At 39.0% G+C, this 57,671-nt stretch carries 44 protein-coding genes, 2 tRNA genes and 4 pseudogenes (2 of these 50 cut by a window edge); 19 read left to right on the top strand and 31 right to left on the bottom strand.

Annotated features, from left to right (window positions below; translation table 11 throughout):
* The 10 genes from pgbA to HPB14_RS04215 form a co-directional block, all read right to left on the bottom strand.
* Window positions 1-345: the start of a plasminogen-binding protein PgbA gene (pgbA, locus tag HPB14_RS04170; protein ID WP_041199487.1), read on the bottom strand. The gene continues 1,008 nt to the left of window position 1, outside the view; only the first 345 of its 1,353 coding nucleotides appear in the window; the start codon lies at window positions 343-345; the stop codon falls past the left edge of the window.
* Window positions 346-355: 10 nt separating this feature from the next.
* Window positions 356-994 carry a hypothetical protein gene (locus HPB14_RS04175; RefSeq protein ID WP_000120009.1) on the bottom strand — a complete coding sequence of 213 codons (639 nt, stop codon included), beginning with the start codon at window positions 992-994 and terminating at the stop codon, window positions 356-358.
* Window positions 994-2,214, bottom strand: coding sequence for a peptidoglycan DD-metalloendopeptidase Csd3 (gene csd3 / locus HPB14_RS04180; protein WP_000231107.1), 1,221 nt, complete (start codon window positions 2,212-2,214; stop codon window positions 994-996). Before csd3 ends, HPB14_RS04175 begins: the two co-directional genes overlap by 1 nt.
* A 208-nt stretch (window positions 2,215-2,422) precedes the next feature.
* On the bottom strand, window positions 2,423-3,061 hold the full coding sequence (locus tag HPB14_RS04185; protein WP_000052858.1) for a R.Pab1 family restriction endonuclease: 639 nt from the start codon (window positions 3,059-3,061) through the stop codon (window positions 2,423-2,425).
* The gene (locus HPB14_RS04190) at window positions 3,048-4,040 is read right to left on the bottom strand and encodes a hypothetical protein (protein WP_001048398.1); all 993 of its coding nucleotides are present in this window, start codon (window positions 4,038-4,040) and stop codon (window positions 3,048-3,050) included. The genes HPB14_RS04185 and HPB14_RS04190 overlap by 14 nt, the downstream gene beginning before the upstream one ends.
* A 45-nt stretch (window positions 4,041-4,085) precedes the next feature.
* Window positions 4,086-6,407: a DNA topoisomerase (ATP-hydrolyzing) subunit B gene (gyrB, locus tag HPB14_RS04195; RefSeq protein ID WP_001182035.1), complete on the bottom strand. Its 2,322-nt coding sequence runs from the start codon at window positions 6,405-6,407 to the stop codon at window positions 4,086-4,088.
* Window positions 6,408-6,419: 12 nt separating this feature from the next.
* On the bottom strand, window positions 6,420-7,544 hold the full coding sequence (gene dnaN / locus HPB14_RS04200; RefSeq protein WP_000704198.1) for a DNA polymerase III subunit beta: 1,125 nt from the start codon (window positions 7,542-7,544) through the stop codon (window positions 6,420-6,422).
* Window positions 7,545-7,599: 55 nt separating this feature from the next.
* Entirely contained in the window at window positions 7,600-8,667 is a 1,068-nt protein-coding gene (locus tag HPB14_RS04205; RefSeq protein WP_000836094.1) for a phospholipase A, read from the bottom strand.
* Between the two features lie 14 nt (window positions 8,668-8,681).
* Window positions 8,682-10,010 (bottom strand): sodium-dependent transporter, encoded by a 1,329-nt coding sequence (locus tag HPB14_RS04210; RefSeq protein ID WP_000514611.1) that lies wholly within the window; start codon window positions 10,008-10,010, stop codon window positions 8,682-8,684.
* A gap of 10 nt (window positions 10,011-10,020) precedes the next feature.
* Window positions 10,021-11,349: a sodium-dependent transporter gene (locus HPB14_RS04215; protein WP_000526568.1), complete on the bottom strand. Its 1,329-nt coding sequence runs from the start codon at window positions 11,347-11,349 to the stop codon at window positions 10,021-10,023.
* 230 nt (window positions 11,350-11,579) lie between these two features.
* On the opposite strand from HPB14_RS04215, the gene ybgC reads away from it, so the two are divergent.
* A complete protein-coding gene (ybgC, locus tag HPB14_RS04220; protein WP_001203787.1) occupies window positions 11,580-11,981 on the top strand; it encodes an acyl-CoA thioesterase YbgC in 402 nt (133 codons plus the stop codon).
* Window positions 11,971-12,231, top strand: coding sequence for an HP0495 family protein (locus tag HPB14_RS04225; protein ID WP_001138680.1), 261 nt, complete (start codon window positions 11,971-11,973; stop codon window positions 12,229-12,231). The genes ybgC and HPB14_RS04225 overlap by 11 nt, the downstream gene beginning before the upstream one ends.
* Here HPB14_RS04225 and murD read toward each other — a convergent pair.
* Both murD and mraY read right to left on the bottom strand, forming a co-directional pair.
* On the bottom strand, window positions 12,228-13,496 hold the full coding sequence (gene murD / locus HPB14_RS04230) for a UDP-N-acetylmuramoyl-L-alanine--D-glutamate ligase (RefSeq protein ID WP_000703489.1): 1,269 nt from the start codon (window positions 13,494-13,496) through the stop codon (window positions 12,228-12,230). The two genes, HPB14_RS04225 and murD, sit on opposite strands and share 4 nt — an antisense overlap.
* Window positions 13,497-14,558: a phospho-N-acetylmuramoyl-pentapeptide-transferase gene (mraY, locus tag HPB14_RS04235; RefSeq protein WP_000967173.1), complete on the bottom strand. Its 1,062-nt coding sequence runs from the start codon at window positions 14,556-14,558 to the stop codon at window positions 13,497-13,499. It lies immediately after the preceding gene.
* A gap of 115 nt (window positions 14,559-14,673) precedes the next feature.
* Between mraY and HPB14_RS04240 the strand changes: the two genes are divergently transcribed.
* The 3 genes from HPB14_RS04240 to HPB14_RS04250 all read left to right on the top strand — a co-directional run bounded on the left by HPB14_RS04240 (window position 14,674) and on the right by HPB14_RS04250 (window position 17,088).
* A complete protein-coding gene (locus tag HPB14_RS04240; protein WP_000442305.1) occupies window positions 14,674-15,510 on the top strand; it encodes an HpaA family protein in 837 nt (278 codons plus the stop codon).
* 99 nt (window positions 15,511-15,609) lie between these two features.
* Entirely contained in the window at window positions 15,610-15,798 is a 189-nt protein-coding gene (rpmB, locus tag HPB14_RS04245) for a 50S ribosomal protein L28 (RefSeq protein ID WP_001118998.1), read from the top strand.
* Window positions 15,799-15,951: 153 nt separating this feature from the next.
* Window positions 15,952-17,088 (top strand): potassium channel family protein, encoded by a 1,137-nt coding sequence (locus HPB14_RS04250; protein WP_000461971.1) that lies wholly within the window; start codon window positions 15,952-15,954, stop codon window positions 17,086-17,088.
* Between the two features lie 374 nt (window positions 17,089-17,462).
* Here the strand turns inward: HPB14_RS04250 and HPB14_RS04260 are convergent, their stop codons facing one another.
* The 4 genes and pseudogenes from HPB14_RS04260 to HPB14_RS04290 all read right to left on the bottom strand — a co-directional run bounded on the left by HPB14_RS04260 (window position 17,463) and on the right by HPB14_RS04290 (window position 23,633).
* On the bottom strand, window positions 17,463-18,386 hold the full coding sequence (locus tag HPB14_RS04260; protein ID WP_001108909.1) for an ATP synthase subunit B family protein: 924 nt from the start codon (window positions 18,384-18,386) through the stop codon (window positions 17,463-17,465).
* Between the two features lie 3 nt (window positions 18,387-18,389).
* Window positions 18,390-21,170: pseudogene (locus HPB14_RS07935) on the bottom strand (DUF3519 domain-containing protein); the annotation flags it as partial.
* Window positions 21,171-21,211: 41 nt separating this feature from the next.
* Window positions 21,212-21,763, bottom strand: a complete 552-nt coding sequence (ruvA, locus tag HPB14_RS04285) for a Holliday junction branch migration protein RuvA (RefSeq protein WP_000635191.1) — start codon at window positions 21,761-21,763, stop codon at window positions 21,212-21,214.
* A 25-nt stretch (window positions 21,764-21,788) separates the two neighbouring features.
* Window positions 21,789-23,633 carry a hypothetical protein gene (locus HPB14_RS04290; protein WP_000051006.1) on the bottom strand — a complete coding sequence of 615 codons (1,845 nt, stop codon included), beginning with the start codon at window positions 23,631-23,633 and terminating at the stop codon, window positions 21,789-21,791.
* A gap of 90 nt (window positions 23,634-23,723) precedes the next feature.
* On the opposite strand from HPB14_RS04290, the gene murJ reads away from it, so the two are divergent.
* The 3 genes from murJ (at window position 23,724) to vacA (ending at window position 30,756) form a co-directional block, all read left to right on the top strand.
* Window positions 23,724-25,184, top strand: coding sequence for a murein biosynthesis integral membrane protein MurJ (gene murJ, locus HPB14_RS04295; RefSeq protein ID WP_000913511.1), 1,461 nt, complete (start codon window positions 23,724-23,726; stop codon window positions 25,182-25,184).
* A complete protein-coding gene (gene cysS / locus HPB14_RS04300) occupies window positions 25,185-26,582 on the top strand; it encodes a cysteine--tRNA ligase (protein WP_000471361.1) in 1,398 nt (465 codons plus the stop codon). It abuts the gene before it with no gap.
* Window positions 26,583-26,982: 400 nt separating this feature from the next.
* On the top strand, window positions 26,983-30,756 hold the full coding sequence (gene vacA / locus HPB14_RS04305; protein WP_000586399.1) for an autotransporter vacuolating cytotoxin VacA: 3,774 nt from the start codon (window positions 26,983-26,985) through the stop codon (window positions 30,754-30,756).
* Window positions 30,757-30,872: 116 nt separating this feature from the next.
* Here vacA and HPB14_RS04310 read toward each other — a convergent pair whose 3' ends face one another.
* The 4 genes from HPB14_RS04310 to HPB14_RS04325 all read right to left on the bottom strand — a co-directional run bounded on the left by HPB14_RS04310 (window position 30,873) and on the right by HPB14_RS04325 (window position 34,650).
* Window positions 30,873-31,898 carry a glycosyltransferase family 8 protein gene (locus HPB14_RS04310; RefSeq protein WP_229018037.1) on the bottom strand — a complete coding sequence of 342 codons (1,026 nt, stop codon included), beginning with the start codon at window positions 31,896-31,898 and terminating at the stop codon, window positions 30,873-30,875.
* Window positions 31,899-32,052: 154 nt separating this feature from the next.
* Window positions 32,053-32,820 (bottom strand): ABC transporter ATP-binding protein, encoded by a 768-nt coding sequence (locus HPB14_RS04315; RefSeq protein ID WP_000242340.1) that lies wholly within the window; start codon window positions 32,818-32,820, stop codon window positions 32,053-32,055.
* A complete protein-coding gene (locus HPB14_RS04320; protein WP_000921436.1) occupies window positions 32,820-33,800 on the bottom strand; it encodes a FecCD family ABC transporter permease in 981 nt (326 codons plus the stop codon). The genes HPB14_RS04315 and HPB14_RS04320 overlap by 1 nt, the downstream gene beginning before the upstream one ends.
* On the bottom strand, window positions 33,793-34,650 hold the full coding sequence (locus HPB14_RS04325; protein ID WP_000538037.1) for an SDR family oxidoreductase: 858 nt from the start codon (window positions 34,648-34,650) through the stop codon (window positions 33,793-33,795). Before HPB14_RS04325 ends, HPB14_RS04320 begins: the two co-directional genes overlap by 8 nt.
* 139 nt (window positions 34,651-34,789) lie before the next feature.
* Here HPB14_RS04325 and HPB14_RS04330 point away from each other — a divergent pair, with 139 nt between their 5' ends.
* Together HPB14_RS04330 and HPB14_RS08425 are read left to right on the top strand one after the other, a co-directional pair.
* Entirely contained in the window at window positions 34,790-35,314 is a 525-nt protein-coding gene (locus tag HPB14_RS04330; RefSeq protein ID WP_001135603.1) for an acyl-CoA thioesterase, read from the top strand.
* A 583-nt stretch (window positions 35,315-35,897) separates the two neighbouring features.
* On the top strand, window positions 35,898-36,053 hold the full coding sequence (locus HPB14_RS08425; RefSeq protein WP_229018038.1) for a hypothetical protein: 156 nt from the start codon (window positions 35,898-35,900) through the stop codon (window positions 36,051-36,053).
* 100 nt (window positions 36,054-36,153) lie between these two features.
* Here the strand turns inward: HPB14_RS08425 and HPB14_RS04340 are convergent, their stop codons facing one another.
* The 4 genes from HPB14_RS04340 to HPB14_RS04360 all read right to left on the bottom strand — a co-directional run bounded on the left by HPB14_RS04340 (window position 36,154) and on the right by HPB14_RS04360 (window position 39,901).
* Window positions 36,154-36,522, bottom strand: coding sequence for a type II toxin-antitoxin system HP0895 family antitoxin (locus HPB14_RS04340; protein WP_001134139.1), 369 nt, complete (start codon window positions 36,520-36,522; stop codon window positions 36,154-36,156).
* 787 nt (window positions 36,523-37,309) lie between these two features.
* Window positions 37,310-39,505 carry a Hop family adhesin BabA gene (babA, locus tag HPB14_RS04350; RefSeq protein WP_000753142.1) on the bottom strand — a complete coding sequence of 732 codons (2,196 nt, stop codon included), beginning with the start codon at window positions 39,503-39,505 and terminating at the stop codon, window positions 37,310-37,312.
* Window positions 39,506-39,723: 218 nt separating this feature from the next.
* Window positions 39,724-39,800 (bottom strand) — tRNA-Met (locus HPB14_RS04355).
* A gap of 26 nt (window positions 39,801-39,826) precedes the next feature.
* A tRNA-Gln gene (locus HPB14_RS04360) sits at window positions 39,827-39,901 on the bottom strand.
* A 68-nt stretch (window positions 39,902-39,969) separates the two neighbouring features.
* Between HPB14_RS04360 and HPB14_RS08430 the strand changes: the two genes are divergently transcribed.
* Window positions 39,970-40,485 (top strand): hypothetical protein, encoded by a 516-nt coding sequence (locus HPB14_RS08430; protein WP_041199488.1) that lies wholly within the window; start codon window positions 39,970-39,972, stop codon window positions 40,483-40,485.
* A gap of 226 nt (window positions 40,486-40,711) precedes the next feature.
* Here the strand turns inward: HPB14_RS08430 and hypD are convergent, their stop codons facing one another.
* The 7 genes and pseudogenes from hypD to pta form a co-directional block, all read right to left on the bottom strand.
* A complete protein-coding gene (gene hypD, locus HPB14_RS04370; RefSeq protein WP_000109748.1) occupies window positions 40,712-41,824 on the bottom strand; it encodes a hydrogenase formation protein HypD in 1,113 nt (370 codons plus the stop codon).
* A gap of 5 nt (window positions 41,825-41,829) precedes the next feature.
* On the bottom strand, window positions 41,830-42,063 hold the full coding sequence (locus tag HPB14_RS04375; protein ID WP_000335462.1) for a HypC/HybG/HupF family hydrogenase formation chaperone: 234 nt from the start codon (window positions 42,061-42,063) through the stop codon (window positions 41,830-41,832).
* On the bottom strand, window positions 42,063-42,791 hold the full coding sequence (hypB, locus tag HPB14_RS04380; RefSeq protein ID WP_000003585.1) for a hydrogenase nickel incorporation protein HypB: 729 nt from the start codon (window positions 42,789-42,791) through the stop codon (window positions 42,063-42,065). Before hypB ends, HPB14_RS04375 begins: the two co-directional genes overlap by 1 nt.
* 112 nt (window positions 42,792-42,903) lie before the next feature.
* The gene (locus tag HPB14_RS08550) at window positions 42,904-43,032 is read right to left on the bottom strand and encodes a hypothetical protein (protein ID WP_000973846.1); all 129 of its coding nucleotides are present in this window, start codon (window positions 43,030-43,032) and stop codon (window positions 42,904-42,906) included.
* A 10-nt stretch (window positions 43,033-43,042) separates the two neighbouring features.
* Window positions 43,043-43,342, bottom strand: a complete 300-nt coding sequence (locus HPB14_RS04390) for a cupin domain-containing protein (RefSeq protein WP_000454257.1) — start codon at window positions 43,340-43,342, stop codon at window positions 43,043-43,045.
* A 97-nt stretch (window positions 43,343-43,439) separates the two neighbouring features.
* A pseudogene (locus tag HPB14_RS04395) lies at window positions 43,440-44,640 on the bottom strand (acetate kinase).
* 12 nt (window positions 44,641-44,652) lie between these two features.
* Window positions 44,653-46,209: pseudogene (pta, locus tag HPB14_RS08445) on the bottom strand (phosphate acetyltransferase).
* Window positions 46,210-46,344: 135 nt separating this feature from the next.
* Between pta and fliK the strand changes: the two are divergent.
* From fliK to alpB, 8 genes and pseudogenes are all read left to right on the top strand, one after another.
* Complete coding sequence (gene fliK, locus HPB14_RS04405) at window positions 46,345-47,892, top strand: flagellar hook-length control protein FliK (protein WP_001139915.1); 1,548 nt, start codon at window positions 46,345-46,347, stop codon at window positions 47,890-47,892.
* Between the two features lie 50 nt (window positions 47,893-47,942).
* A complete protein-coding gene (gene flgD / locus HPB14_RS04410) occupies window positions 47,943-48,878 on the top strand; it encodes a flagellar hook assembly protein FlgD (protein WP_000963294.1) in 936 nt (311 codons plus the stop codon).
* The gene (locus tag HPB14_RS04415) at window positions 48,875-50,692 is read left to right on the top strand and encodes a flagellar hook protein FlgE (protein ID WP_001000189.1); all 1,818 of its coding nucleotides are present in this window, start codon (window positions 48,875-48,877) and stop codon (window positions 50,690-50,692) included. The genes flgD and HPB14_RS04415 overlap by 4 nt, the downstream gene beginning before the upstream one ends.
* Before the next feature lie 51 nt (window positions 50,693-50,743).
* A pseudogene (locus HPB14_RS04420) lies at window positions 50,744-51,366 on the top strand (restriction endonuclease).
* A complete protein-coding gene (locus HPB14_RS04425) occupies window positions 51,335-52,480 on the top strand; it encodes an Eco57I restriction-modification methylase domain-containing protein (RefSeq protein WP_000443336.1) in 1,146 nt (381 codons plus the stop codon). The pseudogene HPB14_RS04420 and the gene HPB14_RS04425 overlap by 32 nt, the downstream one beginning before the upstream one ends.
* Window positions 52,481-52,488: 8 nt before the next feature.
* Window positions 52,489-54,516 (top strand): ATP-dependent helicase, encoded by a 2,028-nt coding sequence (locus tag HPB14_RS04430; protein ID WP_000894521.1) that lies wholly within the window; start codon window positions 52,489-52,491, stop codon window positions 54,514-54,516.
* A gap of 653 nt (window positions 54,517-55,169) precedes the next feature.
* Complete coding sequence (gene alpA, locus HPB14_RS04440; RefSeq protein WP_000592475.1) at window positions 55,170-56,723, top strand: Hop family adhesin AlpA; 1,554 nt, start codon at window positions 55,170-55,172, stop codon at window positions 56,721-56,723.
* A 21-nt stretch (window positions 56,724-56,744) separates the two neighbouring features.
* Window positions 56,745-57,671: the 5' portion of a Hop family adhesin AlpB gene (gene alpB / locus HPB14_RS04445; RefSeq protein ID WP_000812532.1), read on the top strand. Its footprint extends 663 nt past the window's final position; 927 of the gene's 1,590 nt are visible here — the first part of the coding sequence; its start codon is at window positions 56,745-56,747; its stop codon lies off the right edge, out of view.

Below are 57,671 nucleotides of genomic sequence, written 5' to 3' on the forward strand. Positions count from 1 at the left end.
CGCTTGGTTGTTGAATTGCCTAAAATAGACTAAATCGCCCTTTCTAGCGACCATTCTTGGAGTGGGTAAATGCCTTTGTTTCATAGACTCAAACGCTCTGAATTTAGCCGTTGCGACTCCATTTTCAACAGCAATAATGACCACTTCAGAATTAACGATTTCATAATCTGAAAGTTTAGTAACGACAAAACCAAACTCCCCCACTTGCAAATCATGAGCTGGAAAACGAATGATTTTTTTAGGCAAATCCACAAATTCTATACTCACTCTTAAGGGCTCTTGCCAAGAGGCTGATTGCAAGCTTATAAAACTCATTAAAAGAAGTCCTATCAAAAGCCTTAACATAAAATTCCTTTTAAACATTTTTAAACTTTTTTAAATGCCACAAAATGGCTAAAGACAATCCGGTGGTTTTAGCGTATTGAAAATCCATTACAAAATCAAAAGCTTTTGATCGCTCTAAAAACAGCACTTCAATCTTTTCGGCATCAATCCCCCCACCCTTTGAAACCCTCAAATCCGCACACACTTCAGCGTAATAGAGCGTTTGCAAACTCCCGCTCAACCCAGTCGCGCTATAAAATTGGCCTATGGTTTCTAAATTTTTAGGGCTAATTTGATAACCGCATTCTTCTAGCGCTTCTTCGCAAACGATTTCTTCTAAACTCTTATTAGCTTTATCCACAAGCCCCGCGCACAATTCATAAGTGTATCCGTCAATAGTTTGATCTTGATCGCGCTTAAAATAAAAGTTACGAGCATAAATGGCTGGGCGGAATTGTTTCACAATCACAAAGCAATCGGATTCTTTTTCATAGAGTAAAACCGCCACGCTGTCTAAAGACTTAATAATATCCCATGTTTTCTTAGTATTCTCTTCATTATAATGCATGCGCTTTAATTCTATGAAATTAGAGCCAGAACAAGGCTCTAAATACACACTGGAATCATCTACTAAAGATTTTTGATTGAAAATATTCTTAAAATAAGACATTAAAAACCCTCTAAAAGATAAAATGAATTTTTTTCAAAAGGATGGGTTTTAAAAAGTTCTTCTAATTTTTGCTTAGAATGCTGAGCTTTTTCTAAAAAAACCTCTCTTTGCTTGCCGTGTAATTTGCTTTTAGCGGTGCGGATATAGCCTAAAGGATTAATGGGGCGGGAGTTTTTATACACGCCAAAATGCAAATGCGGCCCGGTGCTTAAACCCGTGCTCCCCACTCTTCCTATGATTTGCCCTTTTTTAACGAACGAGCCTTTTTTCAATCCGTTAGCAAACGCACTCATGTGAGCATACACCAAGCGCAATTCGTTCAAATGGATTTCAACTACTTTCCCATACCCCACCTTAACCCCTATAAAACCCACACGGCCATCTGAAGCAGAATGGATCAAACTGCCATGTTTAGCCGCATAATCCACGCCGTAATGAGGCCGTCTAACTTTTAAGACAGGATGGAACCTCCCATAAGAAAAAGGCGAAGAAATGCGGGTGTATTTCACCGGGGTTTCTAGTAAAAACCCTGCCACTTCTTGCGCTTTTGAGTCGTAATAACGCCCGTTTGAATGGGAAAAGAGATAGTATTGGTGCAAACGAGAGCTAATCATGGCTATTTTAATGGTTGGTTGGCCAAACGCTTGCCCCACACGATAATCCCTTGTATAAACGATAGCGATTTTATCGTTTTTTGCTAAGCGTTTAAAAGGCACGCTTTTTTTATACGCGTTCATCAATTGGTTGGCTAAAAGGGGGTCATTGGTGGCTTTGACAATATCTTGATAGGGCGAAGTTTGTAAAGAAAGAAGCAAAGTTTTTTCTTTACGAGTGAAAATAATAGGGATAAAGTCTAAAAAATAATCCTCCCCTTTTTTGTAAATATGGATTTGTAAATCCTGGCTTATAGGGATAAGGGCTTGAATGAGCGTGTTGTTAGCATCTCTTAAAGTGTAATAGGTAACATTGCTTTGGATTTCAGCGCTCAATTCTTTATCTTGAGAGCTCAAATTGTAGTAGAGTTTTTGAGGGATACGATTTTTTTCTAAAAACCCTAACAGCGTGAGCTTATCCCACACAAGCCTTTCGCCCACTAAAAGAGTTTGCTTTTTAGCCATTCCATCGGCTTTTAAAAGAACCCCATAGGATAAATGGAATAAAAAAGCAACCATTAAAAAATAGATAAAATTTAAAATAACTTTCTTATGAAAAAATACCATGCAGTCGTTTAATGCCTTCAATTGAATCTGTATTTTATTAGTATAACATAAGCCATTAAAGAAAAACGATACAAGTTTAAAGCCTAGCCTTGTTTTTATAGCTTTATGAAGTGCGTTGTATTGATGCATGGTTATTTCCCATAAACGGGTTTACCTCGCCTAAAGCTTATAGCGTTGGATATTCCCTTTCTAACAATTCGTATCATTGTTAATTTTGAAGTATTTTTTCTAAAATCTTTAACACATCGTTATGGTGCGCTTGGCTTAAAAGTCCAAAAATTTTAAGCATTTCTAAAAACATAAGAGCGTTGGTTTTATGGATAGTTAAAAGGGCATGTTCTTTGAGTGCAGCCGTTCTATTTAATAAGGGGGTAGTGGTTTTTAATTCCAAAATAGAAAAGCAAAAATCCATGCCCCCAAATTGATGCGATCTAAATCTTTCTCTTGTAATCATAAAATTATCTTCTATAAATTGTTTTTGTTTTTCTAAATATTTTAAAGTATTTTCTAAATTTTCTAAACTGATTAAACCCAATCGCTTAGCGTAATCAATCATTTCGCTCAATTCATAAAGGGTTTTTATTTTATTATTAGCCCCTAAAAAATGATATTTTTCATCTTTTAGGGTAGTGAGTTCAAATTTTTCTTTATCTTTAATGGGGACATCATAACCGATTTGCCACTCTACATAATGTTTTAAACTAAAAGGGATTTTTCTAGTCGCTGTTGAAATGCCATAATCGCTAAAGGCATGTCTGATTTTCACACGCACTTTGCCTGAAATTGAAGTTAAAGGAATAGAAACCTCAATCGCTTTTTTATTATCATCAATCCTAATCAAACTCACAAGGGTGTCCTTGAAACAATTTTTTAAAATATTCTAAACGCACTCTTTTATCTTTTAAAAAAGCGTCTTTAATTTCTAAAAAAGCAAAATGATCAATAATAATATCCAAATTACCAAAATAATAAGGGATTTTAGGGGCGATTTCCTTAAAATAATGGATATATTGGTAATAAATCAATTTATCTTGACTGATATACACCGCATTTTCGCTTGGCGCGTTTAAAAAAGTTTTGTTGCATTTGAGAGCGTTAATGTCTCGCATAGGGAAAAAATAGCCCACGCATGCATCAACCTTTTTAGCGTTAGGGTATTTATCCACATAATTGGCTATATAATCAAAATCGTTTAAACATAGCGTCGTATTGCAATCAGTTGGAAAAATAAAACGCCTAATCTCTGCATAGTCCATTCGCCCTCGCTCATATAAAGCTATCACAATAGGAAATTCGTTACTTTTAGTGAAAGATTTAGAAGAAACAATTAAAGCGTCTAAAAGCCTGTAATGATCCTTAAATAGCTTTAATTGCTTAAAATTAGCTTCTTTGATGAGATAAGATAAAGGGTGTAACACGCAAATGAACGCCGGCTTTAAAATTGCAAAAGATTTTAAAAAACTTATCCCTAAATCCCTGGATTTCAATTCGTTGTCTATTTCAAAGATGAAATCTTTATTTTTAATATCTTGTTTGATAAAGGAAGTTCTATCGTTATAGGGGGGATTGCCCACGATGATTAAAGGTTCATCTTGGCTAACGCCATAATTTTCTCTTTTAGGATTAACTAGAGCGTTTATTATTAAAGCACCACACTTAGGGTCAATATCCGCTCCTATTTTTTTAGGGTGGTGGAGTTTTAAAAACTCTTTATTGCCACATGCGGTGTCTAAAAGCGTGTATTTTTCAATACCAACATGCTTTTTTAAAAGCCTGTAAGCACAATCCACTAAATAAGGGGGCGTATAGTAAGCCCCTAAATTCACGCTCTCTCGCTTGGTTAAATGTTTAGGAGTGGCGATTAAAATCCCTTACACATCCAACTGTTTCACATCTTTAGCATGCGCTTGGATAAAGGCTCTTCTAGGCTCTACTTCATCGCCCATGCAAAGCGAAAAGATCGCATCGGTTTTTTCCAAATCTTCAATTTTGAGTTTGATCAAGCTGCGGTTTTCTTTATGCATGGTCGTTTCCCATAAATCATTAGGGTTCATCTCGCCTAGCCCCTTATAGCGCTGGATATTCGCTCCCTTTTTAGCGTGGTTTTCCACTTCTTCTAAAAACGCCAAAATGTCCTTATTTTCTAAGAAATCTAAATTATACTCCATAAGCTTTTGGTAAGTGTAATTCGCTTCTTCAAACAACACTTCTTTAAAAAGGTTGTCATCTAAATTAAATTCCACCAAGCCTTTAGGGGTTTGTGCATGCAAATGCAAGCTTTCTTCAGTGGCAAAAGAGCGTAAGATCTGATAATTCAAACCCTCTAATTTTTCCAAAATGCTTTTTTCTAAAACTTTCATATCAAGGCTTAAGGCGTCCTTAGTTTCAATGAGAAAGCGTAAAATTTCTAGCAAATTGTAGCGTTTTTCTAATTCCAAAAGCGCGTAGCGGTAATGACGCGCCACTTTCAATAAATTCATCAAATCGTTCTTGCCAATCCCTTCAATATCCACCGAATTGATGCCATGCTCAATTAAAAAATGATCCAAAGCGACGCTGTCTTTAAGATAAATTTCTGTCTTGCCTTTCTTGTATTTGTAAAGAGGGGCTTGAGCGATATAAACATGCCCTTGTTCAATCAATGGGCGTAAATAACGATAGAAAAAAGTCATCAGCAAGGTTTGGATATGACTCCCATCCACATCAGCGTCGGTCATGATAATGATTTTATGATAGCGCAATCTTTCTATATCAAAACTCTCTTGAATGCCGCACCCAAAAGCCGTGATCATGTTTTTAATTTCTTCTGATTTTAGGATTTTTGACAAATGGCTTTTTTCCACATTTAAAATCTTACCCTTTAGGGGCAAGATCGCTTGGAAAACCCTATCGCGCCCTTGTTTAGCGCTCCCGCCCGCACTATCGCCCTCCACTAAAAAGATTTCATTCTCTAAGGGGTCTTTACTCTGGCAATCGGCTAATTTTCCAGGCAAAGTGCCGACACTCAAATTATCCTTTTTCCTTGTAAGCTCTCTGGCTTTCTTGCTGGCTTCTCTAGCTTTTGCGGCTAGTAGGGCTTTATTAGCGATGATTTTAGCTTCGTTAGGGTTTTCCTCTAAAAACTGATGGATTTTGTCATAGACTAATTTTGAAACCAACGTGCGCGCATATGAGCTGCCGAGTTTGGATTTAGTCTGCCCTTCAAATAACGGCTCGCTCATTTTCAAGCTCACAACAGCGATCAAGCCCTCTTTAATGTCTTCAGAAATGGGGCGCGAATCTTTGGTTTTAATGTTATTGTCAATGTATTGTAAAATCGCTTTAGACAAGCCCATTTTAAAGCCCGCCTCATGCGTGCCACCCTCAGAAGTTTTAATGTTATTCACAAAGCTTAAGGTGTTTTCATTGTAATCATCAGCATACGCTAAAGCGACCTCTATAGAAGTGCGCGTTTCTTCATCCATGCTTTTAAACGAAATAATGGGGGTGAGCAATTCTTTTTTAGCGCTGTCTTTCACGAATTGTTTCAAGCCGTCTTTATAGAAATAAGTTTCTTGCAGTTGGGTTTTTTCTTCTTTGAAAGAAATTTTCAAGCCGTCGTTAAGATACGCCATTTCTTTGAAGCGCTTTTGCAAAATACCCGCTTGAAATTCAACGACTTCCATCACGCTTTCATCAGGGAAAAATTCAATGGTCGTGCCGCTTTCTTTAGCGCTTTTGGTTTTGCCAATGATTTCAAGCTCGCTAATGGGGATACCCTTTTCAAACTCTTGGCGATAGATTTGACCCTCTTTTTTAATGGTCATAATCAAGCGTTTGCTCAAGGCGTTCACAACCGAAACGCCCACGCCATGCAAACCGCCTGAAACTTTATAAGTATCATTATCAAACTTGCCCCCTGCATGCAAAATCGTTAAAACCACGGTGCAAGCGGGGATTTTTTCCGTGGGGTGAATGTCTACAGGAATGCCTCGCCCGTTATCTTCTACAATGCATGAACCTTCCTCAGTCAAAGTGATGTTAATCGTATCACAAAAACCCGCCATGCTCTCATCTACAGCGTTATCCACGACTTCATACACCATGTGGTGCAACCCACCCACATTGGTATCGCCAATATACATTCCAGGGCGTTTCCTAACCCCCTCTAAGCCTTTTAAAACCTTAATACTATGGCTCTGGTAATTTTGCATTCAAATCGGCCTTTATAGTGTGATTGGCATCATCAAAGTAGAAATTTTGGCGCTCAAGTGGCTTTGCTTTTCATCAAGGGGTTCTTGGATCAAAAAAGGCGATGAAGGCTCATTGCATTTTAAAACAAATTGCGTTGTCCCTAAAGCGTTCAAGGCTTCAAGGAAAAATTTAGCGTTCACGCCCAAATGAAAGGCTTTTTCAATATCCAAACCTTTTTCAATCTCAACAGAGGTTTTAGCCGTTTCGCTATGCTCAGAATCCAAAGATTCGAACAAAGCGTTGTTTTTTTCTAAAGTGAGTTTAATGGTGGAGCTTAAAGAACTGCACAATTTAATGCTCTCTTTAAATTCTTCCTTGCCTAAAGTGAAAGAAGAAGTGTATTCTTTAGGGAGGATTTTTTGATAATCAGGGTAATTCCCATCAATGAGCTTGGTGAAAAAAGTGTGCGTTTCGTTTTCAACCACCGCTAGCATGCCATCGCTTTTAAAACTGAAATTTTCATAAAAAAGCTTAAGGATTTCTAATAAAGCTCTTTTAGGTAAAATGCAAGAGATGTCTTCTTCAGTGGAATGGATAGAGATTTTTTCTAACTGCGTGTAAGAGAGCCGTTTGGTATCCGTGCCTACTACTGAAAGGGTTTGATGTTTTTGATCAAATTGCATTAAAATACCGGCTAATTCCCTTTTGTGGCTGGTTTGCTCAATCACGGGAGCGATCTTTTTAAACGCATCCACCAAAAAAGGAGTATTGACTTCTATACTCACTTTTGGCTCAATAACAGGGAATTCAGGGAACTCATCAGCGTCAAACATGGGGAGTTTGAAAGAGCTTTTATTTTGTTTGATCACCAAGCTATCATCTTTAGTTTCTAAAATAATATTGGAGTCTTTTAAACATGAGATAATATCCAAAAACTTTTTCCCGTTGATCGTGCCTACGCCCTCTTTATCGCTAGATTGCGTAAAAATATAGCTTTTTAGCCCAATATCGGAATCGCTAGCCTTTAAAAAAAGCTTTTCTTTAATGACTTCTAAATGGATGTGTGAAGCGATAGAAGAAGCGTCCTTTTTATCCAAAAAAGCTTGCAAATAGCGCAAAGCATTTTCTAAATCGTTTTTACTAACACTGATTTTCATAGCTGAATAATCCCCTTGAATTTTTAGTCTTATTATAGCATAAAAGAACGCTTTTTTAAGGGTTCAAGCGTATTCCTACCCCTATACGATTGGAAAAAACATCGTATTCATACAAGCCATCGCCATAGCCGTTAAACCACTGTGCATAAATCCCCACAAAAGGATTAATGCGGTAGGTATAGCCTAAGCGGAAAGCTCCATGCCAGCGATCATAACGCCAGTATTGCGTGAAAATATCATAAAGTTGCAATTCAAAATGATGGCGCCCTCTCCTGTAATCAACTTTAGCGTTACCATACCCCATGTAATCAATCAAATTAGGGTTGGATTGATCATAAGGGACATAGGGCCAATAAGCGACCATGATTTTCAAGCCTCCCTTTTCCCACACCAAACGAAACACAGGGCGTTGCCCCGCATTCACCGAACGACACCCCCCCCAGCGCACGTCTTTTTGCCCGTTATAATCTTTAACGATTACAGGCCCTCCTGGGAATTGGTTTTCAGGATTACCTTCTTTATTAAAAGGCTGGTAACATTGCGCGCCTCCCACGCCATTAGAAATGTGCTGCCAACCTATCCAAATTTCAGAAAAATTCCCTATTTTACCCCCAAAAGGTTTAAAATTAATAGGATAAACATAGATGAGTTCAGGCATGAAATTGATCATTCGCATGGGAGCGGATTGAGGGTTATTATAAATTTGAAACCAGTCAGTTTGGGTATAAGCCAAATAAAGCGTGCCTTTAGTCCAAAGAATATGCCTAAATACAGGCACTCTAAAACTGATTTGGAACTTAAACTCATTGCGTTGATACGGGTTGATATTAGGATGATACCATTGAAAAATGGGGGTGAAACTATGATAAAAAGGCAAAAAATAAGTGCCTAGATAATCCATCATGTTTAAATATTTTTTAGCAAAATCCACCCAAGAATGTTCTTTGGGGGCTTTTTGTGGAGGGAGATACCAGGCATTGGACAAATCGTTTTGCGTTTTAATGATGTGCAAATCCTGTTTACGCAAATAGTAGTTATAATCCACCTTAAAATTATCTTGTGAAAATTTTTTGCCCTCTAACTGACAAACTACAAAAATCATAAAGATCAAAATGCTTTTCATCAAGCATCCTTATTTCACTTAAATTGCAAGATGAAAATCGCTAAAATCACTACAGGTGCGATAAAACGAACGCTAAAATGCCATGCTTTAAAGGCGTTTATATTAAAGAAGTGCTTCGTGGCTAAAAAAGAACGCTTTTTATTTAAAACCCACCCCACAAATAAGACTGAAAACAAGCCTCCCAAAGGCATTAAAAACGAAGAAGTGATGAAATCCAACCACCCGAACACGCTCTTATGAGCGAAGCTCAAAAACTTAGCGTATCGTTCATTCATGGAAAGAATGACTAAAACGCCTAAAACATACACAACGATCCCTATCCATAGCGATGCCTTAAGGCGCGAGAAATTAAAACGATTGATTAAATAAAGCACTAAAGGCTCTACCAAAGAAACCATAGAAGTGATCCCGGCAAAAACAAGGGCCATAAAGAAAAAAAGCGAAACGATCTGCCCGCTTATTCCCATTTTAGCGAAAGTTAAAGGTAAGGAAATAAAAACAAGCCCTGGCCCTTGAGACACGTCTGCATGGTATTCAAACACAAAGGTAAAAATCATCACCCCGGCAATCAAAGAAACTAAAATACCCGGTAAAACAATAAATAGAGAGCTTTTGAGTAGATTTTCTTTTTTAGGCGTAAAAGCCGAATAAGTAATGATCGTGCCTACCCCCAAACTCAAAGAAAAGAACATCTGCCCTAAAGCGTCCATCACAACCTTAAAATCAATCTTTTGAATCTCAAAATTAAATAAAAAGCGCAAAGCTTTAGGCATGCTTTCTAAAGTCATCGCATAGATTAAAAGCCCTATGAAAATCACAAACAACAACGGCATCAGCACTACATTTAATTTTTCAATCCCTTCTTCAATCCCCCTAGAAACAAACCATATTGTCGACAATAAGCATGCACTAAAGCCAATAACAGGCCAGATTAAACTGCCATTTTGGAGCGTGCTAAATTGCATTTTGGCTTGCTCTAAATCTTTAGGCAAATCAAAAGTTACTACAAAAAGATAGTAAAGCACCCAGCCTAACACCACCGCATAAAAGGATAAAATGAGAGGGCCGCCTAAAATAAAAAAAGAAGTGAAAGGGTAATATTTTTTCCTTTTAGGATCTAAGATTTGATAATTAGAAACAACATCTTTTTTACCCAAATTCCCAATCAGCATTTCCACTAAAAGCATAGCAATGCCTAAACTCAAGGTTAGCACCAGATATAAAAGCACAAACGCACTCCCCCCATTATGACCTACCATATAGGGAAAGCGCCAAATATGCCCTAAACCGATAGAGCTACCCAAAGTGGCTAAAATAAAGCCTAATTTAGAAAATTTTCCCATGCTAAATATTTTAATAAATCTTGCTCAACCAAATAGAAAACACAATTAAAGGGGTGATATATTTAAGCAAGAAATACCAAGTTGCAAACAATTTAGGGCCTAAAAAGTGCGTGCTTAAAAGACGCAATTTTTCTTTTTTCAAAACCCAGCCCATAAAAATAAAGGTTGCCATCCCGCCTAAAGGCATGATAATGGTGCTTGAGGCAAAATCCAACCAATCAAAAAGACTTTTTTCAAAGAAAGTGAGATAATCTTTATAATCCTTATGGAGCGAGAAAATCAACACCACGCCTACCACAAAAATTAGCACTACAAGACCCCAAGTAACCTTAAAACGAGAGTATTGATACCTTTCGGTAAGATACATCACGCTTGGCTCTAATAAAGCCACCGTAGAAGTGATGCCAGCAAAAGCGAGCGCGAGCAAGAAAAGAACTGAAACAAGAACGCCTATCGCTCCCATTTGGCCAAAAACCACCGGTAAAGAAGTGAAAATTAACCCTGTGCCTTGTGAGACATTCGCCCCATATTCAAACACAAAAGTGAAAATCATAAGCCCTGCCACAAGAGAAATTAAAATCCCTGATAAAACCACCCAAATAGTGCTTTTAAGCAAATTCTGCGTTTTATCTGTAACCGCAGCATAAGTGATATTGATCCCTAAACCGATGCTTAAAGAAAAGAAAACCTGCCCCAAGGAATAAGTGAACACTTGAGAGGTCAAATCTTTTGGCTTGAAATCAAACATGAAATGGAAAGCTTTAGAAAAAGAATCCATGCTCATCGCATAGAAAAGCAAACCAAAAAAAGTGGCAAAGAGTAAGGGCATTAAGACTAGATTGAGTTTTTCAATCCCTTCTTTAATCCCCCTAGAAACAATCCATCCGGTTATGAATAAAACGCTAAAAAGCCCTATGGATTGTAACCCTATAGACTGCAAAGTTTGAGTAAAAATTTGTTCAGATTCTTGGATATTGCTAGGCAAATTAAAACTAATACTCACCAAATAATAAAGCACCCAACCTAAAATAGTGCCGTAAAAAGTCAGTATTAATGGCCCAGAAATAAGCAAAAGCCCTGCGTATTTCCAGCGTTTTTTAGGGTTAATGTCAAGCTCTTTAAAAGCTTCTATTACATTTTTTTGCGTGCTTTGTCCTAATAGCATTTCAGCGATAAACATCGCCGCGCCAACGCTTAAAGATAAAAATAAAAACAATAAAACAAAAGCACCCCCACCGCTCACCCCAGTCATGTAAGGAAAGCGCCAAATATGCCCTAAACCTATCGCACTCCCTAAAGCCGCTAAAACAAATCCTAATTTAGAAAAATGATTACCCATATCCTAACTACCAAACTCCTTGTCAATGATTAAAATTAAGAGGCTATGTCCTTAATCGTTTAACTATTGCTGTATTAGTTTTTTGAAATCTTTAAAAATCTTAAGATTTAAGGAAAAACCCACTTCAAAAATACCTAAAAAATATAGAGCAACGCCCCTAGATTATACTATAGTTAAGTTACATATTGTATAATTTTAAGAAAATTTCATTATTTAAGTAAGGGGAATTAATGCGCTGTAGGGTATATTACGAAGATACCGACTCTGAAGGCGTGGTCTATCATGCGAATTATTTGAAATATTGCGAAAGGGCTAGGAGTGAGTTTTTTTTTAAACAGAATATCTTGCCAGAAAATGAAGAAGGCGTGTTTGTCATCCGCTCTATCAAAGCGGATTTTTTCACCCCTGCGAGTTTAGGCCAAGTCTTAGAGATAAGAACGCAAATTAAAGAATTAAGAAAGGTTTTTGTGGTGCTTTTTCAAGAAATTTATTGTATCCAAAACGCTTCTTTAGAGCCTATGAAGCCTTTTAAAGTCTTTGCTTCAGAAATCAAGTTTGGCTTTGTCAACCGCTCTACATACAGCCCTATTGCCATTCCTAAATTGTTTAAGGAGCTTCTTAGTGCCGTCTGATTTAGAAAAACCCACCATTATTTACCCTTGTCTTTGGGATTATAGGGTGATTATGACTACTAAAGATACAAGCGTGTTAAAAGAGCTTTTAGAAACCTACCAACGCCCCTTTAAATTGGAATTTAAAAACACTTCTAAAAACGCTAAATTTTATAGCTTTAATGTTTCTATGGAAGTTTCAAGCGAAGCAGAACGGAATGAGATTTTTCAAAAAATCTCACAATTAGAGGTTGTGGTGCATGCACTTTAATCTTTTAAAACAAACGCTTTAAATTTTTCACCCCTTTCTTTATACGAAGAAAATTGATCCAAACTGGCCGCGCTGGGTGAAAGCAAAGCGATTTCATTTTGCAATAAAACGCTTTTAATTTCTCCAACCGCCTTTTCTAACTTTAAACAAACCTGACAAGAAACATTAAATTCTAACGCTAAGGCTTGGATAATAGAAGCGCTTGATCCTATCGCATAAAGGCTTATTTCATAGTTCTTAAACTCTTCAAAAAGGGGGGTTAAATTAACTCCTTTAATATCGCCCCCTAAAATCAAATGGATTTTTTGGTTTTTAAAGGTTTTTAGGGCTTGTAAGGTGGCATCAATATTCGTGGCCTTGCTGTCATCTACCCACAAACGCCCTTGTTTATCTCTAAATTCTTCCATTTTGTGCGAGCCAATTTTAAAAGCGTTCAGTCTTTTAAGGGCGTTTTCTCTATAGTCTTGCCATTTTAAATTCTTTATTTTTAAAAATTGCTCATAAACTAAAAGGGCTAAAGCAGCATCCAATAAAAACGCTCCCTTAAAAGAAAGGGCGTTAGAAGGGATTTCTAAACACTCTAAAACCTCTTCGCTTTTGTCAAAAAAGATTTTTTGCGCTTGCGAGTTTTGAATAATGGGGTGTTCTTTGAATTTTAAAGGGAGGATAGCGAGCGAAGTTTTAGGCATCAACGATAAAACCTTGAGTTTAGCGTTCAAATAATTTTCAAAATTGCAATGCCAAGTCAAATGATCGGCTTCTACATTGATGAGCAAGTAGATTAAAGGGTGAGCCTTATTGGTGTAATGCAAAGAAAAGGAGCTTGTTTCTAGCACCCACAAGGACGATTGTTTTTCAAACAATTCAATCAAGGGCGTGCCGATATTCCCCCCACTCACAGCCTTAAAATCTTCTAAAAGCGTGGTGAGCATTTCTGTCGTGGTGGTTTTACCATTAGTGCCGCTAATACTGATTATAGTAGGCGTGAAAACCGAATCAAACAAGCTGTCAATATAATCGTATTCGCTCACTAAATGCTTGGCTTTTATCACTAAAGGGTGCGTGAAACTAATACCAGGGCTGACTATCTCTAGTTGGGAATCATTAGGGTTGAAATCCTTACAGGGATAGCAAAGAAAACCCTCGCTATCCTTAAAAAATGAAGGGAATTTATCATCAAAAAATTTGACTTCGTTATGGTTTTTTTTAAAAAAACGCCCTAAGGCTAGAGTGGTTTTGCCATGCCCCAATAAAGAAATTTTCATTCAGCGCACCTTCAAGCTTAAAAGAGCGACTAAATTACTCAGCATGGAAATGATCCAAAAACGCACGATCACCTTATTTTCTGCCCAACCCTTTTGCTCAAAATGATGATGGATGGGCGCCATTAAAAAAAGGCGTTTTTTACGGGTTTTATAGCTCCCTACTTGCAAGATCACCGACAAAGTTTCTATTACAAAAATAGATCCCATTAAAACGAGTAAGATTTCATTATGCGAAACAATAGCGTTATAAGCGATAAACCCTCCTATTGCCAAACTCCCGCTATCGCCCATAAACACGCTTGCCGGGTTGCAGTTATACCACAAAAAACCAAAGAGTGATCCCACTAACGCTAACGAAATCACAAACAATTCCCCCACATCTATGACTTTAGGATAAAGCAAGTATTTAGAAAATTCCGCATTCCCTGCCACATACACAAAGATAGAAAGGCTTAAAAGGGTGAAAATGCTAGGCACGCTCGCTAAGCCGTCTAACCCGTCGGTTAAATTCACCGCATTGCTCGTGGATAAAAAAACCAACACCCAAAAACCAACCGCTAACATCGTGGGCATTTTAAACAAGGGGTTTTTCAAAAAAGGCGCGTATAAAAAAGTGTCTAACCCCTTAAGGCTCAATAAAACAGACACTATAAGCGAAAGGATAAAAAGCATGCCAAATTTCATTTTCGCGCTCATCCCAGCGTTGCTTTGCCGGTTGATTTTAGTATAATCGTCTCTAAAACCCACAAAACTAAAGCCCACTAGCACGATTATCCCTAACAACACATAAAGATTGCCCAAAGACGCACACAACACGCTCGCAACAATGGTTGCAAAAACAAACACAATCCCCCCCATCGTAGGGGTATCCTTTTTATTCTGGTGGCTTGGCACAAAGCTTGAAATGGGCTGATTAGCCTTTTTAGCCTTGGCCCATAGAATGAATCTAGGCATTAAAAAAAGCGTGAGGAAAAAGGCTATGAAAAACCCTAACCCTGCTCTAAAAGTCAAGTATTGGAAAAGATTGATATTGAAATAGCCGTATAGTAAAGAATAAAGCATAAAATCCCCTAAAATCGCCATGCTTGAAATTTAGAAAAAAGAAAATTGTAGCGCAAATTGATTTACTTAAAAATAGTATAATTATGGTTTAAATTTTTATTTTTAGGAGTCTTTTGTGGAGCGTTCGCTTATTTTTAAAAAGGTTAGAGTTTATTCTAAAATGTTAGTGGCTTTAGGGCTTTCAAGCGTGTTGATTGGTTGCGCGATGAATCCAAGCGCTGAAACAAAAACACCAAATGACGCCAAAAATCAAGTTCAAACTCATGAAAGAATACAAACAAGCTCTGAATATGTTACGCCGCTAGATTTTAATTATCCAATACATATTGCTCAAGCCCCACAAAACCATCATGTTGTAGGTATTTTAATGCCGCGCATTCAAGTGAGCGATAATCTAAAACCCTATATTGATAAGTTTCAAGACGCTTTAGCCAATCAAATCCAAACTATTTTTGAAAAAAGAGGCTATCAAGTGTTGCGTTTTCAAGATGAAAAAGCTTTAAATGCGCAAGATAAGAGAAAGATTTTTTGCGTTTTGGATTTGAAAGGGTGGGTAGGAATCTTAGAAGATTTGAAAATGAATTTAAAAGATCCCAATAATCCTAATTTAGACACGCTAGTGGATCAAAGCTCAGGCTCTGTGTGGTTTAATTTTTATGAGCCAGAAAGCAATCGTGTCGTCCATGATTTTGCTGTGGAAGTAGGGACTTTTCAGGCAATGACCTATACTTACAAACACAGTAATTCTGGAGGGTTTGATTCTTCAGACAGCATTATCCATGAAGATTTGGAAAAGAATAAAGAAGACGCGATACATAAGATCTTAAACAGAATGTATGCGGTTGTCATGAAAAAAGCTGTAATGGAACTTACAGAAGAAAATATTGCCAAATACCGAGACGCTATTGATAGAATGAAAGGCTTTAAAAGTTCTATGCCTCAAAAAAAGTAGTTCTTAAACGAACCATTTAAAAATTAGCCTTAAAATCAGTCTTTTTAAAGGCTATTTTAAGTATAATGCAAAGTTTATTTCAATAATTAAGGATACACAATGGCAAAAAGATGCGCTTTAACTTTCAAAGGGCCTATGATAGGCAATCATGTCAGTCATGCGAACAACAAAAACAAGCGCCGCTTACTCCCTAACTTGCGATCGATTAAGATCCAATTAGACGACGGCACGACCAAACGCATTAAGGTGGCTGCTTCCACTTTAAGAACCATGCGTAAAGGGGCTTAATCATTTAGGGTTTTTATAAGCTTTCTAAAAACCCTTAAAACTAAACTTCTTTATTAAGCATCAATCTAGCGTGATTGGGCTTGATATTTTAAGAGAGTTTAAAAATGAAACGCTTTCAAATGCTTTGAATTTATTTTGATCTAGGAATTGGTTTTGTTTGAAAAGTTGAAATTTTTTAAAATCAAAAAAGACGATGAAATTCAGCCAGAAGTCAATTTAAATTCTGAAATCTATGAACAATTTAAGGTCTTTAGACTCCCGCTTATTTTAATCCAATTGCTTGTGCTTTTAGGCACTCTGGGATACTTCGCCCTAGAAAATTATAGCCTTATGCAAGCTTTCTTCCAAACGACTTACACCATGACAGCTACAGGGTTTGGCGCTTTAAATGAAAGCCAGTTCGGGCCTATAAGTATTTTTTTAACTTCCATTTTAATGTTTTGTGGGACGGGAATTATTGCCTTTAGCGTGGCTATTTTAGTTAGCGTGGTCAATAAAGGCACGCTTACCAGATTGATTAAGGAGAAAGGTATGATTTATAAAATCGCGCGCCTTAAGGATCATTATGTGATTTGTTACCACAACGAATACACCATTGAATTGAGCAAGCAGTTCCGCTCCGCTCAAATCCCTTTTGTGGTCGTGGATAATGACCCTAGTTTTGAAGAAGAAGCCATTAAGCACAAATACCCCTACTATATCATAGGCGATCCGCACACCAATTTAGCCATGCTAAAAACCCACTTAAGCAGCGCTAGGGGCGTTGTGGCGTTGTCTAAGATTTTGCCGGTGAATGTGGCATTAATGGTGAGCGTGCGCTTGTTTGAAAAGGAATTAAAGCGCAAACCTTATTACATCATTGCGAGCGCGCATAGCGATGAAGGCTTAGAAAAATTAAAAAAATTAGGGGCTGATATGGTGGTTTCCCCTACAAAACTCATGGCTCAACGAGTGAGCGCTATGGCGGTGCGTCCGGATATGGAAAATATCTTAGAGCGTTTTATCAATAAAAAAGACACGCTTTTAGACTTAGAGGAAGTGATTGTCCCTAAAACCAGCTGGCTTGTGTTAAGGAAATTAAAAGAAGCCCATTTTAGAGAGATCGCTAAAGCGTTTGTGATTGGTATCACTCAAAAAGATGGCAAATACATCCCTATGCCTGATGGAGAAACGATCATTGCAAGCGAATCCAAGCTATTAATGGTTGGCACTTCAGAAGGCGTTGCGACCTGTAAGCAACTCATCGCTAACCATCAAAAACCCAAAGAAGTGGATTACATTTCATTGTGATTGATACAGCCTTTTTATAAAATAAAAAAAGCTTGGCTCTCATCAAATACGGGTAATAAAATCTAAAAAATGCTAAAAACATTTTTTACAATCCATAGCAAAGAGCTTGGCGTTAGTCAAAAAATTAGCCATTCATGTTTGATGAGAACCAATCCAAGATTTAAACGGATTTGAGGCTTATTTTTCTCACACCCATACGCTCAATGAGAGTTAATGTTACAACCCTTTTAAAGCTCTCTTTGTTAAAAGGATTTTTAAACCATGTTTTAATTTGTCCTGTGATTTATTTATCATGCTCATTCTCTTCGCATTTTTGAAGCGTTGCCCTAAATTCCGCACAAAACAAATATTCATCAATCTTCCAACCTAAAATTTTACTCTCCTTTCTTGCTTTTCTCTAGCGTGTAGTCGCTTAGGTCTTTGACTTTTTGCCCCCATCCGCCTTGAATATAGATCGCATTCCTAATATAATAAACGCCCGCAAACAAGCCGCTAAACTTCGGCTTTAGTGTTTCTAAAAGTTCGTTAAATGCGGTCTTTTTCGCTTCAGTAATCTCGCTTGTGGCTTGGGTTTTTTCTTTTTTGATGTTGTTTAAAACTTCTTGCTTATTGGTGTTTATTTGATTTGTAGCGCTCTCTTTGGCTTCGTTAATGTTAGTGATCGCTTGCGTTTGATTGTTGCTTATTTCGTTGTTAGCGTTGTTTTTCGCTTCGTTAATGTTAGCTATCGCTTGCGTTTTATTCGTGCTTATTTCGTTGTTAGCGCTTTCTTTAGCTTGGTTTATCGCTTCAAGGCTTTGGGTTTTGTTTTCTGTGATTTGATGGTTAGCGTTATCTCTGGCTTGGTTTAAAAAGATTTGATAGCTCGTTAAAAGCCTTGTAGTGGTTTCTATGATTTGATTTTCTAGCTTTTTAACTTCGCTTTTAATGTTTTCAGTGTTAGCGTTTAAAGTAGCAGTTACTTCTTGCTCGTTGGTGCGCATGCTCGTATTAAACTCGTTAAAAAAGCGCTCGTATTCTTTCATTTTTAATTTCAAGCTCTCGCCGGCGTTACTCAGCCATTCAATGGAATTTCTTAAACTGCTATCTATTTCATTCGCATTCTTGAAAAAATCCAAACTCAAAAGCACTTCTAAAATCCTAACAATCCCTTTAAGGCTTAGTTTTATTTGATCCGTAAAAAGCGCGTTACTATGTAAAGCGTTCTGTAATTGCTTTAAGAGTTCGTTAGTGATTTCTTTCACTTCGGGCTGTTCGCTTATTTCTAAAGCGCTATTAGGTAGATTAGGGTAATTCATTTTTTAATCCTTGTTTAATTTTTTTGTGGTAGGATTAGGTTTGTTAAGGTTTGAGGCGCTATAGTTGATGCCGTCTCTGTAATCGTTAGAGAGTGTCGCAATGGTCTCTAACTCCCTTAAAACTTTATCATCCACTTCAAAACTTGTAATCATATAATGATTTTTTAGTTCGTTATCTCCCTTAAACTTACTTAAAACTACCTTTGAATTATTTAAAATAATAACCGCATAACCTGGTTTGTCTTCTTCTTTTAAGCCTTTTTGTATAATGGTAGGGATTTCCTTAAGTAGTTCATTAGTCCTTTCTTTGGCTTGTTTGTTTGTTAATCCTAACCTTTTGTATTGTTTTTTTCTCTTTTCTAAAATGTGTTCTAACCCGTAATCTTTATTACCCCAAACTAAATCAATATCTCCTAATCCTTCCTTATAAAACGCTCCCGCTACAAAACCTTTTTTAGTTTCTAATAGCTTGTTAATCGCTCCTAAGCCATCACCCTTGAACTCGCTATAATTCTCTCCCCATTCGCTAGGCGCTTCAAGTTTTTGTTTTATCCCTTTCTCGCTCTCTTTTTGCATGTCTTTAACGGCTTCTATCAAGCGCTTTAAAACGGGATTATTTTCGTTCGGCTCTCTATTCACCATTAAAAGGTAATGCGCAAAATCGTAAATATCAATATCCTTAAATTCCTTACTATCAGGGTTAAACATGTCTTTGGTAAGATCTGCGATCTTAAATTCTTTCAAACCTTTTTTAATGTTATCGCTCTTTAAGGCTTCAAATAACGCTTTGCTAGGATCATCAAACCTCGCAAAGCGCGCGATCGCACCTCCTAAAATCTCGCTTATATCGCTCGTAGTTTGATCGCTCTTTTCAAACATCTCTAAAGAACTCGTTTTATAGAATTTCTCGCTCAAATCTTTTAAGCTCTCGCTTGTAGTTGGATAATTCTTTAAATTCGCAAAACTGCGATCCATGATATCGCTCAAATAAGCGTTAAGGCTTACATTAGGAAAATTCATGTCGTGGATTAGATTGTGAAAACTCCCAGCGTTATCTACAAACATTTTTTTCACATTTTCATAGCTTTTAATATCGTTAGAAAATTCTTTCTGCCAACGATTGAGTAACTCTATCCCTTGCGTTTTCGTCCTTGGCATGTTAAACATTAAAAGGGCTAGGTTGCTATCGCCTACATTAGGGTGAGTGGCTTTGTCAAAATTCAAATTTTTAGCAACGATATTTTTAAGTGAGTAGATGCTATCAGCGTCTAATTTTTGGTCTAATTCTTTCAATTTCGCTTCATAGTGGCTTAAAACCGCTATCGCATGATCGCTTTCGCTATTAAAACGTCCTTGATTAGAAGAAGCCGCTAAATTGTTGATCTCGGTGTTGTTTAATCTATTGTGCGGCACTCTCACTAACAGCTCGTCTGGTTTTAAGTCTATGTGATAGTATTCCTTGATCGCTTTCTCGTAAGCAAAACGGCTTTTAGGCGTGAAGTTTAGCATACCAGCTATGCGGTGGTTTCCTGCGATCACTTGCCCATCGTGTAAGATAATCGGTAAATCTTCAAAACCTCCGCTCCCAAATATCTTTTTAGGATCAAAATTTTCAGCGATGCTTTTAATCTGTTCTTCGTTCATGTCCGTGCGTTTTTGCGTCCCGCCTGTGGTAAAGCTTGGTTTCAAATCTTTAGCTTTGACGATCGCATAATCTAGATCGTAAATCTCTCGCTCGTTCAACCTTACTCGGCTTTTTGGTAGTTGCTCCTGTGTTTGTGTAGGTATATCCTCTCCTACTTCTATTTTAGTCTGGCTTTCAATGTTGCCTGCATTGCCGCGCTCGTGCTCTAATTTCTTTTTTAACGCTTCTTTACGCTTTAATTCTTGCTCTTTAGCTTTTAAAAATTCTTGTTCGCTTTGTAGGGCTTCGCTTTCTAACTTCGCTAACTTTTCGGCGTTGGCAAGTTCTAGGGGGCTTAAATTTTTAACTTCTTGGGTGGTTTCGTTTAAGTTTTCGCTTGTTTTTAATAAATCCTCTTGACTATTTAGTGGTTTTTATATAATATTTTCTGTAGCACCACTATGACTATGGGAACTCAACCCATGGGGCACCTTCGCGTTAGCGTCGAGTGAGGTGCTTGAAAATTCTTTATAAACATCATTATTCTTATAATCTCCGTTACTTTTGAACATCGTTTTTAAAACTAATTCATTTTTCTTATTGACCGCTTGCTCTACCACTACCGCATAGCCGTTGATTTGTTTAAACGCTGTTATATTTTCTTTATTTCCTTTTCCTATGGCTCTAATAATTTCATCAGCGTTATTAACAATATCTCTATAATTAGCTATATCTTCGTAAGTGATAGGGCTTTCACCATTTCTAACATTAACAGAATTAACGCCATGCCTTTTGAGTATGTGAGCGATAGCATCATGATCTAAACTCGCTCTTATGTTTTGCTTAAAGTTAGCGTCTTTTAAAAGTTCTAATTCTTTGTTAGAGGCTTTTTCTATAATCATTTTTTTGTTGTTTTTGTGTAAAAATTCAACCATTTCAGGGTTTAGGTTATTCACTCCAAAAGTGATCGCATCTCTCCCGCTTGTAGGGATTTCTGCGTTATTTAGTATCTCTTTGATTTGTTCGTTAGTGAGTTTTTCATTAGAAAAATCAAACGCTTTCTCTTTGATTTCTTCACTGGCTTGCTTGATTCCGTTAGTAAGCTCTTCAATGATTTTAAGCGTGTTGTTGGAAAATTTAGCGTTTTTGGCGCTTAGTTCTCTTACTAGGTTTTTAGCGAGCGGATACTAAAAAGCTTTTTTTAAGAGCGCAGTTGTTGTAAGGCTTCTTTAATCGCTGCTTCTATACTGAGATTGGGTTTTAGGGTTTTTAAGACTTGGTTGATTTCGGTGCTTTTAAAGCCCAAACTCTCTAGGGCTAAAAAGACTTCATCGCGCGCGGGTCTGTTTTCATCTTGAATGAAAAAGCCAATGAGATCCACCATGATCTTATCAGCGAGCTTTTTGCCAATGCCTGGGACTTGCTGGAGTCTTTTGACTTCTTTGGTGGCGATAATGCTTTCAAATTCATTCGGCGAAAAGCTTGAAAGAATGGCTAAAGCGATACGCCCCCCTACCCCATTGATTTTCAAAAGCCTTTCAAAAAGGATTTTTTCGCTCTCTTCTAAAAACCCGTATAAAAGATGCGCATCTTCTTTGATCACTTGCAAGATTTTCAAACGTGCTTTTTGGCCCGCTTGAAGCAAAGCAGAAGTGCGCATAGAAACTTGCACCCCATAAACAACCCCTTGCACTTCTATATGCACTTCTAAAGCGGAGATTTTTTCCACAACCCCTATCAAACCCACTATCATTTTTATCCCTTTTTTATTTCTTGTTCTAGCCTTTTATCGCGCTTTTAGGGACTTTTTTGATTTTATGGTCTTCATAGATCACGTTCACGCTTTCATTATGGCTTAACATAGCGCTCAAGTTGCTCACTTTAGGGTAATTGCGATGATAAATCACGATATTTTCTTGCTTGAAAGGGTTTTTAGTCGTAATGCTTGCATGCTGGAAGCTGTTTTCTATACTAATGAGTTTAGCGTAACATTCGTTATTGATTTTTTGCAATTCTAGCATTTGAGCTTTTAAGATTTTCAAACGCTTTAGAGCAAACATAAACTCGCTATAAGCGTCTTTCACGCTTTCTTGTTGCATTAAAGAGCGTTTGATTTCTTCGGTGGCGTTTTTAAGCTTTTCCATGATGGCTTGATGGTTTTTGACTAAATGGTTTAAGAACTGGTGCTGAGCGATGATTTTTTTGGATTTTAACCCTAACGCATTGAGTTTTTGTTTAGCGGCTTTCAATTCTTCTTGGTTTTCTCGCCCCCCAAAAGCGTAAAAAATAAAGCGGTTGCCATTGCCATCCACCTCATCAATCAAACATTGCTTGGAAAAATACAGCTTATTATCGCTTTTAAGCTTTTCTAAAGCGATTTCTTTCGCATAAACTACACTCCCCGCGCTCGCTTCCACTTTAACGCTATTGGCATACACCTTAGCGCGCTCTAAATACTTGCACTCAAACTCTTTAGTGTAGCACACGCCCTTATGGTTAGTGATACGCGCTTTATTGGCATAGACATAGCTTTCAGGGTGGATTTGCCCCTCTATAGTGATTTCTTTAGCCACTAAGATCACATTCTTGCCCACATTGCCCTTAATGTTAATTACGCTCGCTTCTAAAATGAGGTTAGAATCAATCGCATCGCTCAATTCGTCTTTAGCTTGAATTTCTAAAACTAACCCGCTCTCCACTCCCCCTAAAAGATTAGGCGTTTCAATGGATTTGATCCCGTTTTTGAAAATAAAATTTTGCTTAGAAACCAAACGCCCTTTTTCCATTTTAACCCCTTGTAAGGCTTTGGAGTAATACACTAAAGCGTTATTTTCTTCTCTTTCTTCAAAAGCGTTTTTGTCATGCCCTATAGGGGTGGGCGAATGGGCAACTTTAGGCAATTCAATATAAAGACCTTTAAGGTTACGGCCGTCTCTGCCTTGTTTGGGATAACTCACGCAAGCGACTTTTTGATTTTCTTTAGCGATATAGTAATTTTCTTTAACAAACGATTCTTCTTGATCACTTAAAGGGATAGTATGGGTTGGAAGGTATTCTTCTTCTAATAAAAAATGGGATTGTTCTTCTACATTAGGGATAAAGGTTGAAGAAGCGTATAAAATAAAGCGCTCATTTTGGGCTTCTTTTTTATATTTTCTCAATTCTGTTTTTAAGTTTTCATACATTTGTGAAAGGTGGCGAAACACCACGCCTTGAAAGGCTAAACACTCTTTAATATACGCAAACATTTCTTGGTAATGCTCTTCAGTGTCTAGGACAATAAAACACTCGTCTAAAATAATTTCTATTTTGCTTAAATCTTCATCCACTTCCACTTCAAAAAAGCGCTTATAAGCGTTTGATTTGATTTTAATGTCGTGGGTTTGATAAAGGGTTAGCTCTTTTTTTTCATAGTATTCATCTTCTTCTAATTGTTGCAATTCCCCACCAAAAGCCTCGCTAAAATCGTCTTTAGCGCTGTTTTTGATAAAAATAGAAGTTTTTAAAATCTCAAACCATAGATCTTCTGTTTGTAATTTATTTTCAGCAGCCGCTTTTTTTAATTCTTTTTGAATGTCTTTGCACCGCTCAACTTTTATAGGGGCAAAATGCTCCAAGCTCATTTTTTAATCCTTAAATGGTATAATAAAGATTTAGAAAAAGCAATATGCTAACAAAAAAACACTGAAAATTAGGTAATAACTGCGACTGATATGCTAAAAAAAATATTTTTAACCAATAGCTTAGGGATTTTATGCTCTAGGATTTTTGGCTTTTTACGGGATTTGATGATGGCCAATATTCTAGGGGCTGGGGTGTATAGCGATATTTTCTTTGTGGCTTTCAAATTGCCTAATCTATTCAGGCGTATTTTTGCGGAGGGCTCTTTTTCTCAAAGCTTTTTACCAAGCTTCATACGGAGTTCCATTAAAGGGAGTTTTGCGAGTTTGGTGGGGCTTATTTTTTGCGGCGTTTTATTCATATGGTGCTTATTAGTAACGCTCAATCCCTTATGGCTAACCAAACTCCTAGCTTACGGCTTTAATGAAGAAACAATCAAGCTATGTGCCCCTATTGTAGCGATCAATTTTTGGTATCTTTTATTGGTGTTTATCACCACCTTTTTAGGCGCGCTTTTACAATACAAACACAGCTTTTTTGCCAGCGCTTATAGTGCAAGCTTGCTCAATGTATGCATGATTTTAGCCCTTTTCATTTCTAAAGAAAAAACGCATTTAGAAGCGTTGTATTATTTGAGTTATGGCGTGCTTTTAGGGGGCGTGGCTCAAATCTTATTGCACTTTTATCCTTTAGTGAAATTAGGCTTATGGGATTTATTGTCTAAAGGGCTGTTGAGCTTTAAGACCAAAAACGCCGCCAAAAAAAAATACCGCTCTAAAAGGGCTAAAAAGGATCTGAAAGCGTTTTTCAAGCAGTTTTTCCCCAGCGTTTTAGGCAATTCTAGCGCTCAGATCGCCTCTTTTTTAGACACCACGATCGCCTCTTTTTTAGCGAGCGGGAGCGTGTCTTATTTGTATTACGCTAATAGAGTTTTCCAGCTCCCTTTAGCTTTATTTGCTATCGCTATCTCTACAGCTCTTTTCCCCAGCATTGCGATCGCGCTTAAAAATAATAAGCAAGATCTAATCTTACAACGCTTGCAAAAGGCGTGGTTTTTTTTAGTGGGGGTTTTGCTTCTTTGCAGCATTGGGGGGATCATGTTAAGCAAAGAAATCACCGAGCTTTTATTTGAAAGGGGGCAATTTAGCCCTAAAGACACCCTAATCACTTCGCAAGTCTTTTCGCTCTATCTTTTAGGCTTGCTCCCTTTTGGGCTAAATAAACTCTTTTCTTTGTGGCTTTATGCGAAATTAGAGCAAAAAAAAGCAGCTAAAATCTCTTTAATTTCGCTTTTTTTAGGTTTAGCGGCTTCTTTGAGTTTAATGCCTTTGTTAGGGGTTTTGGGTTTAGCGTTAGCGAATAGTTTGAGCGGGTTATTTTTATTTGTTTTAACGATAAAAGCGTTTGGCTTTCAATTATTCTTGGGTATAATCAAGAATTTAAAACCATGGCTTGTAATCCTTTTCCTCGCTTGCGTGGAAATCTTATTACTCTTAGCGTTCAAATCGTGGGTTACACATTTATATTTATTTTATTATTTTCAAGGTTTTTAAATGTTCATTTATGATACCAAATTAAAACAAAAAGTCCCTTTTGAGCCTTTAGTCCAAAATAAGGCGAATATTTATGTGTGCGGGCCTACGGTGTATGATGACGCTCATTTAGGGCATGCCAGGAGCGCGATTGCTTTTGATTTGTTGAGGCGTACGCTTGAATGGAGCGGCTATGAAGTGGTGCTAGTAAGGAATTTCACCGATATTGATGATAAAATCATCAACAAAGCCTTCAAAGAAAACAAAAGCATTCAAGAACTAAGCAGTATTTATATTGAATCTTACACGAGGGATCTAAACGCTTTGAACGTGAAAAAACCCAGCCTAGAGCCTAAAGCGAGCGAGTATTTAGACGCTATGGTGCGCATGATTGAAACGCTTTTAGAAAAAAATTTCGCTTATAGAGTTTCTAATGGGGATATTTATTTAGACACGAGCAAGGATAAAGATTACGGCTCTTTGAGCGTACATAATAGCAGTATGGAATTTAGCCGTATTGGTTTGGTGCAAGAAAAACGGCTTGAGCAGGATTTTGTGCTATGGAAAAGCTATAAGGGGGATAATGATGTGGGCTTTGATAGCCCTTTAGGCAAAGGACGCCCTGGCTGGCATATAGAATGCTCTAGCATGGTTTTTGAAACTTTAGCGCTCACTAACACCCCCTATCAAATTGATATTCATGCTGGTGGAGCGGATTTGTTATTCCCCCACCATGAAAATGAAGCGTGCCAAACCCGTTGCGCTTTTGGCGTGGAGATCGCCAAATACTGGATGCATAATGGCTTTGTGAATATCAATAATGAAAAAATGTCTAAAAGTTTAGGGAATAGCTTTTTTATTAAAGACGCTCTCAAAAACTATGATGGCGAAATTTTGCGCAATTATTTGCTAGGGGTGCATTATCGCTCTGTTTTGAATTTCAATGAAGAAGACTTGTTAGTGAGTAAAAAACGCTTGGATAAAATCTATCGTTTGAAACAGCGCGTTTTAGGGACTTTAGGAGGAATAAATCCAAATTTTAAAAAAGAAATTTTAGAGTGCATGCAAGATGATTTAAATATTTCTAAAGCGTTGAGCGTTTTAGAAAGCATGCTTTCTTCTACCAACGAAAAACTGGATCAAAACCCCAAAAACAAGGCTTTGAAGGGCGAGATTTTAGCGAATTTGAAATTCATAGAAGAACTGCTTGGCATCGGGTTTAAAGACCCTAGCACGTATTTCCAATTAGGCGTGAGCGAGAGCGAAAAACAAGAAATTGAAAACAAGATAGAAGAAAGAAAACGCGCCAAAGAACAAAAAGATTTTTTAAAAGCCGATAGCATCAGAGAAGAGCTTTTACAACAAAAAATCGCTTTGATGGACACCCCACAAGGCACGATTTGGGAGAAGCTTTTTTAAGCTTTTCAAATTTTACCTTTTTACACATTCTAGCCACAAATTCCAATGAGAGAAGTTTTTTAAACGCCTCCAATTTTACCTTTTTACATACTCTAACCACAAATTCTAGCAATATTGCTTTTTAATCTTGTTAAGTTTTATGTTCATTTACTTTAATTTGATAAAAATTGAATATCGGTTGTAGATACTATATATTTATAACCTTAATCGTAAATGCAACAGAAATTTTCTAGTCTAAAGTCGCACCCTTTGTGCAAAAATCGTTTTACAAGAAGAAAGGAAAGAAATGGAAATACAACAAACACACCGCAAAATCAATCGCCCTCTGGTTTCTCTTGCTTTAGTAGGAGCATTGGTCAGCATCACACCGTAACAAAGTCATGCTGCCTTTTTTACGACCGTGATCATTCCAGCCATTGTTGGGGGTATCGCTACAGGCACCGCTGTAGGAACGGTCTCAGGGCTTCTTGGCTGGGGGCTAAAACAAGCCGAAGAAGCGAATAAAACCCCAGATAAACCCGATAAAGTTTGGCGCATTCAAGCAGGAAGAGGCTTTAATGAATTCCCCAACAAGGAATACGACTTATACCAATCCCTACTATCTAGCAAGATTGATGGAGGTTGGGATTGGGGGAATGCCGCTAGGCATTATTGGGTCAAAGGCGGGCAGCAGAACAAGCTTGAAGTGGATATGAAAGACGCTGTAGGGACTTATAAACTATCAGGTCTTAGAAACTTTACTGGTGGGGATTTAGACGTGAATATGCAAAAAGCCACTTTGCGTTTGGGCCAATTCAATGGCAATTCTTTCACAAGCTATAAGGATAGTGCTGATCGCACCACGAGAGTGGATTTCAACGCTAAAAATATTTCAATTGATAATTTTGTAGAAATCAATAATCGTGTGGGTTCTGGAGCTGGGAGGAAAGCCAGCTCTACGGTTTTGACTTTGCAAGCTTCAGAAGGGATCACTAGCAGTAAAAATGCGGAAATTTCTCTTTATGATGGCGCCACGCTTAACTTGGCTTCAAACAGCGTTAAATTAATGGGTAATGTGTGGATGGGCCGTTTGCAATACGTGGGAGCGTATTTGGCCCCTTCATACAGCACGATAAACACTTCAAAAGTGACAGGGGAAGTGAATTTTAACCATCTCACTGTGGGCGATAAAAACGCCGCTCAAGCAGGCATTATCGCTAGCAATAAGACTCATATTGGCACACTGGATTTGTGGCAAAGTGCAGGGCTAAACATTATCGCCCCTCCAGAAGGCGGTTATAAAAATCAAACTAATAATACCCCTTCTCAAAGTGGTGCTAAAAACGACAAAAATGAAAGCGCTAAAAACGACAAACAAGAGAGCAGTCAAAACAATAGTAACACTCAGGTCATTAACCCACCCAATAGCACGCAAAAAACAGAAATTCAACCCACACAAGTCATTGATGGGCCTTTTGCGGGTGGCAAAAACACGGTTGTCAATATTGATCGCATCAACACTAACGCTGATGGCACGATTAAAGTGGGAGGGTATAAAGCTTCTCTTACCACCAATGCGGCTCATTTGCATATCGGCAAAGGCGGTGTCAATCTGTCCAATCAAGCGAGCGGGCGCTCTCTTTTAGTGGAAAATCTAACTGGGAATATCACCGTTGATGGGCCTTTAAGAGTGAATAATCAAGTGGGTGGTTATGCTTTGGCAGGATCAAGCGCGAATTTTGAGTTTAAGGCTGGTACGGATACCAAAAACGGCACAGCCACTTTTAATAACGATATTAGTTTGGGAAGATTTGTGAATTTGAAAGTGGATGCTCATACAGCTAATTTTAAAGGTATTGATACGGGTAATGGTGGTTTCAACACCTTAGATTTTAGTGGTGTTACAGGTAAGGTCAATATCAACAAGCTCATCACAGCTTCCACTAATGTGGCCGTTAAAAACTTCAACATTAATGAATTGATTGTTAAAACCAATGGGGTGAGCGTGGGGGAATACACTCATTTTAGCGAAGATATAGGCAGTCAATCGCGCATCAATACCGTGCGTTTGGAAACTGGCACTAGGTCAATCTTTTCTGGGGGTGTCAAATTTAAAAGCGGCGAAAAACTGGTTATAGATGAGTTTTACTATAGCCCTTGGAATTATTTTGACGCTAGGAATGTTAAAAATGTTGAAATCACCAAAAAATTCGCTTCTTCAACCCCAGAAAACCCTTGGGGCACATCAAAGCTTATGTTTAATAATCTAACCTTGGGTCAAAATGCGGTCATGGACTATAGTCAATTTTCAAATTTAACCATTCAGGGGGATTTTATCAACAATCAAGGCACTATCAACTATCTGGTCCGAGGTGGGAAAGTGGCAACCTTAAATGTAGGCAATGCAGCAGCTATGATGTTTAATAATGATATAGACAGCACGACCGGATTTTACAAACCGCTCATCAAGATTAACAGCGCTCAAGATCTCATTAAAAATACAGAGCATGTTTTATTGAAAGCGAAAATCATTGGTTATGGTAATGTTTCTACAGGTACCAATGGCATTAGTAATGTTAATCTAGAAGAGCAATTCAAAGAGCGCCTAGCCCTTTATAACAATAATAACCGCATGGATACTTGTGTGGTGCGAAATACTGATGACATTAAAGCATGCGGTATGGCTATCGGCAATCAAAGCATGGTGAATAACCCTGACAATTACAAGTATCTTATCGGTAAGGCATGGAAAAATATAGGCATCAGTAAAACGGCTAACGGCTCTAAAATTTCGGTGTATTATTTAGGCAATTCTACGCCTTCTGAGAATGGTGGCAATACCACCAACTTACCCACAAACACCACTAATAATGCGCGTTCTGCTAACTACGCCCTCGTAAAGAACGCTCCTTTCGCTCACAGCGCCACTCCTAATTTAGTCGCTATCAATCAGCATGATTTTGGCACTATTGAAAGCGTGTTTGAATTGGCTAACCGCTCTAAGGATATTGACACGCTTTATACTCATTCAGGCGCACAAGGCAGGGATCTTTTGCAAACCTTATTGATTGATAGCCATGATGCGGGTTATGCCAGACAAATGATTGATAACACAAGCACCGGTGAAATCACCAAGCAATTGAATGCGGCCACTACCACTTTAAACAACATAGCCAGTTTAGAGCATAAAACCAGCGGCTTGCAAACTTTGAGCTTGAGTAATGCGATGATTTTAAATTCTCGTTTAGTCAATCTCTCTAGAAGGCACACCAACAATATTAACTCGTTCGCCCAACGCTTACAAGCTTTAAAAGGCCAAAGATTCGCTTCTTTAGAAAGCGCGGCAGAAGTGTTGTATCAATTTGCCCCTAAATATGAAAAACCCACCAATGTTTGGGCTAACGCTATTGGGGGAGCGAGCTTGAATAATGGCTCTAACGCTTCATTGTATGGCACAAGCGCCGGCGTAGACGCTTACCTTAACGGGAATGTGGAAGCCATTGTGGGCGGGTTTGGAAGCTATGGTTATAGCTCCTTTAGCAATCAAGCGAACTCTCTTAACTCTGGGGCCAATAACACTAATTTTGGCGTGTATAGCCGTATTTTTGCTAACCAGCATGAATTTGATTTTGAAGCTCAAGGGGCGCTAGGGAGTGATCAATCAAGCTTGAATTTCAAAAGCGCTCTACTGCGAGATTTGAATCAAAGCTATAATTACTTAGCCTATAGCGCTGCAACAAGAGCGAGTTATGGTTATGACTTCGCGTTTTTTAGGAACGCTTTAGTGTTAAAACCAAGCGTGGGCGTGAGCTATAACCATTTAGGTTCAACCAACTTTAAAAGCAACAGCACTAATAAAGTGGCTTTGAGTAATGGCTCTAGCAGTCAGCATCTATTCAACGCTAGCGCTAATGTGGAAGCGCGCTATTATTATGGAGACACTTCATACTTCTACATGAATGCTGGAGTTTTACAAGAGTTCGCTAACTTTGGTTCTAGCAATGCGGTGTCTTTAAATACCTTTAAAGTGAATGCTACGCACAACCCTTTAAATACCCATGCGAGAGTGATGATGGGTGGGGAATTAAAATTAGCTAAAGAAGTGTTTTTGAATTTGGGCTTTGTTTATTTGCACAATTTGATTTCCAACGCAAGCCATTTCGCTTCCAATTTAGGAATGAGGTATAGTTTCTAATACCAATCTAAAAACCCATGCTTTGGCATGGGGTGTGATGGATTTAAAAAATATAATTGGGGGGAGTGTTAGCAAACCAACCCCAAATAAGGGGTTAGCTTTCAAAATAAACTCCGCTAACGCAAACAAAAAGACTCTAGCTTTTTAAAAACCTTAAACAAAACATATTGTATAAGAAATTTTTTATTCAGCCTAGTGTTTAAAAATTCAAAAAAACTCTTTTTGTTGTGGTCATTGAGTTCAGTAAAAGTTTCAATTTTACCCACTAAATCCTCAAAAACCAAAGATTCAAAAGAAGTTTTAAAAGCGACTTGGTGCCATTCTTTAGAATACGGGTAGCCAAAATGCTTCCAAGGCTTTTCATCAGCATAAAAATGCAACATGCAAGCATCAGATTTTTTAGGTATCATTTTCGTCCCAACCATGCGTGGATGGACATTATACTTGCAAGGCATTTCTAAAATACGCCCTTGACAAACAAGCACAAATAAATCTTGCTCTGGCAACAACAGCCCTTCATCTCTTGTTTTAAAAAAATCAATCAGCTTTTCTTCTAAATGACTCTCCCTCCACAACGCCAAATTGACCAGCATAAAACCTGCATTAAAAGGGTTTTCATATAGAATTCCCACTTCTTGAAAGCTCAGGCTTTTATGATTGAGTTTGACACCCATTCCCCTAGACCAATTAAGCCGAGATACAAATAAATCATTAGCGTTATGAATGCCAAGCAATGAGAGATCTTCTTTGGTCGCTCCAAAATACGCTCCATCCATAGGGATAAAAAAGCTCTCGCTAATATCGCCCACGAACAAGGTATCCACATCAAACATGATAATTTTTTCATATTGAGAAAAAATACTCGCTAGCAACAAACGGCATAAAATCATTTTAGAAAAACGCTTTTTAGCAAAAGGATTGAGCCTTAAGAAAAGTTGAGAAACCAATTTAAAAGGGTAAGCGTCATTCTTTGAAATATCACAAAATTCAATACCAGAAAACGCGCTAAAGGGGGCTATAGTCCGCTTTAATTTTTCTGTATTTTCAGTGCTCAAACTATCCACTAAACAATGGATTTGATAAAAGAGTTTTACCCCATCTCTTTCTTGTGTGCAAGAAGAAAGCATGGAATATAAACTCACACCCGCAGGGATGCAATAATTATTGTCAAAAGCTACTATTATAGGGATAGTTTGAAATGAGGGGGGGGGTAACAGATGCGCTAATTTTCACATAAACTCCTTGAAAATAAAAATAAACGAAACATTATAACTCAAAATCCCCTATTTTCAACCCCTACAACGCATACACTACAAGCTTATCATCATGCCAGATCGCTTCTAGGGGCGTGTCATAGAGCGCGCTTAAATTGTGTGAAGTCATAGCGATTGGCGTGGAAGCTTGCAAAAAAAGTTTTTTATCTTTGAGCATGACCACATGCGTGGAGTGCCTGGCAACCAAATTCGGGTCATGGATATTGACTAAAACGCTCAATTCTCGTTTTTTCATCTCATCTTTAATCGCATCAAAAAAAAGGGCTTGGTTTTTTAAATCTAAAGCGCTCGTAGGCTCATCCAGTAACAATAAAGGCGTTCTTTGCAACAAACTTCTGGCTAAAAGCACCATTTGCCTCTGCCCGCCGGACAAATCATTGATGCCTTGATCTTTTAAGGCCTCTAAATCCAAGCGCTCTAAAACGCTAATGGCTTCTTTAATGTGCTTAGCTTTAGGCATAGCGAACAGATTCAAATGCGTCGCCTTCCCCATTAAAACAAAATCTAGCACGCTGAAATTAAACGCATAATATTCCACTTGGGGGATATAAGCGATCAGTTTAGCTTTTTCATAAGGCTTTAAGGGTAAAATATCCTTGTTGCACGCTTTAATTTCGGTTTCTTCTAAAGGCTTTAAAAGCCCTAAAAGGCATTTTAAAAGCGTGGTTTTACCGGAGCCATTAGGCGCTAAAATGCTGGTGATGCTGTTTTTTGGCACGCTAAAACTCAATTTATCCAAAATGAGTTTTTGAGAATATTTAAAGGACAGGTTTTTAACTTCTAAGACCATCACACCCCCCTAGTCCTAAACAAAAGCCACAAGAAAAAAGGCGCTCCTAAAACGCTTGTCGCAATGCCTACCGGCAAATCATAGGGGGTAATGGTTTTAGCCACCACATCCGCTAAAAGCAAGAAAAACGCTCCCATTAACAAAGAGCTTAAAAGTAGTTTTTGCAAATTCGCCCCAAAAAACAATCTCGCCACATGCGGAATGACCAACCCAATCCAGCCAATCGTGCCGGACACGCTCACCGCTAAAGCGCTCGCCACGCTCACGCACACCAAACAAAGCGATCGCAACAGCACCGGGTTAATCCCCAAGCTCAAACTTTGCGCATCGCTCAAGCTCAATAAATTGATGCGCCACCTTAACAAAAAGAGCGGGATAAAGCCCAAAGACAGCCCTATGAAAGCGATCAAGCAATCCTTATAACTGCTTAAAGACAAGCTCCCTAAAAGCCACACGACAATCGCTTGCGCTTTTTGGGGGATCACAAAGAATTTGATCGCTCCAGCTAACGCACTTAAAAACGCACTCAACACCACCCCTGAAAGCACCAACGAAAGGACGGAATTACCCAAAACCCTATTCATCGCCAAAACAGCAAGGCTGGCTAAAATCGCCCCAAAGAACGCCAAAATCGCAATATTAGACTCCACTACCGCTATCGCCATCGCCACGCCTAGCATCGCCCCGCTAGAAATCCCTAATAAAAAGGGATCGACTAAGGGGTTTCTAAAAATCGTTTGCATCACCACCCCACTTCCGGACAAACTCGCCCCCACTAAAAGCGCTAAAATCACTCGTGGTAATCGTATTTCTAAAATAATAACACTTAAAGAGCTCAGTTCTTCATTGTGCAAAAAGTGGTTTTTCACATTCAGGCACACTTCTTGCCATTCTTCCAAACTCAAAGACTCCCCTCCAAACAACAGCACCAACACCGCTAAAATCACACAAGCTAATGCAATATGATAGGTTTTAAGCATCACGCTTCCTTTTAAGAACGATTAATCTGAACAAAGAATCATACCAGCTACTTGGGAGGATTCTATACAACGCCAACAACAATTGGGTTTTTAAGCCGATCAAATAGCGGGCCTTGATTTTTTGACTCATACTAAGAAAAACGATTTTTTGTGCCACGGCTTTAGGGCTTAGGGCGTTTTGATACACGCCAGAATAAAAATTTTTGGTTTTTTCTAAATCCAAAGCATAAACGCTATCTTTTCGCTCATCGTTTTCAAAAGCGGTTTTTTCCCAATTGCTTTTCACCGGGCCTGGCTCAATCAAACACACTTGAATGTTAAAGGGTTTGAACTCTAAACGCAAGGCATCGCTATAAGCTTCTAGGGCATGCTTACTCGCACTGTAATGGCCTAAAAAGAGCATGCTCACACGCCCCGCTATGGAAGAAAGGTTAAAAATCTTAGAATGGGGCTTGTTTTTTAATAAGGGCAAACAAAACTGCACCACTTCACAAAGAGCGAAAAAATTCACGCCAAATTGTTTTTTAACCTCTTCAATAGGCGTGTCTTCTACGCTCCCAAACACTCCATAACCGGCGGAATTGATCAAAACATCGCAATGATCTTCTTTAGCGCTGATGTTTAAAAACACTTCTTTTAAAGCGTTAGAATCGCTCACATCAATATCAACGCACTCGCATAACGCATGGTTTAACGCCACGCACAAAGTCGCATGCCTAGAGAGTGCATAGACCTTATACCCTTGATCTAACAGCATTAACGCGCACTCTAACCCAATCCCAGAACTCGCCCCAGTGATAACCGCCACCTTTTGGCTTTCTTTTTTTTCTTCTTTCTCTCCAACGCCCATTCTCTAACGCTAACCCTCTTATTATTTTTATAATGCCTCTAATATTCACTCAATATTACTTAATTTTTACTAACATATAGTTCTTGGAATGTTTTTTACAAAAAACATTTTTAACACCAATTTTAATTAAGGAGAAACAATGCCTCAAATACAATCATCGCATTCCAATCATTTTGATTTTACTATAGACACAGCGGATCGCACTAAATTATTGATGAGCTATTTAGTCGTGCCTACAACCGCTAATTTCAACAACGTCATGCATGGGGGGGAATTATTGAATTTATTGGATAAAGTGGCTTATGTGTGTTCGACTCGTTATTGCGCTAAAGGAACGGTCACTTTAAGCGTGGATGGGGTTACTTTTAAATACCCCATTCCTGTAGGGAATTTGCTCACTTTTTTAGCCAGCATCAATTATGTAGGGAACACTTCATGCGAAGTGGGGATTAAGGTTTTGAGCGAAGATATTAAAACTCGTGAAATCACGCACACCAATTCATGCTATTTCACCATGGTGGCTGTAGAAAATGGCAAACCCACCCCCATGCCTAAATACGAGCCTAAAACAGAGGTTGAAATCCGCCGTTATGAAGGGGCTTTGAAGCGTAAGGAAATGCGCACACGAGGGTATTTAAAAAGCGGGAAACACGAGGGTGTTTAAAAAGTAAAAAGCATGAGGGGTGTTTTAACCCTGAATTTTACCCCTAAAAAAGGGGTAGTTGGTTTGAGCGGTTAGTTTAAGCGTTATAAATTGTGTGGGTGGATTAAAACAGCTCGTTGTGACTGCATGAGTCATAAAAAAGCGTTATTTTTCACTCTATAAACGCCAAAAACTTTAAAGATTCGGCTAAACGCTAGGATTTCACAATCTCAAGTAAAACCGCCAAAGTCCTCCACCTTAAACGCTTTAATACCCCTAACAGATTTTTTAATCCACTCAATTTGAGAGAGTTTATTGATCGCTTTATAGACTTGTGCTAGAGTGTTTTCTTTAGAATAATTAACATAAACGCTCCCTTGAGTGTTTTCAAACCCTAATAGCTCTAATTCTTGCCTTAAATCATCATAGGCTTGTAAGGTTCTTTTGTATTCTTTTTAAAATCTCAATCTTTAAACCAAACGCTATAACATGCCTTTTCAAATCTCTACTATTTGATTTCTCTTTTTTTAGCTCGTTTGTAAGATCATCTAAACCCTCCATTTTAATAAGTTCAACCCCACTTAACGCCTCCCTCAAGTTCCAATTGATTGATCAAGTTGAATTGTGGAGGTCATTAGACCCCACTAACACGCCCAAGCTATCCTTTAGCGAACCATTCAACCAACAACAATTCCAAGATAACAAGCCAGCCCTACACGATAGGGATAACGACCAACTATGGCAAGCTAAACTATATTAAAATAGGGCTAAATCAAAACTTTAACGCTAATGTAGGCACTAATCAAGGCTACCCCTTTTTAATAAGTTTTTTAAAATCTTTTTTGAAAAGGATATGGTGCTTAATTTTCAGCATTCACTTCCTTTTTGATTTCATTGGCCCATGCAGAAAAATCTTCAATAACCTCTAAATTTTCGCCATTTAATGCTTCTCTCATGGCTTGTTGCGTTTCAAGGTTTGGGATCTCATGCCCCAAACAACAACCTCTTTTATCATCAAAAGCTTGGCTGATTTTTTGCAAGAGTTCATTTAATGCGTCTATTTTATCCTTAAAGTTTTGATCCCTTTTTTCCAATTCTTTAGCCATTTTTTCTTTAAAAGAAACTCTATCATTTTGCATCTTTTTGATTTTTCGCTCTAATTGATGGATTAAATTAAAAAGCTGTCTTTGGCTGTATTTTGTGTAGTCTTTGTTGGTGGTATTTGGCATGTTTATTCCTTTAAAATATAATATCAGTTCATTATAGCGCAAGCGATAGAGCAAGATTAAAAAGGCTAGAAAAATCAAAAACTTTGTTTTGTGAAAAAACTTAAAGATTGAAAAGCGGATTGGGAAGTCAGTGAAAAAGATTAAAGATTAAAAGATTAAAAGTAAAAAACTTAAAGACTAAAAGCGGAGCTAGAAATCAATGAAAAGTCAGTGAAAAGATAAAAGATCTGTTAGTAAAAAATTTTAAAAAAGTTTAAAAGAATAAAAGTTCTGTGAGTGAAAAATAATCGTTTTGGCTCTCATTTTATAATAAAACGCATTTTCTTAAAAGTGTAGTGGGTATTTGAAACCATTCTCCCCCTTTTAATCTCCAACTTAAACCCCCTATATAAAGGAGCGCTTTTTAAAAACTATCGCTTAAATTAGCGTCAAGTTTTCCAATAAATAATTATCAAAAACGCTAAAAAGGATTTTTCATCAAAATCCCCAAAAAAACAAAGTGTTTAAGAAAAGAGGGTTTAAGAAAAGAAATCTCTCAATAAGAAACCCCCTAAAAAAAAGAGGATTTAAGAGAGAGGGTTCAAAAGAAAAAAGATTTTTCATTAAAATCCCCAAAAAAAACAAAGGGTTCAAAAACAGAGAATTTAAAACAAAGGGTTCAAAAAAAAGAGAGTTTAAAAAACAAAGGCTTCAAAAAAATTAAACCCCTCCAAAAAAAAAGGCTTCAAAAGAAACCCCCCAAAAAAAGAGGGTTAAAAAAGGGAGTTTCACAAAGGGTTTTAAGCTTTTAGTAAGCGAACACATAATTCAAATACACGCTATAGAGCCTGCGGTATTTGAGTTCAGCCCCCATAAAGGAATAATAGTTCGTGTTGATGGTGGGGATCTTCACGCCTAATTCAATCCCATGCTGAGCCACATGATCGCTGTCTTTTTTCTTAGGTCTGGCCAAATTCATTCTCACTCCCATGTTGAATAAGAATTGGAAGTTCGCCACGTTCATTTTAGCGTTATAGACGTTATTCATGGTGGCTAAATTCACATACTCAGAATTAAGCCATGAAGTCCCCGCTAACGCAATCCCTCCAAAAAGCCCCACGGAAAGCTTGTTGTTTTTGCCTAAGAAATTGGTGGCTTTATCGTTGATGAAATTATAAAGAGCGTCCGCTCCAAAACCATAAGTCCATACATCAGAAGCCGAGTTGAAGAAGCTGGATTTAATGAACGCATGGTTGTAATCAAAGAAGCCGTAATACCTAGCGCCCCATTTTCTTTTTTGGCCAAAGAATTGTTTGTAGCCTACTTGGATACCGATCCCATTCATGGCACCATTGTTGGTTTGAGAGCTGACGATTCCCACTTTCCTAAAGGGGTTTCGTCCTAGTTCTTGGTTGATGGTTTGGATTTGGTTGTAAGAGTTTTGATTCAAGTAGTAGTTGGTCTCTATGCCTTGCGGGCTATAGGGGTTATTCTTTTTGCTCACCGCATTTTGCAAGCTTTGCGCGTTAGGGATGCTAGAGAGCGCAGTAGTGATGCTGTTATAGGTGTTGCCCAATTCGTTGTATCTAGATTTGAAATTCACTAAAGTGTCAGCGATGTTTTCGGCTTGCTGTATTTGCTGCTCTTGAGTGCCAAAGTGAGCGATGCTGTTGTTTAAATTCGTTATGGTTTGTTCCACATAGGCGCAACCAGAAGCGAAAGTTTGAGTGGTCACTGTGCCAGGAGCTGAACCTTGTGTGCCACCAGTGCCAGCGGTTGATTTGTTGTTACAGGTGGCTAAAAAGCCTGTAACAAAATTTTTAAAATTCCCGCTAAGATTGTCTGGGTTAATGGTTTGCCCCACCTGATGGGATAAATTGAGCATTTTGGCTTGCGCTTGCGCGTTAGCGAGCATGCCTTGCGCAAAGCTAGCGTCCATGAAAGGGTTGAAAGGCTTGCCATTACTGCCTCCCACTGGAGTTGTTTGCTCATTGCTGTTAATGGCGCTCGTTTGATTGACTAGCTCTTGCGCGTCCGTGATCATCTTTTGGATCGCGCTGATTTCTTGTGAAAAAGCACCGCATATTTTCCCAGTAGTAGTAGAGAATTTTGGGGCGTTAGCCTCACTACTATTATTAGCATGGAAATACGGGCATGCTTCGTTGATGGTGTTGATGAGCGTGCTCGCTTGCGCTAAGAGCGCTTGAGCGCTATCAGGCACACCGTCTAATTTGTTAGTGATTTCGGTTGTGCTATTAACGACTTTTGAATGGATCGTGGTGGTTACGGTTTTGCCGTCTATGGTTTGGGTTTCAGTCTTGGTTCCGCTATTTTGATTGCTTACACCTGTAACTCCTGGCGAGCAGTTATCATTCCCTTTCCCTGAGCATGTGTAGGTGTAGGTTACATTCACTGTTCCGTTACTTTCTTTGAGCGCGGGCAAGCCATTTTTTAACGCCGTTTGGAGGATCTGATAGGCTTCGTTAAGCTTTTTAAAATTCCCAATGCTCATAGGGGCGTAGTATCCAGGACTATACCCGTTCAAAGAACAAGTGATGGAAGTGGATTGATGCCCTGGCTCGTTGTTGAAGATGGTCGTGGAAGAGATGCTTTTTTGACCATTGGCGTTACCGCCGCATTGCGTCACATAGCCCACGACATTCCAAAACCCCACCGCCGCGTTGATCGCTAAAAGCACGGCCTGATACGCTGGGGAGTTGGCTTTATCGCCGATCAAATTCTTCGCGCTCGCGCCTAGATTTTCACGCACCGCATTAATCGCACTCGGATCAGCGGACAATTTGATAAGGGTGTTTAGGGTGCTGTATCGGGTCAAAAGGTTGTTCAAACTTTCATAACGATCGGAAAGATCTTGGATGCCTTTAGTGTTTGTTACCATTTGAGCGGCTTCACCGATTTGATAGCCTACGCTTGTGTAAAAGCCGTCGTCTTCAGCGTGGAGCAAAAACGAGAGAGAGAGAGAGAGTAAAAGGGTTTTTTTCATCATATTCTCCTTTTTGGATTGAATTGGATTAGTATTAGGGATTTCATACATTCATTAGATTTGCATTAGAATGCATTTGCATTAGAATGTATTCGGAGTATTATAGCATAAAGCGTTTTTTTTTTTTTGTCATTTTCTTAAAAATTTTGTCATTTTTTTGATTTTGATGTTTTTTGTTTCGTTTGGTGGTGGTGTGGTGGTTTGGTGGTTTAAAGGATTGGTTGCGGAGAATGGATTTGAACCACTGACCTTTGGGTTATGAGCCCAACGAGCTACCGGACTGCTCTACTCCGCGATATAAGAACGCGCTAAAAGGAAAAATGGCTGGGGTGCAAGGATTCGAACCTCGGAATGCCAGGACCAAAACCTGGTGCCTTACCGCTTGGCGACACCCCAACAACATTAAAAGAAGCATTATACAAAAGCTTTTTAAAAAAGTCAAGCTAAAACGCTATAATTTCATCATGGAAAATGGATTTGACCCCCTCATTTATAAACGTTATTTGAAAAAGAAAGAAACCTTTTTGCTGTTTAAAAGAATCGCTCAAGCCTCTGCGTTTAGAAATTTAAAACTCCAACTCAAGCGAAGAGAGGTAATTAACCGCCATGTTTCTCAAGCTTTGGGGGATTTAAAGCATGGGTTTAGATACGCTAAAATAGAACACCAAATCCTAAAAATCTATTTCACGCACCCTAGCTATTTGAAAGCCTTTAAGATAGAAGAAGACTATTACACCAAGAATTTGAAAGCCCATTTAAAAGAAACACAAAAAATCCTAAAAGCTTTGAATTACCCCTTTGATTTTAAAATAATCCAAGCGAGCGTGAAAAAAAGGGCGTATCACAAACCGGTTATAAAAAAAGAAAAACCCCCTAAAAGCGTGAATGTCAATTGCGAAGGTTTGAGCGATTTCACCAAAAAGCAATTTTCAAAGCTCAAACGCGCTTGTAACGATAATACGCCGCGCACGCCCCCTTGAGAGCTGACCATGCAACTGCCGATCGGGTTTTGCGGGGTGCAAATTGCAGCGAATAATGAGCAGTCTAGGGGCTTAGAGCAATTTTTGAAACTCAAACGCGCTTGTAACGATAATACGCCGCACACGCCCCCTTGAGAGCTGACCATGCAACTGCCGATCGGGTTTTGTGGGGTGCAAGTTGTAGCGAATAACGAGCAGTCTAGGGGCTTAGAGCAATTTTTAAAGCTCAAACGCGCTTGTAACGATAATACGCCGCGCACGCCCCCTCAGAGCTGACCATGCAACTGCCGATCGGGTTTTGTGGGGTGCAAATTTTGGCGAATAATGAGCAGTCTAGGGGCTTAGCGATGCCTTTTAAAATCTCCCCACACTTGCATGCCTTGTTTTCTTTAGAGGTTTTGTGGCTTAAGTGTTCTTTAAAGACTTTTTCAGCGTCATAAGAGGCGAACGCTTCTTTGAGTTTGAGAGCGGAATGTTTGATATTCCCCAAACCTCTCCATTCAAAATTTTCCCTCACTTCCATGCACGCATTCACTAATTCTTGCGCTTTCACATTCCCTTCATAGCTCACCGCTCTTTTGTATTGGATTTCTAGCCTGGCTTCTTTGTTTAGGGCTTGTTTAAGAAGCATCAGCACGCTTTCTAATATATCCACCGGCTCAAAACCGCTCACAATAATGGGGAGTTTAAAGCGATCCACTAAAGGAGAATAGATTTGAGCGCCGCTTATCACGCTCACATGGCTAGGGGCTAAAAGGGCGTTGATCTGGCATGCTGGATCTTTTAAAATCGCGCTCACGCTTGGAGGCACTAAAATGTGGTTAATGTGGAAAAAAAGATTTTTTAATTTTTCTTTTTTGGCGCTCAGTAAAACGCTCGCCGTCATGGGCGTGGTGGTTTCAAAACCGATCGCAATGTAGATGACTTTTTTATGCGGATTTTCTTTAGCGATCTCTAAAGCTTGCATGGGCGAATACAAAAAGCGTGCATCTAGCCCCTTTTCTCTGGCTTGTATCAAACTCCCATAGCTCCCGGGGACTTTCATCATATCCCCCAAGCTTAAGACAATGCTATCTTTGATCATAGCGAGTTCGTAAGCTTCATCAAGGCGAGCTCTTGGCATCACGCATACCGGGCAGCCCGGCCCATGCACAAACTCTAAATTGTTAGGCATCAAATCCAAAAGCCCGTATTTCATGATGGAATGCGTATGCCCTCCGCACACTTCCATGATGACTAATTTTTTTTCAAGTTTAAAAGCGAGTTTTTTGATTGCATTAGAGAGTGCTAAAATAATTTGCTTGTCTCTAAAGGGCGAAATGAGGTGATCAACGCTCATTGTTATTATTGCGTTTCGTTCATTTTGGCGATCATTTCTTGATAAAGCTCAATGGATTCTAGGGCTTCTTTTTCATCAATCTTGCTCATCACATAGCCGATGTGGAGCAGCACATAATCGCCCACTTTAACGGACTCGCCCATTAAATCCAAGCTCGCCTCTCTTTGAACGCCCAAAGTTTCCAAGAGCGCCACATTATCGTTAATGGCTATGACTTTAGAGGGGATCGCTAAACACATTAAAACGAATGCGTGGATTGGTAATTTTCACGCTTTTTTTCTAAAAGGAAGTTTTTAAAATCTTCCAAACTTTTAGGGTCTTTGGAGCTCATTAAAAAAATAGGCGCTTCAGGCTTTAATTTTTGCATGTCTTCTTTGACTTGAGAAACCCTAAAATTAAACACTTCAATCATATCCGCTTTACTGATGATCACCGCGTCCGCGCACATGAACATGGTAGGGTATTTTAGCACCTTATCATCGCCCTCTGGGACAGAAAGTAAAACGATATTCATCGCCGCCCCTAGATTATAGCTTGAAGGGCAAACCAGATTCCCCACGTTTTCAATGATTAAAAAATCGCTTTTTTCTAACGCCCCCTCATCTTTTAGTAAATCAAACGCCCCTTCAATCATGCTCGCTTCCAAATGGCACGCTTCGCCGGTGGTGATCTGATGCGCGCTCACGCCTTTTTTACGCAACCTGTCCGCATCTCTGTTGGTTTGCAAATCGCCCTCTACCACGCAAAACTTGAAGTCTTTAAAATCCGCTAGATTTTCTAGCATCGTGGTTTTACCGCTGCCAGGAGAACTCATGAAGTTTAACACATACAGCCCTTCTTTGAGGTAGCGCTCTTTCATTTCAGCGGCTTTAATGTCGTTCTTGCTCAAAATCTTTTCCACGATTTTGATGTCTTTTTTACTCAAATTAGGGTTATTTTGTAAAGATTCTTTTCGTTGTTCGCTCATGCTTGTTCCTTTCTTTTAAAATTTTCGTATCGTAGCGCGCTTAATTAAACGACTATGATTTAACCACTTCTTTTATCTTCTTGGCTCATCTTTTTAGATCAAAAACGCGCTTTTACCCTAACCCCTTATCGTCGCTGTCGTTTTTATCTTTTAACACTAATTTAATGATTCTCCATATGATGATTAATAAAATGATGGTTAAAAGCAAATACCAAACATTGATAAAAACGGCTTTCATCATTTGATTTTCCTTATTTTTTACTTAAAGATAGCCTGATAACGCTATTTTCTAAAGCGTCCAAACGATGCAAAACTTGCGCTTCTAGGCTGATTAACGCCCCCTTTGGCATTTCTATTTTTTCATTTTCTACCTCAAAAATGATTTTTCCCTCTAAAACCTGCACGCTGATAGCTCCCGGGGCCTTGTGTTTGTCCATGACAGCTCCCTTGGGCATGCAAATGCGCATTTCCTTATTGGAAGAATTTTCACTCAACGCTTCAATGTGGAGTTTCTCAAAACAAACGCCCTCTAAAAAATGAACCACTTCCATCAAAAACTCCTAGTGTGATATTTTCTTAATTTAGAACTTAATTTAAGAAAGCTAATTTTTTACCCAAAAATTTCTTATAGATTTCTTAAACAATTCTTTATTCTGTTTTTTCCAAAACCTTTTTGGTTTGCAAAGCGATTTCTAATTCTTTATCAGTAGGGATTCGTAAAATTTGGACTTTAGTATTAGGCTGGCTTAAATCCACTAATCCGTTACCCGGATTGTCGTTCGTGGGCTTGTGTAAAGCGATCCCTAAATTTTCTAAGCCCTCGCACACGCTCTCTCTTAAAGCCGAATAGTTTTCCCCTAACCCCCCTGTAAAAATGATCGCATCTACTTTTTTTAAGACTACCATGTAAGCCCCAATATACTTTTTAATGCGATAAGTGCACATTTCAAAAGCGAGCTTGGCTTCTTTATCGCCTTTTTCTTTCCTAGCTTCTATGTTTCTCATTATCCCCACAAATGCCTTTCAAACCGCTTTCATGATTTAAAATCTTTATCACTTCTTCTAAGCTTTTATTTGCGCATTGCGCGATATATTCCACCACAGTGGGGTCAATATCCCCACACCTTGTGCCCATAATCAAGCCCTCTAAAGGGGTTAGCCCCATAGAAGTGTCCACGCTCTTACCCTTTTGAATGGCGGCCGCACTTGAGCCGTTCCCTAAATGCAAACTGATAGCGTTAAATTCCTCATAAGGGATATTCAAAAACTTCGCCGCTTCTTTGGCCACATAATGGTGTGAAGTCCCATGGAAACCATAGCGGCGGATTTGATACTTTTCATACAATTCATAAGGCAACGCATACATGTAAGCGTAACTGGGCATAGTGGCATGGAATGCGGTGTCAAAAACAGCGATTTGAGGGATATGGGGGTGCGCTTTTTTAACAAATTCAATACCGGCCAAATTCGCCGGGTTGTGTAAGGGGGCTAAAATAGAAAGATTGCCAATTTCTTGCATGACTTTTTCATCCACTAACACCGGGGCATGGAATTTATCCCCCCCTTGAACCACACGATGCCCTATAGCGTCAATTTGATTGAAATCTTTGATAATGCCCATTTTCGTTAAATTCTCACGAATCATTAAAAGCCCGCTCGCATGATCTTTAATCACAAGCTTTTCTTTTAATTCTTGATCGTTATGGTGCAAATGCGATTTGATTTTCAACTGCCCTATTTCTTCGCCGATTTTTTCGGCTAAACCGCTCGCTAAGGGCTTGTTTTCTTTCATGTCAAACAACTTAAACTTAATAGACGAACTACCCAGATTCAAAACTAAAATTTCCATAATCTCTCCTAATCAATCTTGCGCTTGAAGGGCACTAATCAAAACGGTGTTGATAATATCTTCCACTAAAGCACCCCTACTCAAATCGTTAATGGGCTTGTTCAAGCCTTGTAAAATGGGTCCTATCGCCACGGCTTTAGCGCTCCGTTGCACCGCTTTGTAAGCGATGTTTCCGGCGTTTAAATCCGGGAAGATAAAAACGCTAGCTTGCCCGGCCACTTGGCTGTTAGGCATTTTTTCTTCGCTACGCCTTTATCTATGGAAGCGTCAAATTGTAAAGGGCCATCAATTTCTAATTGGGGATCTAACTTTTGAGCGATTATTAAAGCTTCGTTGATTTTGTCTATCATTTCGCCTTGAGCGGAATTGCCTGTCGCATAAGAAAGCAAGGCCACTTTAGGCGCGATATTGAATTGCTTCGCTGTTTGCGCGGAAGTGGTAGCGATCTCAGCTAATTCTTTAGGGCTAGGGTTAGGGATAATCGCGCAATCCCCAAAAACCAACACTTGGGTGTCCAAGCACATTAAAAACACGCTTGAAACCAGGCTCACGCCGGGCTTAGTCTTAATGATTTGTAAAGCGGGTCTAATGGTCTCAGCTGTGATTCACCCCAGAAACCATGGCATGCGCGTATCCTGAATGCACGAGCATGGTTGCAAAATAATTCTTATTTAGCGCTAATCGCTCGGCTTCTTGCTCACTCAATCCCTTTGATTTTCGCAATTCATACAAGCTTTTAGCGAATTCTTCTCTATAATGAGAAGTGTTGGGATCGATGATTTCTGCATTTTCTAAATTCAAGTTCAAATTTTTCGAATTAATGGCTTCTTTATCGCCCAATAAAATCAATCCCACCGTGCCCATTAAATTCAAACGATGCGCGGCTTTTAAAATCCTTTCATCTTCGCTCTTGGGTAAAACGACTTTTTTAATCTGCTTTTTAGCCTTTTTCTCCAAACTCCTTTGAAAGGCTAAAGGGGTAATAATCTCGCTTTTTGTTTGCAATAAATTTTCAACTACACCCGCTTCTAATTCGCATTGTTGCTTGCAAAAAGACGCGCTTAAAAAATGTGGTTTTTCAAGCATTTCGCCCGCAAATAACCCTACAGCGAAAGGGGCTTCTTTTTTGAGAATATGAGAATGCATGGCTTTCAAATATTCCAAACTCGTTTGCGCGACAGCCACCACAGGAGCGTTTAGATGCTTGGCTAAAATGGTGTTTAAGTCTAAAAGAGCGTTTAAGAAAAACTTCGGCGTATACCCTAAATTAATGACAAAATCATGCGTGGATTGTAATTCATCATAGCGTTTGAGAATCGTTTCAAATAGTAACTCTTCTTGAGCGGTGCTTACAAGCTCTAAAGCCTTTTGTTTGTCTATGGCGCTATGAAATTCTAAAGGGTTCAAGCCCTCACACTCCCCAAAGCCCTCACACCCCCCATTAATGGGCGAAAACAAGGCGATTTTTTGATAACGCGGTTTTAGTGCTTTTAAAAGACTCTTGCAAGCAACCCCTAAAACTTCGGTATCCTCTGGGTAAATCCATAAACTTTGCATGCCAATCTCCATAATTGTTTTGTTAAATTGCAGCGGATTTTAATAAGGCTTAAATGAAACCAGACTTTTTAAAAAGCGCGCTTTAAGGAACTCTTTTTGCTTAATAGCCCTTTGAGTTAAAGTAAAGAGTTGTTTTAAAGGATAACCATGCCATCTCCCATTAATCCCATTCAAACCAACGCAAATGCCTTGAATGGCGGAGCGAAAAACGAAGACACCAAAAACGCCCCTAAAAGCGCGTCAAAGGATTTCAGTAAGATCTTAAACCAAAAGATCTCTAAAGACAAAACCGCTTCTAAAGAATCGCCAAATCCTAACGCTTTAAAAGCCACGCCCAAAGACGCTAAAGCGCTTGAAAAAACCCCTACCCCACACCACCAACACGCTAAAGATCTCGTCAAAGACCAACAAGCCCCTACCCTAAAAGATTGGCTCAACCACCCAAAAACCCACCCAACAGCCCCACATGAGACTCAACATGAAACCCATGAGCATGAAACTAACCCCAAAACCCCTAACGAAACTTTAAACAAGAACGAAAAAAAGCCTAATGGAGTTACTTCTAACGCTCATCAAACAAACTTAGCTAGTAAAAACCCCATAACTCCCAATCACGCTAACAACATTATCAAAAACCCCACAGCCCCTACTGACACTAAAAAAGAGCCAAAAACCCTTAAAGACATCCAAACGCTCAGCCAAAAACATGACTTAAACGCTAGCAACATTCAAGCGGCCACAACTCCAGAAAATAAAAACCCCTTAAATGCGAGCGATCATCTTGCTTTGAAAACAACGCAAACGCCCACTAACCACACCCTTGCAAAGAACGACGCTAAAAACACCGCCAACCTTTCTAGCGTTTTGCAATCCTTAGAAAAAAAAGAATCGCACAATAAAGAACACACAATCCCCCAAAATAATGAAAAAAAAACGCCCCCTTTAAAGGAAGCTTTACAAATGAACGCTATTAAAAGGGATAAAACGCTTTCTAAAAAAAAGTCAGAAAAAACCCCTATTCACGCTAAAACCCAGACCACAGCCCAAGCCACAACGCCAGAAAATGCCCCTAAAATCCCTCTTAAAACGCCCCCTTTAATGCCTTTAATAGGAGCTAACCCTCCCCCTAACGATAATATTCCAACGCCCCTAGAAAAAGAAGAAAAAACTCAAGAAATAAGCGAAAATAAAGAAAAAACTAAAGAGACTAGTAATAGCGCTCAAAGTGCACAAAACACCCAAGCTAGCGATAAGACAAGCGAGAATAAAAGCATCACCCCTAAAGAGACGATCAAGCATTTCACCCAACAATTAAAGCAAGAAATCCAAGAATACAAACCCCCTATGAGTAAAATCTCTATGGATTTATTCCCTAAGGAATTGGGCAAGGTTGAAGTGATTATTCAAAAAGTGGGTAAAAACCTTAAAGTGAGCGTGATTTCTCACAACAACAGCCTACAAACCTTTTTAGACAACCAACAGGATCTCAAAAACAGCCTGAACGCTTTAGGTTTTGAAGGGGTGGATTTGAGCTTTTCGCAAGATTCTTCTAAAGAGCAAGAAAAAGAGCCATTCAAAGAGCCATTTAAAGATCAGGAATTAACCCCCTTAAAAGAAAACGCCCTAAAAAGCTACCAAGAGAACACGGACCATGAAAACCAAGAAACGAGCATGCAAATCACTCTTTATGCATGATTTTAAGCAAGTTTGCTCTATAATAAGACATCTTTAATAAGGAAGAGATCATGGCTATTGATTTAGCAGAAGTTACAGGAGCTAAAGCCGCGCAAGAAAGGAAAAAAGAGCAGCCCACCATCGCTAACGGGTTGGATAAAAACGCTTTCATGAAACTCTTTTTAGAGCAATTGAAAAATCAAGACCCCACCGCTCCTATGGAAACGGATAAAATCATCACCCAAACCGCGCAACTCACGCAAGTGGAAATGCAAGAAGAAAACAAAAAAACCATGCAAGAAGTCGCCAGTGCGATGAAATCCAATAAAGAAACTAACGAGTCTTTAAAAGACTTTCAAGGCGCTTTAAAAGACACCATGGAAAACCTTAATAAAGGCATGGACGATAGCTTGAAAGCGAACAACGCTTTAAGGGAAGTAAGTGCGCTTAATTCTGTGAGCATGATAGGCAAAATCGCTGAAACCGATGTGAGCGGGGCGAATTTTGACGGCAACAACAAACTTTCTTTTTCGCTCTTTTTTGATGAAAAAATTGACGCTTCTAAAGGAGTGCCAGCGATTCAAATCCTGAACGAAAGCAATGAATTAGTCAAAACGATTCCTTTAAAAGATTATAACGGGCAAAAGGGGTATATTAATTTTGAATGGGACGGCACAAACGAAAAGGGCGAAAAAGTCCCTAAAGGCAATTACAAAATCAAGGCTGAATACAATTTAGACTCTCAAAGCAAGCAGTATTTGCAAACGCGCATTGGTAGGGGCGAAGTGGAAAGCGTGGTTTTTGATAAAGGCAAGCCCATGCTGAGAATGGGCGAAATGATTTTACCCATAGACAGCGCAATAGAGTTTTACAAGCCGGATCAAAAACCGATTGAACAGAAAATCTCTGAACAAAAGCCGCTTGATCAAAAACTCTCGGAGCAAAAACCCATTGAACAGAAAATCTCTGAACAAAAGCCCCAAACCCCCCCTAAAGAGACAGCATGAACGACACCTTATTAAACGCTTATAGCGGGATTAAGACCCATCAGTTTGGTATTGACAGCCTTTCTAATAATATCGCCAATGTCAATACTTTAGGCTATCGCTCTAATGATCCGGAGTTTAAGACCTTGTTTTCTTCGCATTTAGACGCTTTGAACGCCAAATCCGTTGTGGCTAACGACCGAAATTATGGCGTTACAGGCTCAGGCAACACCCTTTCTAATAAAGACGGCGAATACATGCCTAGTGAAGGGGAATTCCACATGGCGTATCAAGGCAAGGGCTGGTTTGTGATAGGGCCCAATAAAAATGGGGAAATGACCATTAATAAAGACGGCTTTAGCAAAAAACAGGATAATTTTCTCACGCGCGCCGGCAATTTCGCACGAGACGCTGATGGCTATTTAGTAACCCCTGAGGGCTATTATGTTTATGGCATTGATTTGAAAAAAATCAAAGACGGCACGCTCAATTCCACCGCCAGAGATGAAGACATTGAAAAATTGCATGGCAACACCCTTTCGCCCTTACAAATCCCCCAAGATTTGACTTACCAGCCGGTGCTTAGCACGAAAGTGGGTATTAGCGTGAATTTAAACCCTAAAGACCATTTAAAAGGCGTGCAAGATTTTTTCTTAAACGATAAGGGCGAGATTATCAAGGAGCGTTTTTTAAACCAGGACATTAACGCTTTAGCGAATGACGATAACGAGCCAATAGACGCGATCACTAATCGCAAATTAAACATCAGTATCCAAAAAGAAGATGGCAAAAAAGAGGATTTTGTTTTCACTTATGGGGACGCTGAAAAAGGCGAAAACCAGTTCAAAACTTTAGGCGATTTGCAAAAACTCCTTAAAGAAAAAACCGGGCTAGACTTGAACCTCATCAAAAGCGAAAAAGACGCCAAAAGCCCCCCCCTTTTATTAGAGATCGCTAATCCTAGCGAAACGCCTATCACCTTTAGCTTGAGTGGGGGTATTGCGGATAAATTGGGCTTGAATGCGAACGGAATGGAATTGAAAAAGGGCATCAGCAGGGATTCAGTAGCGATTAAAATCCCTTATTACAGCACAGAAGTGGATATTTATGATAAAGCCGGGGATAAATACTTGCTCCAAAGCGAATATTACATGACCAATTCCAACGATCCCACATCAAGCCCCACGAGCAAAAGGAAAAACCAAACTTGGGAAGTGAAAAGCTACATCGCAGATCCCAAAAACAAAACCCCTATCAATGATCCCACTTGGGAAATTGTCGGCTTTGATTCAGCCACGCACAAGATGAAATCCGCCCCCATGACTTTGGATTTTAAGGGTAATAAGCTCACTTATTCACTAGATAAGAGCGAAAACCATGATTCTAGCGATTTGTCTTACCAAGATTCTAAACTTTTAGAAGCGAGTCAAGACGGCAAGCCTAGGGGCATTTTTAGAGACATGCGCATTGAAGAAAATGGCGTGATTTCTCTAGCCTTCAGTAACGGGGTGGTAGAGCCGGTCGCTCGCATCGGTATTTTGGCTTTCACTAACGATCAAGGATTGAGAAAAATCGGCGGTAACCTCTATGAAATGCAAGAAGGCACCATTAATGGCGAAAACAGACCCCTAAGCGGTAACCCCATTTTAGGGTGGGACGAAGAGGGTAAGCTCAAGTTTGGGAAAATCAGGCACAAATATTTAGAAACGAGCAACGTGAATGCCGGGAACGCCCTAACCAATCTCATTTTAATGCAAAGAGGCTATTCCATGAACGCCAGAGCCTTTGGCGCAGGCGATGACATGATTAAAGAAGCCATTAGCTTGAAAAAATAAGGGGCTAAAATAAGGAGTGTGGTAAAATACCCTTTTTAATAAGGATATTTAATGATACCCACACAGCTTAATGAAATTGCAGAATTTTTAAAAACAAACCCTTATCATTTGTCTCAACCCTTACAGGATGGGCGATTAAATTCGTCTGTCAATGAAGAAGAAATTTTAAATACCATTAAGGATTATTTTCCTATCCAACTGCCAAAAGCCAGAGAGTGGTGGGATTTTAGTTTTGAAGAAAACGATATTTTTTATCCTGTTAATATTAAAACCACCACCACAAAAACCGCTGACAATCTTAATTGCAAATTAGGGATTTATTACGCGTTGTGCGGCTTATTGCCGGAATTTAATAACGAAATCGCATGGGAAAAATACTTTCAAAAACTGCATAAAGACTTAGGCACAAACACCGATAGAGATTATTATTTTTTAATTATCAACAAAAACGATCCTAAAGACGTTTTTATCAATTCCTTAAAAGGCATTCAAACTCTTCAGCCCAATAACTTGCCCTTCCAATGCAAGTGGGATAACAACAGAGAAATCGTTCAAAGAAACTTTATTGAAAGTAAAAACTTCATCTTAAGCGCTTTAGCCAAAAGCGTTAAGTTACGATCTAATATTTATTAAGAGAATTTTTTGGAGAGTTTTTTGTATCAATTAGAGATTAAAACTTTAGGGCAGGTTTTCACCCCTAAAAAGATAGTGGATTTCATGCTCACTCTAAAGCACAATCATGGGAGTGTTTTAGAACCGAGTGCGGGCGATGGGAGTTTTTTAAAGCGCTTAAAAAAGGCTGTAGGGATTGAAATCGATCCTAAAATTTGCCCTAAAAATGCCCTTTGCATGGACTTTTTTGACTACCCTTTAGAAAATCAATTTGACACGATTATTGGCAATCCGCCCTATGTCAAGCACAAGGATATTGCACCAAGCGCAAAAGAAAAACTCCATTACAGCCTTTTTGATGAAAGGAGTAATCTCTACTTGTTTTTCATAGAAAAAGCGATCAAGCATTTAAAGCCTAAAGGCGAATTGATTTTCATCACCCCAAGGGATTTTTTAAAATCCACTTCTAGCGTGAAATTAAACGAATGGATTTACAAAGAAGGCACGATAACGCATTTTTTTGAATTAGGCGATCAAAAAATTTTCCCAAACGCCATGCCTAATTGCGTGATTTTTCGTTTTTGTAAGGGTAATTTCAGTAGAATCACCAACGATGGTTTGCAATTTGTGTGCAAAAAAGGCATTTTGTATTTCCTCAACCAATCTTACACGCAAAAATTAAGCGAGGTTTTTAAGGTTAAAGTGGGGGCAGTGAGCGGGTGCGATAAGATTTTTAAAAACGAAAAGTATGGGAATTTAGAATTTGTCACCTCAATCACAAAAAGAACCAATGTTTTAGAAAAAATGGTTTTTGTCAACAAGCCTAATGATTATTTACTCCAGCATAAAGACAGCTTGATGCAAAGAAAGATTAAAAAATTCAATGAAAATAACTGGTATCAATGGGGGAGGATGCATCACATATCCCCTAAAAAACGCATTTATGTCAACGCCAAAACGCGCCAAAAAAACCCCTTTTTTATCCACCAATGCCCTAATTATGACGGCTCTATTTTAGCGCTATTCCCTTATGACCAAAACCTGGACTTACAAAACCTCTGCGATAAACTCAACGCTATCAACTGGCAAGAATTAGGCTTTGTGTGCGATGGGCGTTTTTTGTTTTCGCAGCGCTCTTTAGAAAACGCGCTTTTGCCTAAAGACTTTTTCAATTAGGATAAAACTTGTTAGAAACTTTGCAATTAAACCCTGAGCAACTAAAAGCGGCCAAGGCTTTGAAAGGGTATAATTTAGTGATTGCGAGCGCTGGCACGGGAAAAACTTCTACCATTGTGGGGCGCATTTTACACCTGCTAGATAACGGCATCAAGCCTGAAGAAATCTTGCTTTTGACTTTCACCAATAAAGCGAGTAATGAAATGATCGCTAGGGTGGCTAAATATTTTAAATTAAGCTCCAAAATTGAAGCGGGTACTTTCCATGCGGTAGCGTATCGCTATTTAAAAGAGCATTACCCTAATTTAAGCCTGAAGCAACCTAAGGAACTAAGAAAACTTTTAGAAAGCATTGTGGACACTAAAAACGCCATAGATGACGATAAAAAGCCCTACACTTCGCAGCATTTATACACCCTTTATTCGCTTTACACTAACGCTCTAAAACAAGAAGATTTTAGTGCATGGCTTTCTCATAAAAACCCTGAACACACGCCATACGCCGCCCTTTATGAAAACATTTTAGACGAATTTGAAAACACCAAAAAAAAGCATAATTATATTGACTATAACGACTTGCTGCTGCTGTTTAAAAAAGCGATGCTAGAAAGATCTAGCCCTTATAAAGAAGTGCTTTGCGATGAGTTTCAAGACACTAACCCCTTACAAGAATCCATTTTAGACGCTATCAACCCTCCCAGTTTGTTTTGCGTGGGCGATTACGATCAGAGCATTTACGCTTTTAACGGGGCGGATATTTCTATCATTTCTAATTTCACTCAAAAATACAAAAACGCCCGAGTTTTCACGCTCACCAAAAACTACCGCTCCTCTAAAGAGATTTTAGATCTCGCTAATCAAGTGATACAGTGCAATGAGCGCATTTACCCTAAAAATTTAGAAGTGGTGAAATCAGGGAAATTCAATAAACCCACGCTTTTAAATTACAACGACAATATCGCGCAATGCCAAGACATCGCTAAACGCATTGTGATGCGGAAGAATTTTAAAGAAGTGGCAGTGATTTTTAGGAATAACGCGAGCGCGGATCAATTAGAAGCCGCTTTAAGATTCCACAATGTGCCAAGCAAAAGGAAAGGGAGTGCGAGCTTTTTTGAATCCAAAGAAGTGGCGTTAGCGTTAGATATTTGCGCGCTACTATTTAACCCCAAAGACATTATGGCAGCGATTCACATTTTAAGCTGTATCAGTGATATTGGCTCTAACACCGCTAAAGACATTCATGAAGCCTTAATGCTTTTAGGCAATGGCGATCTCAAATCAGCCTTAATTCAGCCAAGCAAAGAAGCCAAAATTTACACGAAGAAAAAAGAAATCACCTCTATGGGGCTTTTTGAAGAAATTTTTGCCCTAGAAAACAGCTCAAGGTTTAATAGCATGATAGATAAGGCGTTTCATTCGCACCCGGTGTTGATGCACCCTAAAATCTCACTCAATGGGGCTAAGATGCTGAGCGATTTTTTCATTCTCTATACCAAAGCCCCTATTCATTCCCCTAGCGCTTTAATCAAACACATTCTAGAAAGTGCGTTTTTTCAAACCTTTAAAACACGCCTTTTAAAAGAGCGATCTAAAAATAAGGACGGCTCTTACAACGAGTTTAAAAAACTCCAAGCGCAAAAACGCTTCAATGAAAAAATGGACTTGCTGAGTTCTTTGGCGAAAAATTACCAAAATTTAGGGCGTTTTTTAAACGGCACTTTAATAGGCTCAAATGAAGCCACGCAAGGCTGTGGCGTGAATTTATTGAGCGTGCATGCTTCTAAAGGCTTAGAATTTAAAGATGTCTATATTATAGATTTAATGGAGGGCCGTTTCCCTAACCACAAGCTCATGAACACCGGTGGGGGCATTGAAGAAGAGCGGCGGCTTTTTTATGTCGCTATCACAAGGGCTAAGGAAAATTTATGGCTTTCTTATGCGAAAAACGAATTGAGAGAAAACGCCAAACCAAAAGAGCATAAGCCCTCGGTGTTTTTGTATGAAGCGGGGCTTTTGAAACCCGATTCAAAATAAAATTATAAAATTGGTTTTTGTATTGTTTGTTTAATGAGTATTATAATGGGATTTTTATGAGATGTAAGAAAAATACAAAAAACGCTAGCAACCATAGATTTTAACTCTAGCTTGCGCTAGAGCCAAAATTTTAGTATAATGGCGTTGTGGTAACCATTAAAACTATGATCACTAATAGTAATTTCATAGCTGGTTATCTCCTTTCGGGGTAACCACCCACTATTAGACCCTAACATGCTCCAAATTTTCACCACAAAAGAGATAACTTAAAATGACTATTTGCGTTAGCGTGATTTTACATTAAAAAACCTAGAAATGCCAAAAAGCGTTTTTAAAAACCCCCCAAAATTTAACGCTAATCCCCCTAAGATTCCGTTTTTTTTTTTTTGTAAAAAGCGCTCCAATTGTTGTAACTTTATTTCCTTGATAGGGGGTCTTTAAGGGGATTTTTAAGGTTAGTTTAATTTTCATTATGTGAAAATATAACAATTACATCTAACAATTTGTATTACTAATTTGTATTACTAATTTGTATTACTAATTTGTATTACTAATTTGTATTACTAATTTGTATTACTATTATTTACAAGCTCTGATGTAACTAAATCCCAATTTAATCTCAATCAAGGAGCATCCCATTGATAAGGAAAATCATGATAAAGAAAAATAGAACGCTGTTTCTTAGTCTAGCCCTTTGCGCTAGCATAAGTTATGCCGAAGATGATGGAGGGTTTTTCACCGTCGGTTATCAGCTCGGACAAGTCATGCAAGATGTCCAAAACCCAGGCGGCGCTAAAAGCGATGAACTCGCCAGAGAGCTTAACGCTGATGTAACGAACAACATTTTAAACAACAACACCGGAGGCAATGTCGCAGGGGCGTTGAGTAACGCTTTCTCCCAATACCTTTATTCGCTTTTAGGGGCGTATCCCACGAAACTCAATAGTAACGATGTGTCTGCGAACGCTCTTTTAAGTGGTGCGGTAGGCAGTGGGACTTGCGCGGCTGCAGGGACGGCTGGTAGCAACTCTCTTAACACTCAAAGCGCTTGTACCGCTGCGGGCTATTACTGGCTCCCTAGCTTGACTGACAGGATTTTAAGCACGATCGGCAGCCAGACCAACTACGGCACGAACACCAATTTCCCCAACATGCAACAACAGCTCACCTACTTGAATGCGGGGAATGTGTTTTTTAATGCGATGAATAAGGCTTTAGAGAAGAATGGGACTGCTACTACTAGTGGAACTAATGGTGCGACTGGTTCAAATGGTCAAACTTACTCCACACAAGCTATCCAATACCTTCAAGGCCAACAAAATATCTTAAATAACGCAGCGAACTTGCTCAAGCAAGATGAATTGCTCTTAGAAGCTTTCAACTCTGCCGTAGCCGCCAACATTGGGAATAAGGAATTCAATTCAGCCGCTTTTACAGGTTTGGTGCAAGGCATTATTGATCAATCTCAAGCGGTTTATAACGAACTCACTAAAAACACCATTAGCGGGAGCGCGGTTAATAGCGCTGAGATAGACTCCAACCAAGCTAACGCTGTGCAAGGGCGTGCTAGTCAGCTCCCTAACGCTCTTTATAACGCGCAAGTAACTTTGGATAAAATCAATGCACTCAACAATCAGGTGAGAAGCATGCCTTACTTGCCCCAATTCAGAGCCGGGAACAGCCGCGCGACGAATATTTTAAACGGGTTTTACACCAAAATAGGCTATAAGCAATTCTTCGGGAAGAAAAGGAATATCGGTTTGCGCTATTATGGTTTCTTTTCTTATAACGGAGCGAGCGTGGGCTTTAGATCCACTCAAAACAGCGTAGGGTTATACACTTATGGGGTGGGGACTGATGTGTTGTATAATATCTTTAGCCGCTCCTATCAAAACCGCTCTGTGGATATGGGCTTTTTTAGCGGTATCCAATTAGCCGGCGAAACCGTCCAATCCACGCTCAGAGATGACCCCAATGTGAAATTGCACGGCAAAATCAATAACACGCACTTCCAGTTCCTCTTTGACTTCGGTATGAGGATGAACTTCGGTAAGTTGGACGGGAAATCCAACCGCCACAACCAGCACACGGTGGAATTTGGCGTAGTGGTGCCTACGATTTATAACACTTATTACAAATCCGCAGGGACTACCGTGAAGTATTTCCGTCCTTATAGCGTTTATTGGTCTTATGGGTATTCATTCTAAGAAAGGGGGGAAGAGACAAACATGAAACAAAATTTAAAGCCATTCAAAATGATTAAGGAAAATTTAATGACACAATCTCAAAAAGTAAGATTCTTAGCCCCTTTAAGCCTAGCGTTAAGCTTGAGCTTCAATCCAGTGGGCGCTGAAGAAGATGGGGGCTTTATGACCTTTGGGTATGAATTAGGTCAGGTAGTCCAACAAGTGAAAAACCCGGGTAAAATCAAAGCCGAAGAATTAGCCGGCCTGTTAAACTCTAATACGACAAACAACACCAATATCAATATTGCAGGCACAGGAGGCAATGTCGCCGGGACTTTGGGCAACCTCTTTATGAACCAACTAGGCAATTTGATTGATTTGTATCCCACTTTGAACACTACTAGCATCCAACAATGTGGTACTACTAATAATGGTAGTAGTGGTGCGACCGCAGCCGCTGCTACTACTAGCAATAGTCCTTGTTTCCAAGGTAACCTGACTCTTTATAAAGAAATGGTTAGCTCTATCAAAACTTTGAGTCAAGACATCAGCAAGAACATCTTCCAAGGCAACAACAACACCACGAGCGCTAACCTCTCCAACCAGCTCAGCGAGCTTAACACCGCTAGCGTTTATTTGGCTTACATGAACTCGTTCTTAAACGCCAATAACCAAGCGGGTGGGATTTTTCAAAACAACACTAATCAAGCTTATGGGAGTGGTGTTACCGCTCAACAAATCGCTTATATCCTAAAGCAAGCTTCAATCACTATGGGGCCAAGCGGTGATAGCGGGGCTGCCGCAGCGTTTTTAGACGCCGCTTTAGCGCAACATGTTTTCAACTCCGCTAACGCTGGGAATGATTTGAGCGCTAAGGAATTCACTAGCTTGGTGCAAAACATCGTCAATAATTCTCAAAACGCTTTAACGCTAGCCAACAACGCTAACATCAGCAATTCAACAGGCTAT

It is taken from the genome of Helicobacter pylori HUP-B14 (assembly GCF_000259235.1).
In the GTDB taxonomy this organism is placed as follows: domain Bacteria; phylum Campylobacterota; class Campylobacteria; order Campylobacterales; family Helicobacteraceae; genus Helicobacter; species Helicobacter pylori_CU.

Bases quoted from the DNA above. Each gene is read 5' to 3' on its own strand.
- HPB14_RS04215 (WP_000526568.1), bottom strand. From the start codon at position 11,349: ATGGGTAATCATTTTTCTAAATTAGGATTTGTTTTAGCGGCTTTAGGG.
- HPB14_RS04315 (WP_000242340.1), bottom strand. From the start codon at position 32,820: ATGGTCTTAGAAGTTAAAAACCTGTCCTTTAAATATTCTCAAAAACTC.
- HPB14_RS08430 (WP_041199488.1), top strand. From the start codon at position 39,970: ATGGAAAATGGATTTGACCCCCTCATTTATAAACGTTATTTGAAAAAG.
- gyrB (WP_001182035.1), bottom strand. From the start codon at position 6,407: ATGCAAAATTACCAGAGCCATAGTATTAAGGTTTTAAAAGGCTTAGAG.
- HPB14_RS04390 (WP_000454257.1), bottom strand. From the start codon at position 43,342: ATGGAAGTGGTTCATTTTTTAGAGGGCGTTTGTTTTGAGAAACTCCAC.
- HPB14_RS04260 (WP_001108909.1), bottom strand. From the start codon at position 18,386: ATGAATTACCCTAATCTACCTAATAGCGCTTTAGAAATAAGCGAACAG.
- HPB14_RS04290 (WP_000051006.1), bottom strand. From the start codon at position 23,633: ATGAGCTTGGAGCATTTTGCCCCTATAAAAGTTGAGCGGTGCAAAGAC.
- hypD (WP_000109748.1), bottom strand. From the start codon at position 41,824: ATGAGCGTTGATCACCTCATTTCGCCCTTTAGAGACAAGCAAATTATT.
- dnaN (WP_000704198.1), bottom strand. From the start codon at position 7,544: ATGAAAATCAGTGTTAGTAAAAACGATTTAGAAAATGCTTTGCGCTAT.
- rpmB (WP_001118998.1), top strand. From the start codon at position 15,610: ATGGCAAAAAGATGCGCTTTAACTTTCAAAGGGCCTATGATAGGCAAT.
- flgD (WP_000963294.1), top strand. From the start codon at position 47,943: ATGGCTATTGATTTAGCAGAAGTTACAGGAGCTAAAGCCGCGCAAGAA.
- fliK (WP_001139915.1), top strand. From the start codon at position 46,345: ATGCCATCTCCCATTAATCCCATTCAAACCAACGCAAATGCCTTGAAT.
- HPB14_RS08550 (WP_000973846.1), bottom strand. From the start codon at position 43,032: ATGATGAAAGCCGTTTTTATCAATGTTTGGTATTTGCTTTTAACCATC.
- murD (WP_000703489.1), bottom strand. From the start codon at position 13,496: ATGAAAATTTCTTTATTGGGGCATGGCAAAACCACTCTAGCCTTAGGG.
- HPB14_RS04330 (WP_001135603.1), top strand. From the start codon at position 34,790: ATGCCTCAAATACAATCATCGCATTCCAATCATTTTGATTTTACTATA.
- hypB (WP_000003585.1), bottom strand. From the start codon at position 42,791: ATGAGCGAACAACGAAAAGAATCTTTACAAAATAACCCTAATTTGAGT.
- alpA (WP_000592475.1), top strand. From the start codon at position 55,170: ATGATAAAGAAAAATAGAACGCTGTTTCTTAGTCTAGCCCTTTGCGCT.
- murJ (WP_000913511.1), top strand. From the start codon at position 23,724: ATGCTAAAAAAAATATTTTTAACCAATAGCTTAGGGATTTTATGCTCT.
- HPB14_RS04375 (WP_000335462.1), bottom strand. From the start codon at position 42,063: ATGTGTTTAGCGATCCCCTCTAAAGTCATAGCCATTAACGATAATGTG.
- HPB14_RS04340 (WP_001134139.1), bottom strand. From the start codon at position 36,522: ATGCCAAATACCACCAACAAAGACTACACAAAATACAGCCAAAGACAG.
- ybgC (WP_001203787.1), top strand. From the start codon at position 11,580: ATGCGCTGTAGGGTATATTACGAAGATACCGACTCTGAAGGCGTGGTC.
- cysS (WP_000471361.1), top strand. From the start codon at position 25,185: ATGTTCATTTATGATACCAAATTAAAACAAAAAGTCCCTTTTGAGCCT.
- HPB14_RS04415 (WP_001000189.1), top strand. From the start codon at position 48,875: ATGAACGACACCTTATTAAACGCTTATAGCGGGATTAAGACCCATCAG.
- babA (WP_000753142.1), bottom strand. From the start codon at position 39,505: ATGAAAAAAACCCTTTTACTCTCTCTCTCTCTCTCGTTTTTGCTCCAC.
- HPB14_RS04175 (WP_000120009.1), bottom strand. From the start codon at position 994: ATGTCTTATTTTAAGAATATTTTCAATCAAAAATCTTTAGTAGATGAT.
- csd3 (WP_000231107.1), bottom strand. From the start codon at position 2,214: ATGGTATTTTTTCATAAGAAAGTTATTTTAAATTTTATCTATTTTTTA.
- HPB14_RS04210 (WP_000514611.1), bottom strand. From the start codon at position 10,010: ATGGGAAAATTTTCTAAATTAGGCTTTATTTTAGCCACTTTGGGTAGC.
- HPB14_RS04205 (WP_000836094.1), bottom strand. From the start codon at position 8,667: ATGAAAAGCATTTTGATCTTTATGATTTTTGTAGTTTGTCAGTTAGAG.
- ruvA (WP_000635191.1), bottom strand. From the start codon at position 21,763: ATGATAGTGGGTTTGATAGGGGTTGTGGAAAAAATCTCCGCTTTAGAA.
- mraY (WP_000967173.1), bottom strand. From the start codon at position 14,558: ATGCTTTATTCTTTACTATACGGCTATTTCAATATCAATCTTTTCCAA.
- HPB14_RS04325 (WP_000538037.1), bottom strand. From the start codon at position 34,650: ATGGGCGTTGGAGAGAAAGAAGAAAAAAAAGAAAGCCAAAAGGTGGCG.
- HPB14_RS04320 (WP_000921436.1), bottom strand. From the start codon at position 33,800: ATGCTTAAAACCTATCATATTGCATTAGCTTGTGTGATTTTAGCGGTG.